Source organism: Rickettsiales bacterium (genome assembly GCA_029252805.1).
In the GTDB taxonomy this organism is placed as follows: Bacteria; Pseudomonadota; Alphaproteobacteria; order Rickettsiales; family JALZUV01; genus JALZUV01.
On sequence record JAQXAR010000025.1, the window covers coordinates 57,672 to 115,342 of the forward strand.

The window sequence follows — 57,671 nt, forward strand, 5'->3', positions numbered from 1 at the left end:
TGCAAAAGAAAATTCATTATATTTATGACGAATAAGGGTATGGAAGAACCGTCTTTTTGTATCATTCCTGTTCGCGGTGGAAGCAAAGGAATCCCACGCAAGAATTTGGCAGAATTTAACGGCATTTCGTTATTAGAATGGACAATTAACCAAGCCATGGAAGTCTATCGTGCTGAGCATATTATGGTTTCCACTGAAGATGAAGAAATGGCGCAAGTCGCAAATGTATGTGGCATAAGGTTGATTAACCGGCCAGATGAATTAGCACAAGATAGCAGCACGACCAACGTCGTTGTCGATCATTTGCTGGCCGAAGTCGACCCTGATGGCGAGTTGTTCGGCCACTTCACAATTCTGCAAGTGACCTCGCCTTTGCGAAATGCGCAAGATATTGAGAAAGCCGAAAGCATGATGCAAGCGGGGGGGTATGATTCGGTCATCAGTGCCTATCAAGAGCAGAAGTCGCATCCCGCTAAAATGTATCAAATGCAAGAGGGTATGGCAGTGTCTGTCGCGCCTGAGATGGAGTATATGCGCCGTCAGGATTTGCCAAAAATATATCGTCGTAATGGCGCTATCTTCTCTTGTACGCGAGAATATTATGACCGTACCGACAAGCTATGGGGCGGCAATATGGGCATTGTTGAAATGCCACGCCAGCGCTCGGTTGATGTAGACGCATCGGATGATTTAGAACTCGCACGCGAGATATTTGAAACCTTATCTTAGAATAGAATTGGGGAGTCTTTTATACTGATGTTATGTAACGTATAGAAACTCAAACCGTTATTATTTGGATACTTCTTGACACAAAATACGATACGGCTGATGGTGTTGATCTTTCACCCATTATCACTCAAAGATTGTCAGAAATGCAAGTATGGTAGACGCTCCTGAAATGCGTATTATTCACGTGACAGTCTATAGCGACTTGCCATCTGGTGTGCGCAAGCAAATTTCGTGGGAGCAAAAAGCCAGTAAGGAACTGGTCGGCATCGAATGGAATCAGTTGGCCCTCCACGGCGGAGAGTCAAAAGAAGCGTTCGAGAAGCGTATACCCGCTATTTTTAGGTTGATAATTTTAAGAAATTTATATGCGTGGGTAGTCGTTAGAAGGCTGTGCCGCACCTATGATTTTGTTCTGTTGCGACATATGCCCTTTGACCCATTTGTATTTCTTTTCGCCCCCTTTCTATCGAATAGAATAGGCATTCATCACTCGAAAGAAATTGAAGAGTTACGTCTTATTCGCTCTGGCTTTAAAGGGAAGTTAGCTTCGTTCTTGGAGCGCTTCTCAGGGAAGTGTGCCGTAAAGAATGCACGTGCCATTCTTGGTGTGACGCCTGAAATTGCACAGTATCAGGTTGAATTAAGAGCAGCAGGCAAGCCTTACTCTGTCTATGCAAATGGGATCGATATGAGCAGCGTAGAACTATTGCCTGATAATAGGGATTCCCAAAAGATAGAAGTGGCATTCATTTGCCATACTTTCAGCAGGTGGCATGGGCTTGATCGCCTTTTCGATGCAATAAAGGAAGATGCAAACGCCGAACTTCCAACCAACCGAAGCGCTTCACTCATCATTCATTTGATTGGAAATCTATCGGATGAGCAGAGAATGACAATTGAGACAATCGAGAGTTTAAGTTCTGTTATTGAGATTCATGGTCACCTAGAGAGTGATGATTACCGTTCGCTTCTGTCGCGCTGCGATATAGGTATAGGCTCGCTTGCGATGGATAGGCAAAGCCTAACACAGGGGACCACATTAAAGGTGCGTGAAATGTTGGCCTTGGGCTTGCCTGTTTATTCAGGGCATGAAGATAGCTCGCTTCCTGAGAATTTTGCCTATTATAAAAATAATAAAATAGCGATACCTGATATGTGTGAATTTGCACGTTTGATGCAATCGCATACACGCGGGCAAGTGCGAGAGGACTCAGCGCCTTATATTGAGAAGGTTGTTTCAATGCAAAAAGTCATCCATTGGTTGCAGAGTCTATGAAAAGGGTTTTGCGCAGAAAAGAGCATAAAAATGAGGCCGGAGACATTGTGAATAGATGGTGCGGTTGTGCCGTTAACTATTGTCATGTTTTTGAGGTGTTATAAGCGATGTTTTCTTATTACATGCTATTTATGATGGCTGCTGTCCCCACAATGCTTGGCTATAATAGCCAAAGCATGCGCGCTAGCAGTGGTATTGCGCTCTATTGGCGGTTTATAGGTTTTCTCCTCATGGTGCTGATTGGCTTTCGCTACGAAGTAGGGGGTGATTGGTCCACCTATATGGAATATCTCGAACGTGTCAGGTATTTGTCATTTTTTGAAGCAATGCAAATAGAGGATCCAGGCTATATTGTTTTCAATGTCTTATCTGCAAAGCTGGGCCTCGGAATTGCCGGTGTAAATAGTTTATGTGCCATCATTGTTGTTACCGGTTTATTTGCCTTTTTAAGAACGCTTCCACGCCCGTGGCTTGGCCTTGTCTGTGCCATCCCCTATCTCGTCATTGTTGTAGGTATGGGATATACAAGGCAATCAGTTGCGCTAGGGCTTGTCATGCTAGGGATGGTCGCCATTAAGCGATCAGATTATAGAAAGTTCGTGTTCTGGGTTTTGTTAGGGGTTGCTTTCCATAAAACAGCGGTATTACTATTGCCGATGGCCGCACTGATTTCCACTCAAAGTCGGATTCAAAAAATTGGGATTGTGGCACTGGCAAGCATCGTGAGTTTTAACCTGTTCCTTGCTGACCAGACCGATTATTTGTATGATACTTATATTGATAATCAAGATATGAGTTCTGAAGGAGCCTTAGTTCGATTGCTAATAAATGCCATTCCTGGTGCCATATTTCTAGTACTATCTCGCCGATTCAAAATGACGCTAGCAGAGCGCACCTTTTGGAAACATTTATCGTGGTTATCTCTACTGATGCTTGTGCTGTTGTTTGTTACTGGTTTCTCTACGGCTCTTGATAGAATGGCGCTTTATTTAATTCCGCTACAATTACTGGTTTTTGCTCATTTTCCCGAGGCGGTAAAAGGAAATAGAGGAGGGGTTATTCTTGCAGTTATTCTTTATTATGCAGTCATTCTGATTGTATGGCTAAACTTTGCTGCCCATGCAAAATACTGGCTGCCATACCAGTTAGGTATAGGCTAGCAGTTTAAGAGACGATCAACTGAGCAATTTATAACACTCCGGCGGGCTCTATGTTGATTAGCGGTTGTAAGTATGAGCACATACGGTAAACAAATATAAAAAGCGGTATAAAAAACTGCTAAAGATAGGGTGAAGGGGCAAGGCATGAAGGTAGTTATTCTAGCGGGTGGACTTGGCACACGAATCTCAGAAGAGACAAGTTCAAGACCAAAACCAATGATCGAAATCGGTGGGAAACCCATCCTTTGGCACATCATGAAAATGTATTCCAGTCACGGCTTGAATGAGTTTATCATTTGCTGTGGTTACAAGGGCTATATCATCAAAGAGTATTTCGCCAATTATGCGCTGCACATGTCGGATTTAACCTTCGATATGGAGAGTGGCCAGATGGAAGTGCATCAACAAAAAGCGGAGCCTTGGCGTGTCACGCTTGTTGATACGGGCGAAAATACGATGACAGGCGGGCGATTGAAGCGCCTAAAAAGCTATATCGAAGAAGAGGAAAACATTTGCTTTACCTATGGTGATGGTGTCAGTGATGTCGATATAAGCGCGCTGATTAAGTTTCATAAAGACCATGGGAAATTGGCGACCGTGACTGCGGTTGTGCCGCCGGGGCGCTACGGTGCGCTTGAATGTGAAGGTAATCAGGTGCGCGGATTTACCGAAAAACCTCCAGGCGATGGAGGGCTTATCAATGGCGGATTTTTTGTGTTATCGCCCAAATGCCTTGATCTGATTGAAGGTGATACCACTCATTGGGAATCTGGCCCTTTAAACAACTTAGCCAAAAACGGAGATCTTATGGCCTTCGCACATAAAGGTTTCTGGCAGCCTATGGATACATTGCGAGAAAAGCGAATGCTTGAAAATCTCTGGAGTAACGGTGAGGCTCCTTGGAAGACATGGTAGTACAGCCAGTAAACGATACCCTGCCGAAACAAGAATTTTGGTCGGGGAAACGTGTTCTGTTGACCGGGCATACTGGGTTTAAAGGAGCATGGCTTGTTCTTTGGCTTCGCCGACTTGGGGCTGAGGTTGTGGGCGTCGCATTAAAGCCAGAGACTGCGCCTAATCTTTTTGATGCAGCATCAGTGGCTGACCATATCAGCGAAAATCATTTTTGCGATATTCGAGATGTGGGCGCTCTGACAGAGATTGTCAGAAATTCCCGTCCGGAAGTTGTGTTTCATCTAGCGGCGCAATCTCTCGTCTTAACGGGTTACGAAAAGCCGCTGGAAACCTTCGATACTAATGTCATAGGTACGGCTAATCTTTTGGAGGCGGTTCGATCCTCCGAGACTGTTCGCTCGATTGTGGCGATTACCACCGACAAGGTTTACGAAAATAATGAAACAGCCGAACTATTTAGCGAGACAGACAGGTTGGGGGGGCGCGACCCCTATAGTGCCAGTAAAGCGGCATCCGAGTTGGTCATTTCGTGCTATCGTTCGTCCTTCTTATCGCAGCGAGGTATTGCCATTGCCTCCGCCAGAGCGGGCAATGTCATTGGCGGTGGAGATTGGGCAGATAACCGTCTTATTCCCGATGCGGTACGTGCTTGGGAAAGCGATACTCCGCTCTCTATACGCAGCCCCAATGCGATTCGCCCGTGGCAACATGTTTTGGAACCCTTGGCGGCTTATTTGCGTTTAGCGCAGCGGATCCATGAGGAGCCAGAACTGGCTGATAGCTACAATTTTGGCCCTGAGCCGCAGGAGGCCGCCACCGTGCGCGAGGTCATCTCTTTTGCTCAATCGGCATTTGGCCGAGGGGATACGACATGGGGAGAAGTTTCAGAAGATAATTATGAAGCGAAATGGTTGGCGCTGGAAACGGCAAAAGCTCAACAGCTACTTGGCATCGTTCCGCGGTGGCCCTTAGCCAAAGGAATTGAACAAACGATGGCTTGGTATAGGAATTTTCTGGATGATGGTGATGCCTATGAATTGTGCGCGAGAGATATCGAGGCATTTGAAAAATGTGTTCCTAATAAGGAGCGCACGTCATGAAGTTTGAGAAGACTCCACTAGAGGGTGCTTATCTGGTTGCGCTGGATCGCCTCTCCGATGAGCGTGGTTTTTTTGCGCGAACCTTTTGTGCCAAAGAGTTCGCAGAACACCAGTTGGAAACGCAGTTTGTTCAGGCTAATTTGAGCCAAAATACAGAGGCTGGCATTGTACGAGGTATGCATTTTCAACGTGGCGCCGATGCAGAAGTAAAATTAGTACGCTGCATTAGTGGTGCCGTTTATGATGTAATTGTTGATATTCGTGAAACTTCTCCCACTTATTTAAAATGGTTTGCAGCGGAGTTGTCGGCGGAAAATGGGATGCTTATGTATGTGCCCAAAGGCTTCGCCCACGGCTATCAGGCACTCACCGAGAATGCGACAGTGCATTACATGGTAAGCACCTATTACGCCCCTGATGCTGAAGGCGGATTGTGCTATGATGACCCTGCCATGGGTATTGAATGGCCATTACTCGTATCGTCTACTTCGCCCAAAGATGCCTCGTGGCCTCTCATGAAAGGCCACGAATGAGTCGCGGAAAAATACTTGTAACCGGAGCCTCCGGTTTTATTGGAAGTGCGCTGGTTAAGCGTCTTGTGAAGGAAAAAAAGGATGTCATTCCCACGGCACGACGCCGCATTGATCTTTTATCGCAAGAACTTGGTGTCACCTTTTCAGAACTAAATGTAATGGGAGAGCTGCCCGATTTTGATGGCATCGAAACCATTATCCATTGTGCGACTCCAAACGACATTCAATCCCGTGAAAACGATGGTGGGGTGCCGCTTGCAGTGATGGGGACGCGTCGGTTGTTGGAACAGGCTGCTAAGCAAGGGGTGCGCCGCGTGGTATATCTATCAACGCTTCAAGTTTATGGCACGGAGTTGCAGGGAGGTGTTGATGAGACGACCCCCGTTAGCTGCGAGACCCCTTATGCGCTCAATCATTATCTAGGGGAGGAAGTCTGCCGCTACATGGCGCAGACAACCAAACTTGATATCGTAGCGCTGCGGCCATCAAACGTCTATGGCGTGCCAAGCGTATCCACGGTTAATCGGGAAACACTGGTGCCGATGTGTTTCGTCAAGGAAGCCCTTGCAACCGGAAAGGTATGTTTGCGGTCGTCAGGCCGGCAGCTACGAAATTTCATTTCAACGGATGAAGTGGCCGCAATCATCACACAGTTGATAGACGATTTTCCGCAAGGTTATACGATAGTGAATGCCGCTTCAGACTGGGAAACACGCATTTGTGATATCGCCAATATCGTAGGTCAAGCTTGGCGGGATGTTAAAAAAACTCCGTTGGAGATTCAGGTGCTATCAGATCAACCCGAAAAGCCTGAAATATTTACCGTGACATCCCGTCATATTTCGCCACAACTCTCTAAAGAGGCATCTAGGCAGCGTATGGCGGATGTGATTAAAAGTTTAATTGAAACCCAATCAGACATTAAAGTGAGATCAGCATGACAGAAGACCCTATCAAACAATTTCTTGATGAACGCCACGCCGACATTGTAAAAATGGGACAGGATGAGGAGCTTCGTCAGAAATCCCTGGAGTGGATGCATCACGCTGACAAATATAAATATACATACAATTACAGTTGGATGGGACGTCCCGTCATCAAGTACCCTAATGATATGATGATTCAGCAGGAACTGATGTGGGCGCTAAAGCCTGATTTGGTGATTGAAACGGGAATTGCCCATGGGGGGTCCATTATCTTCACCGCAGCAATGATGGAAATGATGGGAATTGATGGCGAGGTGGTCGGTATTGACATTGATATCCGCAAGCATAACCGTGACGCGATTGAAGCGCACCCGATGATGAAACGAATCACCATGTATGAAGGCGATTCGGTCTCCTCTGAAATGGTCGAAAAAGTGCGTGCCCATACTGAAGGCAAAAAATGCGTCATGGTGATTCTAGACTCATTACACTCTCACGAGCACGTATACAAAGAATTGCAGGCCTATGCCGACATGACAACGGTTGGTAGTTATTGCGTATTGCCCGATACCTTTATCGAGTTCTTCCCTAAAGGCTATTATTCGGACACGCGCCCATGGGATGTCGGCGATAATCCTTATACTGCTATGCAGCAATATATGTCAGAGGTGAATCACTTTGAAATTGATAAAAGCCTGACTCATAAGGCAATGATTACGGAAACCATCGATGGTTACCTGAAACGAGTGCGTTAACGATGGTGCTTAAAGTCGCTGATACGGCAGAGATTTCTGATCTTGCTCAGATTGAAGACTCACAAAGGGGGACGCTGATTGAAATCGAGGACCACGTCTATATCGACTCCTTCGTTCGCATTCGACCTGTCGGTGGGGATGGGCCCATACGCATCGGCAAAAACAGCTTTATCAACGCGGGAACGGTTATTTTCTCTGGCAATGGTGTCGACATTGGTGAATGGGTGCTGATCGCGCCTAATTGTACATTTGCCCCAACCAACCACGCCTTTGAATCACGCAGCCAAACGATCCGCCACCAAGGATTTTTGCCAAGCAAGGGGGGTATTGTAATTGAGCGTGATGTATGGGTTGGCGCAAATTGCACTCTTCTTGATGGTGCGATTCTGCGCGAAGGCTGCATTATTGGGGCCGGGTCGGTGGTACGCGGCGAAGTGGAGGCCTTCTCGATTCAAGCAGGTAATCCCTTAAGCAAAATCGGTATGCGGGGCGAAGAACCGTTAGATGGAAGCGATGAAAATAAAAGCTAAACCCGATGCCAATTCAGTACCAATGGATGCTAGAGAGGATGGCTCACTGGAGAAGTTCATTACGGCGTTTAATCAGTTAGAGGTAGAAGCGGATCTGTTTTCGCGGTGTAAAGATAATGAGGGTTTCCACTGGTGGGACGTCGCAAGATATAGCGTGCAATTTGTTATCGCGACGGAAAAAGATCTCGTAGGATCAAAAAAAGAAAAATCTGCTTCTAAATTTGAACGTGCGTTTCATTTTGTAAAACATACAGTAGGAGTTGCGCTGTTCATTTGGGGTTTAGCCACCCTTAGATCTCAAAAGATCGATATGCTTTATGTTTCAACCCGTGCGCTGGAAGCGGCCTGTGCACCGTTTCTGGAGAAAGCGTCGTGTGTGCTATATGCTAATAAGACAGGCATTGTAAATCCACCCCATCAGGCTTTGTCAAAATTGACGATCGACTTTCTGCTTCGCCTTATAACGCCTCTCTTTCGTGTGCCTGCTGAAGTTACTTTGGAAGCGGCGCAGATCGCAGCCAAGATCAAAGACAAGTTCGGTGTGGATGCAGACTTATGTGGCCCCATGCTGCACAAGTACAAGCAGGCGCGAGCGGCTTTTTGGCTCTGGGGGATTATTTTGAATCGCTTGCCCGCGCTTAAGCAGATTCTATTTGTCAATGATGATACCTTGCGACCTCTTATTTCATTGGCGCGTGAGAAAGGGATAGAGACCCTCGAGATTCAACATGGCTATATGGGAAGCTCCCATTTTGCGTATAGTTATCCGAAGCTTCCTTTTGCTTTGCCCTCGTTTCCAGATAAAGTTCTGATTACGCGAGACACAGGAGATATTACCTTTCCAATAGCTCAGCTTACAGTAAAAAAGAGTGACCGCTGCGCATCAGAAGGGCTCCGCGATATTGATGTTTTGGTCGGAGGAAGCCCGACACGTTCGCAAGAAATGCGTGATATTGTGAAGGCGCTGGCAGAGCTTGGACTTTCGATTGGGGTGAAACTTCATCCTGCTCAGACCGAAGATTCGTCGGGTCTTAGGCCTTTATTTTCAGCGGATATCCTTACCATTTTTGACGCAGGAGAAGACTTTAACTCTCTCGCGAGTCGTTCTCATATTTACGTGCCCGCCAATTCCACTTCGACCACCGTTTTTGAAGCCGTCGAAGCCGGTGCAGATTTGATCACGATTAATTACGGCGGGCAAAAGCTCACCAACATGTGCGATCCTATTGCGACGGCTCAAGTCAATAGCTTTGACTCGTTGCGTGATACGGTGGTCAGTCATTTGGAACAGAGGCAGGAATGAACTTCGACTGGAGTCAGACGACTGATATCGACGAAAACATGGTGGTCTACCGATCTGTGCCGGATGGATTTGTGCCGCGCGTGACGATAGCTATGCCCACGTTCAATCGTGCTGATACCATTAAGCGGGCACTTTCATCATTAGCAAAGCAAAGCTTTCGCGATTTTGTGCTGATTGTTTCCGATAATGCTGGCCAAGACCCGCAAACGCTGCAAGCCATCAAAGAGTTTGAAGAGCAACTGCCTGGCGTCATTTTGATTGCGCAACCTGAAAATAAAGGGGCGCTCAACAACCTACACTGCCTTTTATCAGTGGCACAGACGGATTATTTCATGTGGTTGGCGGATGATGATGAAGTTACGGAAACTTATTTGGAACAACTGACCGGGCTTTTGGATGAAGATAGGAAGGCCGTAGCGGCCACGGGGTATTGGCATAGTATGAGCAGCCCGACTGACGGGTATAGACGCCGAAAATCTGAACATGCAGAGAGAAGTTTGCTTGTACGAGCGGTGAAATATGTTGCTGGCCCGACGAATGATATCATGTTTTATGGATTACATCGCACCGCCTGTTTGCGGAGATGCAAATTTAATGACTATTGGCTTCCCAATAAAGGCGTGTTGACCAATTGGTGCTATGTGTTCTTATTCGACCTGATATTACAGGGGCCAATACGCCATACTGAGGCGGCTGGCTGGATATGTCATAATTATAGCGAAAAGCAATATAATGCGGCAAAAGCGCAGGGAGTCTCTGACCGGATTAAAACCCTTATCCGCCGGATTAATGTCTATGCTCTTTATTGCGGTAAAGCCTGCCACAAAACCTCAATTTTATTGCTCCCTATTTTACTCGCCTGTATTTATGGCTTCACACGAGATGTAGTGGCGGCGGCCGTGCGAATTTCGTGCAGAGTTCTGTTCCAGAAAAGATAAGCTGAATAAGGCCGTTAGTAGTCAGTAGGAGAGGAAATCAAAAAGGCATGCGGGTTTTCTTCCAGCGCCTGCATGCAGCAATCATCAAATTCCCGCGCCTTAAAGACACATAATTTTCCTTTGCCTAAGGCAATCTCAGTCGTTGCGTTACGTTCCTTCAGAATTTTCACCGCGGCAGCAGGATCTTTCTTAACTGACATGTCGCGGCGTACAAAATACCGTTGTGAGATGGGAGTGCGTGTTTCGCCTTCCACTAAATACCCTTTGAATTCTTTATAATCATTATAGGGCGCTTTATTGCGTTCTTCGCTAAGGTGATAAAAAGTGGCTTTTTCATACCCCACGCCCAACATCATCACTTTAGCATCATTTTCGAGCAGCCTGACCATGGGTGACGATGCATCGAGTAGACTATGATATTGCTGTAGATATTCATTGGCGCGGGCACCCCAAGCACAGAAGGAAACCATCGGCACGCAGGAACGTTTAACATTCTCCATTTTACGAAATTCTTCTGTGAGTATTCCGGTTTCGCTCGGTTGATTGATTGAGAATTCTTGGGTTTTTGCAAAAGAGCGGGTGGCCGTCATCATCACGATTGTTCCCTCGGCGGTGACCGCATTGCGCATCGCATGAATAAGGGATGGTAGCCCCTGTTCAAAATGCCCTAGCTCGCTTAAAGACGAGTGAATTAATACATCATCGCCCGGCTTAAGCGCCGCTCGCATGGCTTTGTTAGTTTCATCTATGCTAATAATATTCATAAGATTCTCTCTAAGGATGACTTGGCTATTAAACAGAAGATAGCTTCTTGACGAACGCTAACCAGTCTTCATGTGGAACGGCAAAATTTCCTGTCACTGTTTCCCCTGCGGGTACATCTTGTGTCACGACAGACCCTATCGATATGCGCGCACCGTCGCCAATGTTTACTCTGTTGCGGATGACAGCCCCAGGTCCGATGAAAACATTTTCTCCAATGGTTGAGTGCCCCAAAATCAGTACTCCTGCACATAAGATTGAGCCTTTTTTTATTCTTACTCCATGGGCGATGGAGACATGCCCATCAATCTTCACCTCATCTTCAATAATGGTATTTCTATATGAGAACCCTCGGCTGATAGCACAACCAGCACCAATTTCTACATTCTCACCAATGTCTAATTTTCCGTCATGTCTGGGGCTTATAATACCTTTTGAAGTGCGTTGATGTTGAAAGCAATCAAGCCCAAGTACGGCCCCTGAGCGCACCACTGAATTGGCTCCAATCTTTGTTGCTTCATAAACACTCACAAAGGGATCTAAACGAACATGCGGGGCAATCTCCACTCCGTTTTTTGCAATCCAACTTCCCTCTGTGATGCAACCAGGCGCAATAATGCTAGATTCGAAAATTTGATTGGCAGCAAGGTAGTCGACAAGTGAAAAATAAGCCCAAGTGGGGTCGTCACAAACGATTTTATCAATATTTTCGGGAAGGTCGCCTGCTAATTCTTTGGTGCAAAAAACTCCTGCAATATGACTATTCATATTCAGGCTCTCAATCAGGTCCTTTCTAATGTAGGATAATACTCTTTCAGCATGTGTTGCATGGACATCTCCAACACCGCTAAATGCCTCGATTTCTGTAACTATCCCCGTTGCTTGTAAAATCGTATCGGAATCAACCAGATTCTGAGAGTTCATATTACCTCATATTTACCATTCGTAGCGTGTGCCATTATAATACTGTGTTGTTATGCTTAAAGCTAATGCTTTCATATTTATCATATGAAATATAACGCGGAGTATAGCCAGTAACCTTGGTTGTGTTTTTACCGACTAATCATTGCCATGATTTATCTCAAATAAGAAAGAAGAAGTTCCTGCTGACACTGACTCTACTTCTTGTCTTCGGGTAATTCTAGCTCTGGCTTCGCCACCAAATAATCACCTAACGCCAGATAGTCGAGTCCGCTATTTAGGAACACGTCTAATGCTTCAGCCGGCGTGTTGATGAGCGGGTATCCGTGCAAATTAAACGAAGTGTTTAGCACGCAGTAAGTGCCGGTTTCATCGCCGAAAGCCTTGATAAGCTCCCAGTATCCTAGGTTGGTATCACGTTTCACAAATTGCGCGCGAGCGGTTTTGTCGCGCGGATGAACCGCAGCGCCAATTTCTTGACTACTCTCAGGATTCGTATCATAGGCAAGCATCATATAAGGCGATTTAAAGCCCTTAGGATTCACGAGAAATCGGTCGCTTTCTTCTGCCAGCATCGACGGCGCAAAAGGCATCCAGAAGTCGCGCTTTTTAATCATGGCGTTGATCTTTTCAACATTTGGCCATTCGCGCGGATTCGCTAAAATAGAGCGGTTTCCCAGTGCGCGTGCCCCCCATTCCATACGCCCAGAAAAACGTGCCACAATGTGATTTTCAGCCAGCAGTTTCGCAACCGTCGGGTTGATGGCATCATAGTGCTGATAGGTGCATCCCGAGGTTCCAATTGCTTGCTTGATCGCGGTATCAATCTCAGTGTCAGAGAATTCACGACCCAAATATAAATGCTCCAGTGGTGTGCGTGCCTTGCCTGCAGCCTCGCCTGCCAAGCGAGCATATTCTAGCCATACCGCGCCAAACGACAAAGACTCATCGCCGCAGCTTGGGAAGACAAATAGTTCGTCCACGCAGTCCAGTTCGCCAATGAATTTGTTGGCTTTCACATTCATGAAGACGCCGCCGCCGCACACTACTTTGCGAATGCCCGTATGTTCTACTACGCGCAAAACCCACTCGCGCAGCAACTCTTCGGTGAACATTTGTACGCCACCAGAGATGGCATCAAAGCGCTTGCATTCAAAGCGATCACGCAAGAAATAATAGATGTAGCTCGACTCTAAATCCGTGACAAGTTCGAAGCTCAGCCCATCTTCGGACAAGGTTAAATGTTCTTTGAGAATGTCGCGGATTTCCTCGGCGTATTTTTGCTCGGCGTAGGGCGCGAGGCCCATCACTTTATATTCATGCTCCCACGGCGTGAGGCCCAGCGCGTAGGTCACACGTGAATAAACCTTGCCTAAAGAGGCCTTACGTTTTGTCTCCGCAATGCGCTCAATCTTGGTGCCATTACCGATGGAAACAGATGCTGACACGCCGTCACCTGCACCGTCACAGGTCAGGATCAGGACCGGTTCGTCTAGCTCAAAGGGGGCGCCATAATAGGCGGCAGCGCCATGCGCTAAGTGATGCTCAACGAAGCTTACGTTTTCTGGACTTACACCCAGATGCTTAACTGCTTGCTGGATGCGTTCTTGCTTTCGGACGTCGAATACTGCTTTCAGGTAGGTCTTTTCGCGTTTCGCGTCGCGCTGCTGGTCTTCTTTGCCTGCGCGATACCATATGTTTGCCTTGGAGAGATGATCCATGGAATGCATAAAGTTACTAGCATAGACCACCTGATCCAACGCGTCTGACGCAATGCCGGCAATGTTGATGACTTCGTCAATCGATAGACGTGGATAGCCGACTTCGTTCTTGTTACGTGTCAGGCGCTCTTCGCAAACTGCGGCCACAATTTCACCGTCAATCAGCAGGGTAGCGCCGGAATTATGGCCATCATGTATTCCAAGTATTTTCATATTACCTCATATTTACCATTCGTAGCGTGTGCCATTATAATACTGTGTTGTTATGCTTAAAGCTAATGCTTTCATATTACTTGCATAAAATGTAATCTGACATACAGACAGTAACCTTGCTTATTTTCATAGGTTAAGTACTAGCCAATATTGATTTTAAGATAAGAAAGAGGAATAAATGACATCAGAGACCATCTTCTCCATCATCGGCGCACGCCCGCATTTCGTAAAAGCGGCTCCATTTATGGAAGCGATGCGCGAATCTTCTCATCAGGTATTTACCATCCACTCTGGTCAGCATTACGACCGCAATATGTCGGATGTATTCTTTCAGGAGCTAGGTATTCCCGATCCAGATATCAATCTCGGTATCGGCTCTGGTACGCATGCCAATCAAACTGCCGAAGTGATGATGGGTGTGGAAAAGTTGATTCTGGAGAAAAAACCCGAAGCGGTGGTGGTCTATGGCGATACGAATACGACGTTAGGCGCGGCGCTCGCAGCCGCTAAACTCTATGTGCCACTGGTTCATATCGAGGCTGGCGTGCGCTGTGGTAACTATCATATGCCGGAAGAAATTAATCGCGGCGTGATTGATAAAATTTCGAACTGTCTGGTCTGTCCAAGTGATTTGGCTGTCCAGAATCTGGCAAAAGAGGGGATTGTCAAAGGTGTCGATAATTACGGCGACTTTATGTATGACACTTTCGTTAAAGCGCAGGAAATGGCGCGCGTACAGGCGATAGATCTTGCCGATTATAATGTGAAAGAAGGCGGGTATTTTCTCTCAACGCTCCATCGTGAGGAAACGACCGCCTCGGCAGAAACCTTGGCCGCCGTGTTGGATGCGTTGGGCAGTTTTGATTATCCGGTCTTATTGCCGCTGCATCCGCGTACGCGCGCCTGTTTGGAACAAGCGAACATCCCGCTAGAACGCTCTGATAATTTAAGAATTCTGGAGCCAATCGGTTATATCGAAATGGTCAGCTTGATGAGCCGTGCAAAAATGGTGTTAACAGATTCCGGCGGAGTGCAAAAAGAGGCATTATGGGCTGGAATTCCCTGCGTAACACTCATGAATGAGACGACTTGGGTTGAGACAATCGAAGCGGGTTGGAATAAATTAACCGGGCTAGATTCGCAAAAAATTAAGAATGCGGTGGTTCATTTTTTGGAAAATACACCGCCCGCTTTATCCGATGTAACAAGTCTTTACGGCCCTGTTGGTTCAGCACAACGTGTTGCAAAGAACTTAGGTTGGATTTAATTTACACTAAATCTTGTAATAGTCGCGGTACCAGTCAACGAATTCGCGTACGCCTTGTTGCACCGTGATCGAAGGCTTATAGCCTGTCGCATTCACCAGTTCTGAGACATCGGAAAGATTATCGGCAATATCACCGGCCTGTAAGGGCAGCAATTCTCTCTCAGCCTTCATACCCAAAACTTCTTCAATGGTTTCAATATATTCAACCAGCTTTACGGAGTGATTATTGCCAATATTCAAAATACGGAAAGGGGCAAAGCTGGTGGCGACATCTGGGTTGTTGCTATCCCAATCAGGGTTGGGCTGCGCGATGTTATCACTGCTGCGTAAAATACCTTCGACAATATCAGTAATATAGGTGAAATCGCGCGTGTGGTTACCATGATTGAATAGCTGGATGGGTTTACCTTCTAAGATATTCTTGGTGAAAATAAACAGTGCCATATCTGGGCGACCCCATGTGCCGTAAGCGGTAAAGAAGCGCAGCGCAGTGGTCGGTAAATTGAATAGGTTGCTATAGGCATGTGCCATGAGCTCATTCGCACGTTTGGTGGCGGCATAAAATTGTAGCGGATGAGCTGCCGTTTGATGTTCAGAGAAAGGAATGTCCGTATTCGCACCATAAACACCAGAGGTAGAAGCATAGGTTAGGTGCGGTACTTTTTGGTAACGACACGCCTCCAGCATATTGGTGAATGCAATTAAGTTAGACTCCACATAAGCTTCTGGGTGTTCCATGCTATGGCGCACACCTGCTTGTGCTGCAAGGTGAATGACACGGTCGAATTGATGCTCTTTGAAGCATTCATCGACCGCTGGTTTATCGGCCAGATTCGCACGATAGAAATGATAATCGCCCTCCATCGCATCAAGTATTTTTAAACGGTCTTCTTTCAATTGAGGGTCGTAATAGTCATTCACACTGTCAAAGCCAACAACGCTATGGCCACGTTCTAGGAGCGTCTTTGCTGTATGAAAACCGATGAACCCTGCATTACCGGTGACAAGATATTTCACAAGCGTTCCTCGCTCTCTGATATTTTGAATAAGCCTTTTACATCGTATAAGATACCATCTGGCTTGCATAGAGCCCTAATGTTTGTCGCTCCTAACTCAATGAACTGGTGATGGCCGACAGCGATAATCACAGCGTCGTAATCAGCGGCGTTAGGCTTATTCACCAAGGTGATACCATATTCACGTTTTGCATCTTCAGCGCTTACCCATGGGTCGCAAACATCAACCTGGGCATGATAAGTTTGTAATTCGCGGATGACATCAATCACGCGAGAGTTACGCAGGTCAGGGCAGTTCTCTTTAAAGGTGAGCCCCATGATCAGAATTTTGCTTTCCGCCACATTAAGGCGTGCTTTCAACATTAGGCGAATCACACGCTCCGCCAGATACTGTCCCATCGTATCGTTGATACGGCGCCCAGCCAAAATCACCTCAGGGTGATAGCCAACCTGCTGCGCGCGATAGGTAAGGTAATAGGGGTCAACGCCGATGCAATGGCCGCCAACTAGACCAGGTGAGAAGGGCAGGAAGTTCCATTTGGTTTTAGCGGCTTCGAGCACGTCTTGCGTATCAATACCGAGCCTATGGAAGATAATTGATAGCTCATTCATGAAGGCGATATTTAAATCGCGTTGTGCATTCTCAATTACCTTTGCGGCTTCCGCTACTTCGATGGAGGAGGCTTTATGTGTGCCTGCCGTGATGACGGAGGCATAAACGGCATCCACAACATCTGCGGTTTCAGGCGTTGAGCCGCTCGTCACTTTTACAATATCGACAATGCCGCGATTTCTATCACCGGGGTTGATGCGTTCAGGGCTGTAGCCCGTGAAGAAATCAACATTATGCTTCATGCCAGATTCGCGCTCTAGAATCTCGACACCAACATTTTGAACGCAACCGGGAAAGACGGTAGATTCATACACCACAATCGCACCTTTAGGCATAACACGCGCTACCATTTCAGAGGCCTTTTTGAAAGGGTATAGGTCAGGCTGTTTGGCGGAGTTAATAGGAGTTGGGACCGTGATGATGAATAGTTTGCACTGTTTCAAGTCATCTGAATCGGTCGTAAAGGAGAGTTGCGATGCTGCGGCCAGTTCTTCCTCGCTCACCTCAAGGTTTTTATCAATGCTATTCTGGAGCGATTCAACTCGATCTTTTGCAATATCAAACCCGATAACAGGCCGTTTATTGCCAAATGCAACGGCGAGTGGCAAGCCGACATAACCGAGTCCAATAACCGCAATTTTATCTGTATCAAGAATCATTGAGTTAGCCTTATTTTGTAAAAGATTGTTTAGAGAACTGAGTAGTACGGCATTGCTCAACCACATCAAGTGCTGGCTTAGAACCTATGAACATGACAGTCAGTGTTTTGATCGTAATGCGTATATCCAGCCACAGGGACATATTTTGAATGTACCAATAATCGAGTATGAGTTTTTGTGCGGGCGTTAAGTAATCTCCGCCGTGAACTTGCGCCCAACCGCTGACTCCGGGGCGAACGCTCAAACGCACCTCACCATTTTCCGGCTGGTCTTCTGGCAGTAAAGGACGAGGGCCAATAAACGACATTGTACCCGTTAGAATATGAAAGAGTTGAGGTAACTCGTCCAAGCGCAAGTGGCGAATCATTTTGCCAATAATGGAGCTGCGTTTATTGTCATTCGCTTTATGTTCAAGGCGTTCTTGGTCTAAACGACGGCTAGCAGGCAGCATGGTTCTAAATTTGTATAAACGGAAGTTTCTGCCGTGATGTCCGGGGCGTTGCTGCCAAAAGAACGCAGGTAAACCAATATCAATAATAACCAATAGGAAGGTTAAAAGAAGGAGAGGGGAGAGTATAATTGCAAGTGTAAGCGACCCTGCAATATCAATCAAACGTTTTAGATAAGGGTAGCTTCCTGACACTTGTTCCTCATAGACGGGAGCCACCGTGATTGATTTTGTCGCGTCTAAATTAATCGCAGTTTCAGGAATAATATCTTGACTAAAGTGAACCAGCTTAAGGGTGCCATCATTTTGTAATTTAGTTAGGGTTTCCTTCGCCACTTTGTTTAAATCATCGAAAGGTTGGGCTAATATGACTTGATCAATACGAATTCCGTGCACCAAAAAGCGTTCGAGTAATTCAGGTATATGGTTCACATTTCCAATAATGCTATGTTTATGAAATGCCCGGCCATGTAGCTGTGTATCTTCATCAATAATGCCTTCAATAATGACTCCACCATGTAAAATCCTTTCTGCGAAAGAAAGATAAAGCTCTGTTACATGATTGACGCCAACGATGAGAACACTTTGGCGTTTCTGGTTGGTTTTGGTCTGAATCGGCCCCCAAATCCGGCGTACGAGTAAACGACTACCGCACATGCTGAATACGCAAAATGCCCAATGGATAGGGGGAACAGAGCGAGGAATTACTTCCAGTCGGTCGAGCAAAAAGAGTAGGCTATTACTGAGCAATACCACCAATGTGATGCTCAAAATGATATTGCGTAAATCTTTCTGTGAGGTGAAGCGCCACATGCTAGTATAGGTGTTGAAGGACATCAAAATAAGAGCAGAAACGGATATTGTTGCTGCCAGAACTTTTAGCAAGTCATAAGGATGAGGTGCTTCGATAAAGGAGGTGCCATTGCGTAGATATAACGCAATGAGTAGTGCAATAGTGATGCATGCAATATCAAAAAAGAAATAGAGGTATTTTTTCATTTATTATCCCTGTGCTTGCATCATAAGATATGCGCCATCAAGTGCAATCTATTCACATGTTTTTCGCCTAAATTCCGATTTTAGAGGTGATTTTAGTGTTAAATGATAGTGTGCAGAGCAACGCTAGATCAGTAATGTATGGGAGCGGTTGATTCTTTTTCCATTTCTTCCAGAATCATATCGAGTGATTCGACTCCCAATGCTTTTTTGAATTTTCGCTGCCGGTTTGTAGAGGCATTTTGTAGAACCTTAATATCATTGATTGCAATGGCGCGAGCGGGTTCATCTAATAGAGAGGTGAAACCGATCACAAATAAGCTGCGTCTTTCCGCTAGCCAAGCCTCTCGCGGGGCGACATGTGCTGATTGCTTGTAAGCATGTAGTGCATCGCTATTAAAGCCAGCATGCTGCACATGGATGATCGCTTTGATGAGCCAGCTATTGCCATCTTTAGGTTGGCAATGGAGGTGTTTTCCGATGGTGATCACTGCGGCAGATAGCGTTTCATCTACCTGTTCGAAAGTATTCTCAGACTCTTGTTGAGCAAAGCGCGTCATGTAGAGTGTCGTTAAATCTTTATAGAAATTACCATGACAAAAATTATACGCAGAAAAGGTCTGATAGTCTTTAATAGCCGCTTCAACTCTACTGCGCTCGACTTCCTCTTGTTGTTGGATCGCGTCAATGATGGAGCGATGTTTTAACCGTACATATTCACTTGGGACTATCGACGCTATCCAGACAATAGCGCATAAAGTTAAGAAAAGAGCTGGAATGCGCATGGGTTAGCGTTCGGAATAATTATCATAGCTGTAATAGCCATATTGGGTCGCTTTGTCTGTATCTACGAGTGTTAGCAGGGCGCCAACTGTTTTATCATGCACTTCTGGTGAGCGCTCTAATGCTTTGCGAATAACCTCACGATCGGTTTTTCCCCAATGGGCGAGGAAGACGAAACTATCAACCACATTCGAAATCACGCGTGCATCGACGATATGCCCGATGGGCGGTAGGTCAATAATGACGACATCAAAAATTTTCTGTAAATGTTCGACTAATGCATTCATTTGCCCTGATGCGACGAGGTTCAGGTTAGTGATAGAGGTCGCTCTGCCTTTGGCCGGAATGAAGAATAACTTTTGGTTATCGATTTTATGACAAATAGAGGATAAATCGGATAAAACGTCCTCTCGTGCCTCAGTGCCTAATCGTGATGCCAGCTCATAAAAACCGCTCTCTGCTTGGGGGGTAAACCAGTCAGTCAGGCTAGGGCGGCGGAAATCACAATCAATCAGCGCGACCTTCTTGCCTGTGAGCGCTAGGTGCTTGGCAAGGAAGCATGAAGTGACGGATTTCCCTTCTCCTGGATTGGCTGAAACGAATGAGATAACTTTCCCTTTGCGAGTCCGGTCTTCGTTCTTATTGAATTGAGTTGCCAGCTGGATGTTGCGCATGACTTCTGCGGTGATACTGGTTTGTGTGTCTAGCAATTGGGTAAGCTCTGTAAAGCCGGCCATATTAAATGGGCGCGACGATGACTCCGTTGTTTGTGCCGTACTCTTCTTTTGTTTTTTGGCAAAGCGGCCGAGTTTTTTATCGTCGAATATTACTTTTGGCAACATGCCTAAGCAGGTGCGTTGTGTGGCGCTTTCCAGACCTTCGGTTTTCCAAATGAAGCGGTCTAATTGTTCGCGTATAAAGACAAGCGCGATGCCAAGCCCAGCCCCGAAGAGCAGGCCCGCTAACAGAATAACATTCTTTTTAGGCCAGCTGGGTGAAGCGGGTTCCATTGCAGTGTTAATAATACGCGCATGCACCTGAGGTATGGATTGTTGTTCCGCTTGTTCATTAAAGGTATCAAGCATTTTTGTGTAGAGGTTGCGCGTTGACTTGGCGAGGCGTTCAAGCTCTCGCAACTCAATTTGGCCGCGCTGGTTTGCGATTGAGTTGTTTCTGACGATACCCAATTCTTTTTCCAGTGTTTTTGTTTTAGATTGCGCGATTTCATAGGCATTTTTATAGCCTCCGGCGAGGCGACGATATTCGTCGATAATGATCGCTTGAATGTCTCCCATCTGCTGCGATAGGTTGCGATAAGCTTGGTGATTAGCCCCTTGTTTGCGTCTAATTTCATTGGCGCGGCGTGATAATACAATATATTCGTTGCGCAATTTTACGATGATGCCATTTTTGAGTGAATCACTTGTCACTGTGTTTGAGTCACCGGCTTCAATAATGGATTGAATCAGGGAATATTGCGCTTTGGCTTGGGCTGCTTCGGCGCGAGCCGTACCTAAGTTGCTATTGAGTTCTGAGAGTTGCCGGTCGGAAACAGAGATGCGGTTTGAGATCTTAACGATTTGATTCTCTTCTTTGTAATTTTCAACCGCTCGTTCAGCGGTGGTTAGCTCTTCTCTCAGTTTTTTCAAACGGGATTTTAACCATGAGGCTGTGCGTTGTGACACTTCATAATAAGATTCAAGTTCATCTTCAAGATAGGTGTTTGCAATCAAATTTGCGCGGTCAGCAGCGATCTTGGGGTTGCCAGACGTATAACTGATTTTAATAACAAAAGCTTTGCCGACTCGCTCTACGACTACGCCTCCCCGGAATGAACTGAAGCGTGCTTGTTTGGAAATTTCTTTTTGAGTTTTGGCGCTATTGGCATTGGGAGGGGGCAGAATCATTTTCTTAATAGAAGAGAAAAAGCCTTCTGAAGGCGCACCCTTAAGGTTTTTGTAAAGTCCAGCACGCTCAGCCGCCTTCCCTAACAATTTATTAGACTTTATCACCTCAATTTGACTGTCGAGAACAAGGTTCTCTTTGAATCCAAAGTAATTTTGAGTGCCAGGTAAAGCGCTTTGCAGGCGTGGGTCAATCAAGATGGAAGTAGAGGCCGTATAGCGTGGTGCGGCGAAGTTAAGATAAATAATACTAAGCGTTAATCCAGAAATTAAGCAGAAAAATAGCAGTTTGCAGTGACGGTGAAGGATCGCGAAGATGTCTTGAAAAGAGATGAGATTGTCAGATTCAAAATCTGATTCTTCCTGTGTCGAAAATTCTGTTGGTAATTCTGTCATTGTTAGATTTGAGAGCACTTTGCTATTTCGAGTTGTCGCCTTGCTATCTGCTTGTATGGGCTAATGGCCGACCTGACAACACTTTAAACAGGGTTATCGGGTTGGGCTGGTGGAAGTCGCTCCATTATCGTCGGCTTCGAGCGCCACGATACTAACGGTTTTCCAAGGGTCACTGAACATGTCAGAGAATCTTTGAGTATTTTGTGCGTATTGTGTCAGTGATGAAGACTTGCTGCCAATTTGATGGGGTAATCCCTTTGAGCCAGCCAAGCCGCCCCCAGTATGGGGCGATAGGTTGAAGCTTCCGCCAGACGCATCTGCTAACCCAATCCGTACTGGTTCTGGAATGACTTGAGAGCCGGCGCTTTGGATGGGGCCGACCGCATTATAGGAGATTTGCGTGCTCAGGCTTCCCAACTGCGCAACCTGTTCGCTGATACTTTTGATTAATTTAGTCAGAGAGCCCCGCACCGCTCTGGCGAGGCCAGCACCGATGGCGCTTGCCTGATCAAATGTCGCTTGTTGAGAGGCTTTTAAAATGCTCTCGACCAACGATGAATCCGTTGAAGCAGCTCGTGCGACATATTTGGCCATCTTAGGGCCGCCCTTAGGGAAGGCTTCAAGTAATGAAGAGGGGTTGCTCTTGAGCTCGGCGATTCTTGCTTTTGAGATTGCCGTAAAGCTTTGTGTTTTGGCGAGCTGCTGGTTTGCACGAACGATCTCGGCAGTTATTTTTTCATTAACCGCACCGCCTTGCGTGGAGATCACGATAACACATAGAAAAGTTAAAAAGTTGGCTTTATAGCTCATTGATATATAATGACTTTTGTGCGTTAAGATGTCAATCATTATGCATCAAAATCGTGAAATTGATACGTTGATTTCCTTCTAACTTCAGGCAACCTAATTGTTCGCCCGTCGCGATAGATAGGTCTAGGTTGGCGCGGTTCTTGCGAATATCCAGCGTTTCAACGGGTGTGTGCCCATGGATAATATATTTCTGATGAAACTTTTCGAACTCGAGAAAATCGTCACGAATCCATAGGAGGTCGTCTACCGATTGCTCGTCGAGAGATAGGTAGGGGTTAATGCCTGCATGAACAAAGAAATACTCCCCAAGACAATAGTGAGTTTGTAAACTTTCCAGAAATGCTTGATGAGAGGCGGGGAGGGCATGAGCGAATGTTTGATGAAGCTCTGTTAAATCCTCGCCGGATAAAGTTCTGGGGATGGGAATGCCGTAAGAAGCCAGCGTGGTAAAGCCGCCAAAGCTTGACCATTTTCGGATGGTTTCAGGGGTTTCTAAGAACTTTAATAACGTGGTTTCGTGGTTGCCTAATAAGCAAATACGTTCATGGCCCACTGGTGGTGCTTGTATCAGTAAATCCAGCACTTCACGGCTATACATGCCGCGGTCAATATAATCACCCAGAAAGACTTGAATGATCCGCTGACCGGTAAAATCTTTAGCATCTTCCGCAATGGCCTCTAATGCATTCTCTAGTAATTGAGCTTGGCCATGAATGTCACCTATCGCATAAACCCTTACCCCTGGCGGGAGCTGATAAGTTGGAGCCTCAGTGACACATAGTTTTTTAAAAAAAGAAAACGCCATTACTCTCTAATCATCCTGATACTGCGCACTTGTGCCCCAAGCGGAAAGGTTTGAATCATTTAAGATGCGAATACTATTTATAAATGTATCGACTTGATCATAATCTTCCTGTGTTAGGTGGCAACTGGGTAAATAAACCCGCATAAGATAAGCTTGGGAATCTGAGATAATTAAGAAAAACTCGTCGCTGATATCGATTGGTTTCCCATTGCAGCCCGCTTCAGAAAGGGAATTAGTGTCTCGAATATGCGTATTGAATAAATCATCCAACACATCAAAATTTATATTGTAGCTGATATAGGTGATGTTCAGTTTTGTATCGATGGCGTTGATCTTTAGAGTGACTCCCTCTTTGAAAACCGAAAACAGATTATATTGCTCAAACAGGTTGTTGATGAGGAATAAGGAGGAGAATTCTGGATCATGTTGGGCAAGCCGTTTGAGGTACCCTTGGGCATTTTGTGGATCAAAATGATCTTGCAAAGGGCGAGAGTTTCCAACGATAGCGGTTTTCAGTGCTCGTGCTTGTTCAGGGTCTGGGGTGTCTTCTAATATCTGTTTGAAATACAGTGATTGTATCGTGTCAGAGTCGAGCGTATCACCTGAAATTGCTTTGTCGCGCTTAATGGGTTTGGTGCTATCTCCTTCTGTTGCTTCAGTGTCTTTTTGCGAATAGGCATTCCAAAGAAAAGGAAGGGCCGCCGCTTTCATTTTAGCATATTTCGTTTTGCTGATGGGTTGCATGGAGATGAAAGGAGTGGAAGAGGCGATGTAGCTTCGATCATCATGTGTATTAACTTGAAAACGTATGCTTTTAGGGCTCTTCCAAAGGGTTGTGTTCGGTTGGGTCAGCTCCTCATAGAATGCTTGGAGTTTTGGCTCTAAAAGATTGCTCTCGGCGAGCTTCTCTGCATCTTCGGGAACTCCATTCCCGCGGAAGGTCAGGCGCATGACATCTAGGGGGGTGGCATTATCGGTGCGTTTCCATGTAAGGTTAGAAGCATCAAAGTGGAAAGGGTGCGGAGTGATTAATTTACCGCCTGTTTCGGGCGCTTCCATATCAACGACGACATGGCTTTTGAGTAATCTCTGAACATCAAACAGAGCCAAATGTTGGTGGTATTTACGAATGAGGTGAGTGGCATCAATTTTTTGAATTTTCTCTTGAATCTTTTTAAAAACACTCGGGTCTTGGGGATCGTCGCTAAACTCTAATTTATACTCGGCGCGTTCTTTCGCAAGGGCCAGTAAAGATTCGGGCGCATTTTGGCGATGCAGCAAACTAGCAATAACACCAAAAGACGCAAGCAGCAGAACCGTGAGCGCCATAAGCAAAAAGGATGTTTTCTTGCTGCTGTTCATTGAATAACTCCCCTCCTGCTGCACCGATTCTTAAAATTTTCCGCAAACTATCACAGCTGAGGCTGTTTTGGAACATCAGCGACTTATTAAAACAAGTTGTATCGGAAGATAGGCAGGAAAGTCGCGTTTGTTGCGTCAAAGGTGGAGCCATGATTTGCTCTTAATCGGTCGGGTGATCTATCATTTCACTAAACAAAAGAGTTGAACAATAGGGCGATTGCCGTGATGATTGCGGCTCTTAAATAACCGATAGGATGATGATGAAGACACGAGCGGCAATTGCCACAAAAGCGGGCGCACCTTTGGAGATAGCAACGGTTGATTTGCAAGGCCCTCAGCCTGGTGAAGTGCTAGTGGAAATTATGGCAACAGGCGTGTGCCATACCGATGCCTTCACGCTTTCCGGCGATGACCCTGAAGGTGAGTTCCCCGCTATTCTTGGACATGAGGGCGCCGGCATTGTGCGTGAACTCGGCGCTGGTGTGAGCTCGTTGCAAGTGGGAGATCACGTGATTCCGCTTTATACGCCGGAATGCCGCGAATGTGACTATTGTTTGAATCCAAAAACGAATCTTTGTCAGTCTATCCGTAGCACGCAAGGGCAGGGCCTAATGCCTGATGGTACGAGCCGCTTCTCGTTAGATGGCAAGCCAATTTTACATTATATGGGCTGTTCGACTTTCTCAAACTTCACGGTCTTGCCGGAGATCGCCTTGGCGAAAATCCGCAAAGATATTCCGTTTGATAAGGCCTGCTATATTGGTTGCGGGGTGACCACGGGGGTTGGCGCAGTTGCGTTCGATGCGAAAGTGGAACCGGGCAGTAATGTGGTCGTATTCGGCCTTGGTGGTATCGGCTTAAATGTCGTCCAAGGGGCCAGAATGGTCGGCGCGAATAAGATTATCGGTGTTGACCTCAACCCCTCAAAAGTAGAGATGGCCAAGCAATTTGGCATGACAGATTTCATCAACCCCAATGAATGCGAGAACGTGGTAGAGGCGATTCTCGATCTCACCCATGGCGGTGCCGATTACAGTTTCGAATGTATCGGTAATGTCGATGTCATGCGCCAAGCGCTAGAGTGTTGCCATAAAGGCTGGGGCGAAAGTATTATCATTGGCGTTGCTGGCGCGGGGCAAGAAATTACCACCCGTCCGTTCCAATTGGTGACGGGGCGTGTCTGGCGTGGATCGGCCTTTGGTGGCGCGCGCGGGCGTACTGATGTGCCAAAGATTGTCGATTGGTATATGGATGGCAAAATCGACATTGATTCTATGATTACCCACACGATGCCGTTGGGTGAAATTAACACGGCGTTTGATTTAATGCATAAAGGCGAGAGCATCCGTAGCGTGGTGACTTACTAATGCAACCACTGGAATCGCATGCCTGTCACGGCGGAACGCTTGCGGTTTACGAACATGCGAGTGCCGCCCTAAAATGTGATATGAAGTTTTCGATCTTCCTGCCGCCACAAGCGGCGAGTACGGATGTTGCCTCTGTTATGTTTCTATCTGGCCTCACCTGCACGCATGATAATTTCACCACGAAGGCGGCGGCTTACGGCCATGCTGCTAAAGCCGGCTTAGCGATTATCGCACCCGATACGTCACCCCGCGGCGACTCTGTGCCAGATGATGCTGATGCGTATGATTTTGGTAAAGGTGCCGGATTTTACCTCAATGCGACGCAAGCGCCTTGGGCAGAGCATTACCGCATGGAAGAGTATATCACGCGCGAGCTGCCAGCTCTTTTGGCCGATAAATTCTCACTAAATCCTGCGAAGCAAGGTATTATGGGGCATTCCATGGGCGGACATGGCGCCTTGACGCTCTATCTGAAATATCCGGAGATTTTCACCTCCTGTTCTGCATTTTCGCCTATCGTTGCACCCAGCAAAGTGCCGTGGGGCAAGAAAGCATTCTCGCGCTATTTAGGCGAAAATCGTGCGGCGTGGAAAGCCTATGATGCGTGCGAACTAGTGACCAAAGCCAGCGATCAGACGATTCTTATCGATCAGGGGCTGGAGGATCAGTTTTTAGAAGAGCAGCTTAAACCCGAACTCTTCGAGCAAGCTTGCGCGGATGCCGGGCAAGCCCTAACCCTGCGTCGCCACGCAGGCTACGATCATAGCTATTACTTCATTCAAAGCTTTATAGAAGACCATATCCAACATCATGGCGAGCTTCTTAATCGCACCTAAATAATCGACCAGACTCAGCGTGACGGCCATTGTCATCAAACTGTCATTTGAGTAGTAGGCGTCAATTTGTTATAGTCTTCGGGTTATATAATTTTTTTTAGAAACAATTTTTTTAATCAAGTTTTTCGTGTCAAAAGTGAATGATACGCATTTTGAGTATTATTCACTGCGAAAAGCTGAAAATCTACAAATCATGAGCTTAACAAGTGAAATTGGTCGGCAGAAAAAACAAACTGCGAGAGAAGAATTAGCAACTGCCCTTAAGGGTGAAAATCTAAGTAAAATTAAGATTGCAAAGTCTCGTTTAAAAGAGACGTACAAAGCTAACACTCTCGCTGGAAACGGACTGGAAAAAGCTGTTGCGGTGATTGCAGAAATGGAAAAGGGATAAGATGCGTAGCTTTTGTTTCTTTGTTTGAAGGGAGGTTTAATCTTAGGATTAATCCTCCTTTTCTATTTTTTAGGGAGTTTCTCTAAAGTGTCTGGCCACCTAAGCCGCCAATCTGCATGTTTATGCCCAAGTTCTTTACACGATTCAGTATGGCGGTGGAAACCTGTTTGCTATATTGCACCGGCGTTTTCATTGTTAAATCAGGCAACATATTTTTGTCATAATCCGCTGGATAGCCAGTGCCGGTTGCAGGCTTGGTAATGGCCTTAGGTTCATGTAAATTAAGCTCCGGCGTTTCTTCTGGATGGCGCACATAAACGGTTCTGCCTTTGATACCCATTGATTTAGCCGTCTCCATATCGGGAGTCACTTTATGCTCTGGTTTGGCATAAGGTTGCGTTCCCGAAATAATATCTTCGTCGGATTTTAAAAAGACAGTTGCCGGATAATCGGTGCGTGCCCTCCAGTTTTCTTCCTGATCAATGATGTTTCCCTCTTTATTTTGAACGCCATTTTTGAGCATACTGTCGCCCGCGAAAATCACCTCGCGGCCTTTCGGTAATAACCCGCGTTTATCTAGCTCCCTCATGAGCGCTTCCATCCCTAAGCCTTTATTTAGGCCTTCAGGACGCACTTCGATCACCATACTTTCTTCGCCTGCCTCAAAAGGGGAGCGTTTGATCGTAGCGTTTGCTCGAGATTTTTCGATTCCATCAACGCGCTTACCTAAATGCTCTTTCAATACCTTTTTAACGGCGTCCTCAATGGTATCTTTCCGGATGGATGAATTACTAAGCGCTGCGGCATCCACAAGTGCGCGGTAATGAAAATCAATGGAAGAAACATCTTCATCCTTTGCATATTTGGCATTAATGATGAGTTCCTTTGCAAGGTTGGGATCAAGCCCTAGGTCTGAGAGAGTCTCTCCTATTTTGACTTTAAGTTTGGTGTGTAATTCCTCATTTAACGCTGTATTTCGTAAAAAGAATTTATCGGAAAAGTCCATCTCTGGCGCGAGAGAGATCGGCTTCTCACCCTCCCCTAAGCGCAATTCAGAGCCATGGTTAGTGACGGTAATCATTTGGTCGAGTGTTTTTTGGGTGATGCCAGATTGAAGCATCATTGCAGCAAGAGCTTCGTAAGTACGCCCTGTATTAATAATGAAAAGCTCCGGATGGCCGGCTTCAACAGCAGCCGTGATAGCTTTGACCAGTTCTGGGCGTGCATAGACATTCATGTCATTATTGCGGGCAAATAAAGCTTCTTTGGTCACTACACGACCTTCGTCGAAATGGAAATAACCATTATCATCACGCTTTGCTGGGTCGAATAGGTCTTCAATTGTTACCTCAGGAGGAGCAGGAATACGTTCCTTGGTAAGAGTCAGGTTACCCGTCTTAGTATCTAATTTCCCCACTTCAAACCCAACTCCGGCAGTACCATCAAAATCGGAAACGACAATAGGGCCACCAGGGTTTGCAATATCATTAAACAACTGATCAACAAGGATGGAAGGAGTGTATGCGTTCTTCATTTTAATTCCCTGCTTACTTTTAGGTTATTTAAGCACCAGTATATGACTCTTTAGTTAATATATTCTTACTAAGAGTTAACGCCTAAGGGCCGCTAATCTGTGGGGTAGGTTCCTGATTTTCGACTTTCTCACGATACCCTGCTTCAGGCTTATTCTCTGCGAGTTCTTGAATGACAGAAGGGCGTTCTTTCGGATCGGTATCCGTATTCCGCTTCTGCTCTTGCGCGGGTTCTTTTGTTTCTTGCGCTAAATGATCGGGCTCTTGCTCAGTGGTGGGCAGGTTATTTGCAAGGGTTGGTTGATTTGCGCGCACGCGGCTTGAAGAGGCAAAAGGGCTTACGACTTTTAGCTGCGCGAGTTTAGCGGCAATGTCTACGTCAGTCTCACAATGTTGACGGCCATGTTCTACGCTTAAGACCGTTTTGACGCCTTTAGCAATATCCGTTGCTTTCATCTGCACTTCCGATTGCGAGGCGAGCCATTTAGACGCTTTGGCGATAAATTCATCTGTGCGTTCAGCGGTTGCATCTGCAGGGAGTTTCTTATTCACCCACTCAGCAAGCGTGCTGTAAATATATTCAGGCGCATGGCTAGAGCTGGGAACGGATAAGCCGGTAAAGTAATCGGCAAACATATTATTCACAAATACACCGTAAAAGAATTTCTCTTTGGGGGGGGATTTATGAGTTGGGTCTTTAATTTGTTTAATGGCCGGAATGCCGCCGAAGAAAAAGTTCGATAGGATTGAAAGACGGCTCGCGATTTTCATTTGATGCTTTTGGAAAAAGGCTTTCCCTTTACTTTCATCGCGTGCTACCGCTTTGCCGGTGATTTGGCTTTCAATTTGCTTGTACTGATCCTGAACCGCTTGGTTTCCCTCGTTTGCAACATAGGTATCAAGGCCGCCAAATCCAGCTACCTTCGACTTAGGCATTAACACAATAAGAAATTGTGCTAAGAAACCGGTAAATCCAGCAAAAGCTTGCATGAATACGTTTCCAGCTTTGATCGTTTTGCCGGTCAGAACATCTGTGCGTGGGTTCTTTCCTTCGATGCCGGCGCGTGCAATGCTAGCACCCGTGAAAAATACGCCACCTACAATATTTAAAGGTGATGCGATTTTCCACACATTCTGTTTGACCCAATTATGGGCTTTGCTGACGCCTTCATTCTGTGCTTCCTTAAAAGCTTCGCCTTCAGAACTCGTTTCCAATGCGGTATCTGCGTCTTGTAATATCTCGTTCATGGAGCGGTTTTTTGAGAATCCAAAAGAAAAAAGTAATCCCGCTGCGGCAACAAATGCCATTGAGGCGAACTGTAATACTCGTCGAAGTTTCACTTCTCCTTTTTGCAAAGGTTGGCGGATGAGTGTTCCGTCAGAGGATTTGCCGCCGGGCATGTATTTAACAACATCCCCTTTTTTCCAATCCTTATCGAGCTTAAGCAATGAACCTTTCTCGCCGAGCATTTTAAACCGAAAGTCAGGCGTACTTGCTAAGACCATACTTAGACCACTAAAGGTAGCAAAGAAGCCGACTAGGCCCGTCGCATTTTTATGCAGCCAGGCTTTAAAGCTTTTAGATTTTTGTTCATTCGGTTTTTTATCGAGTGATAGGATAGGGACATCGCGGTGAACGGCGACCTTGCCGCTTACACCAATGGGATGCTTGCTTTGCCAATTTGAAAATTCTTCGGAAAGTAACCCACGCAGGCTCGCATCACCATGGAAGCCGGAGACACGCAAAACATGTTTATTGCTTTCATAACCGGGCTCAGCTTTCAGCCCCTTCTCAATCAAGAAGTCACGCAGTCCTCCTAAAGAACCTGGCATAGCCTTCTCAGGAGCATAGATAATGCCATAAGACGTATCTTCTCCTGCGAGTCTGCCCGTACGAATTTGCGTAATGTTAACTGTCATAAATTTTTGTACACTTCCTAATACCCTCTTAATTTACCACAAAGAGAAGTTAAAAAGCGTTACGGTTGTATGACAATTAGCCCAGTCTCCTTTGGGAAATGACGCTGTTAGGCGAGCCAAACCAGCATAGCAATCATGAGTGCTAGAAGAAGATACGATTGCGTGGTGCTATTGGCGAGCCCTTTAGGTTGTGGGTTCTCGGCCGCGATTTCTCTCGCGCCTTTTAGACTGTAGCAGTAGTTTGTATCGGAGGCATCATCCGCACGATTGGTCAATGGTGTGAACAGGTAGCACGTGACAATGCTGTTTACGAAAACAATAATAGCCATGATAGTGAAGTGAATATCAGGCAAGCCCAATGCTTGCCAAATACCAAAATATTCACGTAGAAGCAGGATTGCAACGCCCATTGTAAGGGTCAGTGCTAAGGACCAAAATGCCGCGGATGCCGTCACCCAGCGCGAGAATAAGCCAACAAAGTAAATACCGACAACACCCGGTACAATATAGGCTAAAGATTTTTGGAAATACTCGAATAAGCTTCCAAACTCAACAATCATGGGAACAGTGAAAATACCAATCAACATGAAAACTCCGGTTAAAATGCGGCCAAAGGCAACGAGTCGATGATCTGGAATGTCAGGTTTATGCTCTACGATGAAATCGTAAGTCACGAGCGTAGCTGCAGCGTTAAGGGTGGAAGAAAGGCTGGACATAATCGCAGCGACTAGCGCTGTTAAAACGAGGCCACGTAGGCCCGTTGGTAATAGGTCAACCGTTAGAGCCGGGAAGGCCATATCTGGGCGTTCTAGGTCAGGGTAAAGCGCGAGTGCAACCAGGCCTGGAACAATCATAAGGAAGAGGTTTGGTAATTTGAGTAAACCAGCAAAAAGAGCGCCTTTTCTGCCCTCATCAAGGTTCTTTGCGCCTAAGGCGCGCTGAGCGATGAACTGGTTAAGGGTCCAATAGTAAAACCCTAATAAAACGACGCCAAAAATACCTGGCCAAGGCATGAAGTCGTCATCCGCAGGTTTAAATAATTGCGTTTTAGATTCAGGTAAGGCGGCCATCATGGCATCCCAGCCGCCAATTTTTTCAAGGCCTAACCAGCAGACAATGGATGCGCCAATGACTAAGAGTACTGCCTGAAACGCATCAGCGACGACGACGGATTCTAAACCACCGTAAAGGGTGTAAATTCCCACGACGAACCCTAGCACCATCACCGCTTGTAATAAACTAATGCTAGGAATCAGTAAGTTAATGACTAAGCCGCCCGCATAGAGCGCTCCTGCCGTGTCGATAAAGGTGATCGCAATGATGGTAAAGGCTGAGTAAGCCTTGCGTGAACGAGCATCGAAACGTTTTTCGAGAAATTCCGGGATAGTCGCAATTTTTGCCTTTAAAAAGTAAGGTAGCATGAAGGCAGCAAAAAATACCAAAGCGACGACCGCGGTCCACTCATAGTGAAAGACCGCTATACCATGTTCGTAAGTTGCGCCCATTAATCCGACGAAACTTGCGCCAGACATATTGGATGCATAGAGCGAGAAACCAATGAGCCACCAAGGAAGAGAGCGGCCTGCGAGGAAGTAGCTCTCCGCCGTTTCATGGTTTCGGCCATACCACCAACCAATGAACAAAACGACGAGGAAATACCCACAAATAATCGCATAATCCAGCGTTCCAAGTTCAAAAGTAGGCATCGTATAATCTCCCTGTTGCAAGCCTTGTATCAAGCTCACTAGGGGGAGGCAACTAATTTGAAAATTAGAAATTTTACATCTTGTCATATTATTTTAACATTTCTTTAGGAATCACCGTGATAAAGTGTTTGCAGAGAAAATTTTAATTCGGAGAGATGAAATAGTGCCTAATTCAAAGACTGATGCGAAAATAAATGTAACTGCTATTGCTTATAAACAGGGCGATGCCCCGTCAGGTGGGATGGGTGTTGTTGCGAAGGCAACCGGTGCGAAGACGTTGTTTGGAGCAAACCCCACGGGTGTTGATGATGACCTTTGGAATCGCCACAGCTTGTACAATAGCCGTGGTGCTTATGTTTCAAAAGAGGTTGCAGAAGGGCAAGAGTTTGAGATTATTAATTTTGATGTGCCAGAATCTGCTCGCAAAATGCATTATGATTTCTCAAATGAGATCATCTGGCCGCTTATGCACTCAATGAAAATTGAGACAAGCTGTACGGTGGATGAAATAGAAGATCTATACACTGGCTATATGTATTATAATGATCTGCAAAATAAGGCATTGGCCGATTACTCAACAGGAAATTTAACGGATAAGGCCGGGCAGCCTTTAACAACCAAGCGTGAACCTCTTGATCCTAAAAAAGATCAAATGTGGGTGCATGATTACCAATCAATCAATGTGCCAGGCACTGCTTTTAGTTGGCATATTCCATTTCCGACACTTGAGCATTTTCAGCAAACCACGTTCGAAGGCGGAAAGCGAGATGAGCAAGGGGAGTATGAGGTAGATGAAAATGGAATCAAGAAGGTTTTTGAGATTCCAATTTTAGAAACTGGATTCTTTAATGATTACATTGGATCATTGGCAAATATTCCTTTGAAGAGTTTTCAGCGTCCACAAGATCAGATTAATTTGCTGATGCTAATGGCGTATATTGATCCGGAGTTTAGTAAAGAGAATCCTGAATTATTGGGAGAGTTCGATATTAATGATCCAAAGCAATATGACGATATTCGTGAAAAACTTTCCGAGCATGTGAAAACAGGGTCACTTACAAAAATAAAATTTAAGGGTAATAATGTTTCAATGGTATCGGTACCCGTGGGTATTGACGTTGATAAAATGCTTGAAGCGGCTGAAAGTCGGTTCTCACCAGAACAGCAATTCAAAACAGTCTTAGATAAAGACGCGGTCTTTAAAGCGGTGATTGGTAAAGATGATCAAGGCAAAAACGTACTTTATAATGGCGTAGGAGAGAATTTTACGCCGTTAGATCCCAAGGAATATAAAGATAAAGATCTCACTTTGAATGAGATTGTCGAAAGTGTTGAAGGCCGAAATTGGATGCTAGCTATTCATCGCAATGACTACACGAAAGGGTCAGAAGAAATGCTTCTGGCTGCCAAGAAGTATTTTGAAGAAGAGCCTGAACGTGCCCTAACAGATACGTTCTTCTGTGTTTTGCAGCCGACCCGCATCGGGGTGCCTGGATATGAAGACTATGCTAACGGTGTGTTAAACCTTATTACGAGCATCAAGATTGATTTAGTGAGTGCTGGTATTTCGCAAAAAGATGCCGACAAAGCGTTTGCGGTGGTTCCGCAAGGTGTTGAACGAGAAGATGTGATGCGTCTCATGAATCGTGATGAGGCAAAGGTCTATTTGGCGCCATCATTTAAAGATGGTTATGCGTTGATGCCGACAGAATTTGTGGCGGCTAATATCAATACAAAACAGGCTAAGGGTGTTATCTCAACCAGTGGTGCGGGCAATAGTGAAGTGCTGTGGAATGGTCAAACAGATGAGAAGAGAAAAGGTGCGCATATTATCGACATGCCTAAAGCAGCGGATAAGGGGCAGTTGAATGAGCCGAAAATTGAGGAAAACATTTCTAACCAAATACTGGATTCTATAAAATTCATTCTAGACCCACAGAATGCAAAAAAAGTGAAAGAAGATTTCGATTTTATGGGATGTCAAGTTTTGGATTTTGATGCCGGGCACTTTAACGATACGATTCAAGGTCATTACCAAGAGGCCATCGAGCATGCCGGGGGTGACTTGCTCGATAAGTCACATGGTGAAGCTCAGCGTCGTGATAGGGGTGAACCTATTACGAAAGAAAATGCACCCCTTGGCACGCCATTTACTCCAGGGAAGCTGGTGCAAGCCTATGACCCTGCGCCCTATGCGGAAAAAATCGAGAAAGCTAAGATGGATCTGAAAGCCGGTACCGGGAAGCTTACCCGTTAAAAGCATTTGCATTTTTGAACGCATAACGTATTAGCTCATTCTCTGTAATCTTGGGCGTCTGATGCCTGTGAGGGTAATTATATTATGTCGTCATTTATTGATACGTTTGTCCAGCTTCATGTGCCGGAATTTTTGCAAGGTATTATGGTGCGTTCTGAACATGAAGAACTCATTGAAGTGGAAGCATTGCAGTTGGAGCTTAAGCCCGCGCGTGACTATATTCACGATACGTGGAAAACGCTGATTCGTACGCATATGGATTTGTATCTTGAAGCACTGTTTGACCCCAAAGTGCCACGTGATATGCAAGCAACACGTTTGCTCTACATTGCGCATACTGAAGATGAAGAGCAGGTGCGAGAGAATCTTAAAAATGCAAAATCTGTGCTGCTTGGCCGTATTCAATTGGGCACCTTGCCTGACGTAACGAATGAAGATTTGCCTGAGGTTGAGATTCGTCGTTTGTCGCCCTTGAGCCAACCGCTTGAACTTCAGGATCACCAACATAGTTTGATGTACTTGCCCTATCCCTATGTGGTGCCCGGCCCCCGCTTTAACGAGATGTATAACTGGGATACAGCGTTTGTCGTACGTGGATTGTTAAAGGATAAGAAGTTTGATTTGGCGAAAGCCTTTGTCGAAAATATGTTTTACCAAATTGAGCATTACGGTACTATTCTTAATGGTAATCGCACCTATTATTATGATTCTAAGAAAAGCCGTAGCCAACCGCCTTTACTCATGGGTAAAGTCTGCGAAATTTACAAAAACTATCACCAACTATGTCCGCCGCAGGAAGAGTCTAAGCATCAATGGTTAAAGCGAGCGCTGGTCGCAAGTGAAACTTACTATCAGCATTGGGTAACCGCTCCTCACATCCATGAACAGAGTAGTCTTTCGATGTATAATTCGGAGCTGGGCGATCCTGCATTTGAGGTCATCCATAGCGAGAAATCACATTACGATAAAGCACTCAGCCAATTACGTGCCGTGTATGAAAAGCTAAAAGGCACTGAGCAATCGGCCACTGCAGATTATCAAGATCGTAAAGACCGTTATTATCTGCATCAATATTATGTGCCGGCGCAAAATGGGCAACCAGATTCCTTATCGGAAGCGTTTTATCGTGGCGATCGTGCGATGCGTGAGACTGGATTCGATCCTTCACGAAGGTTCGGATTCTTCAACGTAGATGTCATTAATTATCTGCCCGTTTGTTTGAACTCGCTACGTTATAAGATGGAACATGAGATGGCCGAAATGTATCGCGAATTAGTGATGCATGAGCCTGATGGAAAGAATGCAAAAGGGCAGTTTTGGTCTGAACTCTCTTCTAAATGGGAACAAAAAGCGGTGAACACTGCCAAATTAACCAATGAGTGGTTATGGGATGAGGGGCAGCAAGACGATGCGGGGAACTGGATACGCAAACCCTGTTATCACGATTACAATGTGAATGATGCGCTTTGCAAAAAATACGATGTGCCGCAATTCCGTGAGTATGATTTTGTGACTTCTTTCTATCCGATGTGGGTGGGGATTGCTTCTGAAGAGCAAGCCGCATTGCTGGTGGAGCATCTCTTGCCAAGATTGCAAACGGAGTGGGGCATTATGACCTCGTCTCGCCAAACAGGTGGGCAGTGGGATAAGCCCTTTATGTGGGCGCCTTTGGTGGTGATCGCGGTCGAAGCATTGGAGCGTTATGGTTACTATCAGCAAGCGTTAGAGATTGCTTGCGGTTTTCTTAAAATGATTGCCCAAGACTTTAAGCGTACAGGTAAATTATACGAAAAATATGATGCGCTACGCGGCACCTCTGATGTGTCTAAAATGGTCGAGATGGGGTATAGTGAGAATGTTGAAGGCTTCGCTTGGACGAACTCCGCCGTACTCGAATTGACGGAAACGGTCCATCGAATCAATGCACAAATCACTCAGACATAAGCGGTTTAAATATGTCTAAAAAAAAGACAAATGGGGGTTGGGATTTTGATCATAGTTACTCCCGACTTTCGGAAGCCTTATATACAAAGGTAAATCCAACTCCTGTGCGCGAGCCGCGTTTGGTGATTTTGAATCATGCGTTATCGGTGGAATTAGGTTTGGATTTTAAGGCAGTTTCGAATGAAGAAGCGGCAGCACTATTTTCGGGCAATGAATTACCAAATGGCGCAGAGCCTTTATCGCAAGCGTATGCGGGACATCAGTTCGGGCACTTTACATTCTTAGGCGATGGTCGTGCGCATTTGCTGGGAGAGCATATTACGCCGGCCAATGAGCGTTTCGATATTGCATTAAAAGGGTCTGGCCGTACCCCTTACGGGCGGCGCGGTGATGGCCGCGCGGCACTTGGGCCGATGCTGCGAGAATACATTATGGGCGAGGCACTGCACGCGCTTGGCATTGCGACCACGCGCAGTTTAGCGGTCGTGACGACAGGCGAGCCCGTCTACCGCGAGACGATGTTACAAGGGGCGGTTCTCACACGTGTGGCGGCGAGTCATGTGCGTGTTGGTACGTTTGAATATCTCGCAGCTGAGGGCGACAAAGAGGGCTTGAAGCAGCTCGCAGATTATGTGATTGAACGTCATTACCCGCAGGCGAGGCAAGCGGCTAATCCATATCTGGAATTGTTGAAATCAGTCATGAAGGTGCAGGCAAAACTGATCAGCGAATGGATGCGTGTGGGCTTTGTTCACGGCGTCATGAATACCGATAATATGACGATTTGTGGCGAAACGATCGATTATGGACCCTGCGCGATGCTTGATAGTTATGATGTGAATAAGGTGTTTAGTTCGATTGATCAAATGAGTCGCTATGCCTTTGGCAATCAACCGCATATTGCGCAATGGAACCTAGCACGTTTTGCCGAAACACTTTTACCGTTACTGCATGAAGAGATGGAGCAATCTATTGCGATTGCCGAAGAGACGATTCGATCCTTCAATGAGCTATTCAAGCAAGAATGGCTGCCGATGATGCGCCGAAAGTTAGGGCTGTTTGGGGATGATGCGGCGGATGCTGAGTTGATTCAGGAGTTCTTAGAATGGATGCAAAGCAACCAAGCGGATTATACCAATAGCTTCCGCGATTTGATCTCTGAAACTCTCCCCGAAGGGAAGCTTTACGGGGAGGCTAGTTTTAAGCAATGGCACGCTAAATGGCAAAAGCGGTTAGCACTAAATGATAAGCCAATCAGCGATGCTCACGAGTTAATGCGCGCCAATAATCCCGTCTTGATCCCGCGTAACCATCGGGTTGAATCAGCGCTTAATGCCGCAGAGGAAGTATCTGATTTTTCACCCTTGCACGAGCTGCTCGCGGCCTTATCGCAGCCCTATGCAGAGCAAGCTAAATACGCCGAATTCAAGAATCCACCCGCGAATTCAGAGCGCGTGTATCAAACGTTCTGCGGCACCTAAAGTCACTAGAATGGCATTCTGATGCGCAGTGCACCGGCGAGCGTATTTTGATCATCACGCGTGGTGTAATCAAGGTTGGCTCCTACGCGGACATCCGAGTGTGAATGGAAGTCAATACCGCCACCCAAGTGAACCGCATCACGCGAAACCGAGGGGCTAGTCGTCGTGAAAGAGCTCCCACCACCGACAAAGGTTGAGGTCACCGTCTGCTCATCATCACCGCCTTCATGCAAGTAACTCCCGCGAATGTAAGGCACGAGGTTGCCTTGTTCTAGCGTGTAAGGGTAGGCGAGTTTTAGGCCGGCGCTGGTCACAATACTATCCGTATCCATCTCTTGCGTATGACGGTTAAGGCCGTTACCGGTAGTCGTATAAGCCTCTTGCGAGAGGTGTGTGTATTGGACAAAAGCATTCGGCGTAATGACAAAACCCGCTGGAGTATGGATGTCATATCCCGCACCGAGGCGTGCATTATACTGCATACCGTCATAATCCGCATTGGTTTGTGTGCTGAGGAAGCCAACAGTCTCGCTCGTTTCATATTCGTTAAAGCCGAGACCGACAATACCATCAAGATAGAAGTTCTCGTTAACCATGTAGGTTCCGTAGAGGCTTGCTTGATAGTTATCAATGTCCGCGCCATCTGAGCCATTTGAACGTAAGGTTACTTCCGTCTGGCCATATCCGAGTGAAGCACCGATGCGGGTATTCGCGCTTATCCCAATATCGGCACCCATCAAGAGGCCATAGCTATTTGCATCAAAACCAGAGACGCCCTTATGCGCGCCGCGATTCACATTACTGAGGAAGGGTTGTGCCCAAACCTGCAGGTCATCGCCAAATTTTTTGTCCTGGAAGGCGTGGAGGAAATTCCCGCCTGCTAGTTGAGTCTCGCGCATGGCACGTGCATGGCCAAGGCGCGAGGTCACAATATTATTGCCCGAAGTCGTCGTGCTAAATACCGCTGAAGTCGCTCCTGCCATTGCTGCCGCATTGGGCTTGATATTGTTAATCGCTTGTACAGTCGCTGCGCCGTCTAATTCGCCAAATTGCGAGTTGATGCGGTCAAATTCAGTTGGATCTGTGACTTGCAACTCATTCATCAAACCGGAAAATCCAGCCAAAGATTGCGTGACGTTAGTGCCTGCCGCACCTCCGCCCGCAAGTGCTTGAAGCTGGATAGGACTCGCAATTTGAGCATTGAGCAGGAGGTTGCTTTGTGCCTGTGATTGGCTCGCGACCATAGTGGTTAGAATAAGGTCATCATTCACGGTAGAGGGAATGAGCGACACAAAAGCGTTGTTTGAGGTAATGTTTAAGTCATTCGGGTTGGTCACAAGGGTGCCGGCATCGACCACGATATAAGCCTCACCATTTCCGATATTTAAGCCAGATTCGAATATCGCATCAACCGATGTACCCGTCTCCAATGTTGCGGTGCCATCTACATTTAACACGCCGTTCGAATTGCCATTCACATGCAGCCGCAAGCGGCCTGTCGCGCTTTGGCTATAGTCACCGCTAAGGGTGGGAGCGTTATTAGCAGTCACTTCTAAAACACCATTATTGGCAACCGCATTGGAGCCAATTGTGCTGTGATTTGCCAGAACCGTTGCCCCATTTGCGATGCTCATATTCACATTGCCGTTAATGGCGTGGTTGAGCGTGAGTAAGCCTACATTAACATTGATATCACCGATGTTATTGAAGATTCCACGGGTGTTGAAGCTAGTGGCTGAGAAGTTGATCGTATCGTTATTCCCTTGTCCGATAATATCACCAACGATCTTGCCGTCCGTTACATTCAGCACGTCAGCGCCAGAACCGAAACGAATATCTCCGCGAATTTCACCGGCATTATTGAGGGTCATCGTATTGCTGTTGGCGCTGTTATCAATTGCGCTCTTGCCGGAAACAAGCGTGATAATTTTCCCTCCCGCTTCATTGGTAATCGAGCTTACACCCGAAGCGATATGGATTGCGTCGCCTGCAAGTGAGCGGATCGTGCCGGAGTTTGTGATTGTCTGACCGCCTTCGATAGCGATACCGTTAGCGCTTGAAACTTCAATTAAGCCGTTATTGATGATGGTTGTTCCGCTCACGTTAGAGGCCACATGAATCGCGTGTGAACCGCCAGAAGCGATCTTTCCACCGACTTCATTCGTGATCGTACTGACACCTGTTGAAACACGAATTGCCGTCCCTGTAAGTGAGCGGATGAGGCCTGAATTTGTAACCGTTTCAACAGAATTAATCGCGGAGCCTAAGGTTGCTTCATGGCGGATTTGACCTTGGTTGATTACCGTAGTGCCGCTCACGTTCGAAGTTACTTGAATGGTTGTAGCGTCTGTGCCTTTAGCAATAATTTTGCCACCTGCTGCGTTCGTGATGCTACTTACGTTCGTTGAAACGCGGATCGCATCGCCTGCAAGCGAGCGGATCGTGCCAGAATTGGTAATAGTCTTTGCGCCTTCAATGGCAATGCTATTAGCGCTTCTTGCTTCAACTAAGCCGGCGTTTGTAAGGGTGGCGTTGCTCATGCCGTCAGCAATATGAATCGTATGTGCGCCGCCAGAGGCGATCTTGCCGCCTACCTTATTGTCGAGCGTGCTAACGCCCGTGGCCACGTTAATCGCAGTGCCGGAAAGGGAGCGAATAAGGCCGAAATTTTCAATATTTCGGGCATTATTAAGGGCGGTCGATTGATTGCCTCTTGCTTCAATAGTCCCGTTATTAAGAATGGTGGAATTTACGTTAGAAGAAATATCGATGGTGTTTCGGTTATCACCGTTTGAAATGATTTTGCCGCTTGTTTCGTTTGTAATGAGGTTAGTGTTACTGGCTTGAGTGAGTTCAATCGTGTCGCCGGAGAGTGATTTAATCTCACCGAAGTTAGTAATATTCGTTGCCCCAACAATGGCGGAGCCGCCAATGCCGTGTGATTCAATTTTCCCGCCGACTTCATTGGTGATCGTACCGGTTGCCCAAGCGACGCGAATAGCATCGCCTGCAAGTGAACGGATCGTGCCGGAATTGCTAATGGTTCTGGCGCCTGCAATGGCGACTCCGCCATTGCCTTTTGCTTCAATAATGCCACGATTTGTGACGGTTGTATTGCTCGTGCCTGCCGCAACATGAATCACATGTGAGCCACCAGAGGTGATTGTGCTACCTGCTTCATTTGTAATGTTGCTAACCCCTGAAGCGACATGAATTGCCGTGCCGGAGAGTGAGCGGATAAGTCCTGTGTTCTGAATCGTTTTAACCGAATTTACCGCAATGCCATTAGAGCCATCGGCACGAACTTGGCTGCTATTAATGAGTATGCTGTTGCTTACTCCGGTGGCAACAATTGTGCTGTCGCCGCTACCGTTACCTACGATCTTTGCGTTGTTGGTGAGTGTCCCGTTATTCTGGTCATAAAGGTAAACCGCACCCACCGCCGTGGCGACATCGGTACTGTTTATGCTGCTAGCGCCAACAAGCATTTGTGCTGAGGTGCTTGCGGAAAAAGTAGAGATAGCGGTGGCTACAAACAGTGAGTAAGCGATTTTTTTCATAAGTAATGCTGTGTTTCTTAAGAGTTAACTTAGTGTCTGAGTAACATTCTTATAGAAAAAAAATGAAGTAAAAATTAAGGTTTTATTAACGATTGAAGTAGGTTTTTTGAGATTTTATGATCGACGAAAGGGGTGCGATTCTAGTGTGAGGATACATAAAAGCGCTTTTCGATACCTAACTGAACCGCCTTCTCTATACGTGCATTTGCTTTTGCCTGCTGGTTTGGTGATAGGAGTAACAGCACTTTGCCTGAATACCATAGGGCGGTAGGGTCTTGTGGAAATTCTTTCAAAACCGTTTCTGTTAAGAGGAGGATGCGTTCACCAAAATACTGTTCTTGCTTGGCCTCTTTGGCGTTATTTAACTGATTGAGAAAATACTGATAATAGGGGGCAGCGATATCTCCGCGTGAGGGGTTCGCTTTGATAGAGGACCATAAAACATGATGCCAATTGACCCTCGCTTTGGCGCGCAAATGATTCCAATGTGCGCCGGAGTAATACACGATCAAATCATTAATCATATGCGCGCGCAGGCTACGAAGCCGTGTATTTTTTGTGCTATTTTCGGGCAGAGCATTATCGAGTTGATATAAAATTTCACTAAACCAGGCGATGTCGGTTTTGCCCGTCGTAAAGGAAAGAGTACGAGTATCGCGCTTTTTATTCAGGTAATCAGCGAAATTTAAGGAAACCCACCATAAACGATGATGATCATTGGGCGCGCTGATTCGTGCGTGTGGAACACCGCTTTTAATCGCATCCATATAGGTGCGGCCTTTATGCGCATCCTGATAGTGAGTGACTGCTAAGTATAAAAAGCTTGCAGCGCTTAGGGTTAGAAGCGTTTGGAGTACGTATTTGGATTTTGCAGAAGTTTGAACTTTTGTTGTTTTAGGGGGTATCGAAACCGCGAGTGCAATGGCAAAAAAGGGCAAACAAATTCCTAACATAAACCAGGCACCTAAAAGGATAGAGAGACCTATCCAGGCCGTTCCAGCCCATATAAGGGTAGGGGGTGCATTATGGCGTATGGCCAAAAAGGGAAGTGCCGCGAAACAGATCAAACCGATCAAGCCAGTTGAATAGAGTGCTTCCAGATAGTTATTATGCGAATGAAAAGCCGTGCCGCTGGTGAAAGCCCAATTAGGCGGGGTGTTGGATACATTTGCGATAAACGGATGTGCAAAAAGTGCATCCGTGAAATGCCCCCAGCCTGCGCCCGTTAGCCAATAAGATGGATTGGCAAGGAGTGCCTCCCATGTGATAGCCCCGAATAAAACGCGCGTGCCGCTGGAGCTGTTATAGAATTGCAGGTCGCTTGGCTGTGTTCCGGTTAAAATACCATAGAGGGCTTGATACCCATCTGGCATTAAGCAGGAGAGGCTGTAAATAATCGGAATTAACGTGCCGCATAACAGTAAGCGCTTATAGCATGTCGGATCAAGTTTTTTGATCTTAATAGAGAGCAGGTAATAGGCTGTAATCGCAAATCCAATGGCACCCCATACGATCATGGCGAGCAGGCTCTCGGAGCATAAAACGATGGTGCCGCACAGGAAATAATAGGCGATGCGGTGCGTTAGTTTTTGCCAAGGGAGTAAATGGGTGAGAGTAATGAGTAAGCATAAAGCAACGAACCCCAGATAATCCGGCCAGCTGGAGGGTAGCCAGTAAGCGTCGGTGAAGCTGTTTTGTAGTAGGGCCAGCGTCAGGGCAGCGAGTGTTAAGTTCACGGCAGTGGAAAGCTTAAGATTTTGATTTTTAAGAGTGATATGAAAAGCCGAGGCGAGCAGTGTTAAGCTGAGAAACCACAAGCCACCTTGTCCTATTTCTGGAGAACCTAATAGGGAACGTAACGGGTAATCTGCGAAAAGACTGGTGCTGATAGACCAGCAAGTTAACCCCCACAAGGCAAGGCAAAGGGGGTGTTTCCAAAAATCGAGTAACCGGTGAGCATGAATGAGCGGAGCCAAGCTCAAGCTTAATATACCGCTCATTAGTAAGAGGATAAAAGTGACCGGTTCAGATTGAAACCAAATGCCAAATTGAAAGGGTCCTAGGGCGCTGACAAAGAGCCACGGAGAAAGGAAGGTAAGTCCTGTTACAACAGAGATGCAGAGTCTGAGCATATGCCATTTGCTAACATAGTTAGCGCGGGCTTGCTACTATCGTGAGAGTATGCAGCAGTTTTTACGAATGATATCTCATCGTTAATTGGGATTAACGGGTACAGAAAGTGAGTCTGTTTAGTCGTAAATCTGTGAATGTTACAATTTCGTTACGGCACTGATTTATAGTGGTTTTTTGGTTATATTTCGCGTATTATGTAGGGGTGGAAGAGTCTCAAAAGATAAAACCTGTCTCAAGCGCAGATGAGCCGGCAGCAAAGGCTGCCCCTTCACTCTATGAGAAAAATAAGCTCCGCATTGCGGGCGTCTTAAATGGCTTTGGTGATATTGCGTTATTGAAGGATGGCTATACTGACGAGTTTGATGACAAAACGAAGCGGAAAGTGGATAAAACGCACCTGAAAGTATCCGGGTGGCTTTACACTCTTGGCGCGGCGGTGATTACCTTCTTTGGTTCGGTTAATAAAGATCAGCAAGTCAAAGACCTTTCCTATCGAACCGCAGAGTTCATGAAGCAAAAAACGGGTAGTTTAACGAATGACCTGCAATCGTCTAAAATTTTAAATCGCGAATCTGGCGTCATGGCTAAGATGGCGCGCGGGCTACGTCGTCATTCAGCACAAGCGATGTTATGGTGTTACACGCTAGGTGCGGGCGCGATGCTTGCCGGTGGTATCAAAGCGTACCGCAAGCCGGGTGGAGATAAGCCGATTAGCGAAATTTTAGTGGGTGGGATGTCATTGCTAGTCAAAGCGGCTTCAATGCTATTGCCGGAAAAATCAACAACGACGGATCCTGAGCAATCAAGAATCAAAGAGACGGGTATTATTGGCTGGATTAAAGAAAAGCCGATGCGCTTGTTTGGTTATGGCTCGATGCTGACGGAAGCATTTTGGGGCTACCGCGCTTATGAAAAGAAAAAAGCAGGTAAAGACTGGAAACTCGCCGCTGCAACAGGAGGGGCTTATGCGGCTTCCGATGTGGTGATTGCGACGACAAATAAAGATGCGACCAATGCGATGGGTAGGCTTGATCAACAAGAGCAAGGCGATCTTGAAAATATGATCGCAGAAACCATTGCGCATCAAAGTGCAGAGAAGCAGGAGGCGCTTTCCCAAGAAGCGGCGACGTTCCTTGAGAAAGAAGCGGCGGTGAGTGGCAATGTAGATGAGTTGCGTCAGTCGATTATGCAGCGTGTAGAGAAGCTCCAAGATAAAGCATGGGTAGATCGCAAGGTGGAAGAGCCTGCTATGGAGTTGCAAGTCTAATCCGTTAAGTGTTTCATCGCTTTTGCAAAGGAAGCGCTAATTATCTCCCGTTTTTTGTGTCGACCCTGTTCGACCATTTTTGTGCCATTCACCCACACATCACGAATGCAGGATTTATCGCCTGCGAAAATCCAGCTATTGAGCCAATTATCGTGTCGCTTCCCAATAAGCGTAGGGTGGTTCTCATCGAGTGAGGCGATATCGCAATAGTTTCCCACCTTGATAGCGCCCATTGCCTGACCGAGCGCTTGTGCACCACCTGTAAGTGCCGCATCAAACAGTGCGCGTCCCGTCGCTTGATTATCCCCAGCGAGGCGATTGCGGCCTAGATCGCGCAAACGTTGGCTATATTCGTAGCTGCGCAGTTCTTCGGCTAAGTCGATACGGATATGGCTGTCTGAACCGATGCCCCAGCGGCCCCCTACTTGTGCGTAATCCACTCCCTCAAAGATGCCATCACCTAAGTTAGCTTCGGTGATCGGGCATAGCCCTGCGACGGCTTTACTCTTTGCCATCAATGCTAGTTCAGATGCATCCAAATGGGTCGCATGGACGAGGCACCAGCGCTCATCAACTGCGTGATGATCATAAAGCCATTGCACGGGGCGAGCGCCAGACCAGCTAAGGCAATCATCCACTTCTTTGACTTGTTCGGCGATATGGATATGGACGGGGCCAGTTGGAGTAGCATTCAGCACATGATTGAGCGTTTCAGGGGTGACGGCACGTAGCGAATGCGGCGCAATGCCTACGGTATTTCGATCGTTAGGCAGAGCGTTACGGCACGTTTCGACTAATGTTAAAAATGCATCAGGATCATTATGGAAGCGTTTCTGCGCGACTTGTGTCGGGGTGCCACCAAAGCCGCTATAGGCATAAAATACCGGCAATAAAGTTTGCGCTATGCCGGTGGTTTCGGCGGCATTCATCACTTGTTGCGCCATCTCTGTACGATTCTCATAAGCGCTGCCATCGGTTTGATGGTGCAGGTAGTGGAACTCTCCGACAGCCGTAAATCCGGCCTCCAGCATCTCGACATAAAGTTGTGCGGCGATGGCCTGTAGATCCTCGGGGCGCAGGCGCTCGACGAAGCGATACATCACTTCGCGCCATGTCCAGAAGCTATCGGTACGATCGGCGCTTGCCCATTCGCCGAGGCCTGCCATGGCGCGTTGAAACGCATGACTATGCAAATTCGCCATTCCTGCGACGCCAATATGCCCATCAATACCGTTAGCAGGCTGGCCGCTATTGGCCGTAACGGCGGTGATTAAGCCTGTATTATCGGTTTCGATAAGGACATTTTCTGCCCAACCTTCAGGCAGTAAAAGATTTGTAAAAAACAGCTGGTTCATAAGGTCTAACTATATAGAATAATCCGACATGACAAACCCTGAATCTGTAGAAACATTATTCACGCACGCCACCCTCGCCACGATGGCCGGTGACGCTGCCTATGGTTTGCTGCGTGATGCGGCGATTGGGGTGACGCAGGGCAAGATCGTGTGGATCGGTGATGTGGCAGAGGCGCCCCCCGCGCAGCAAGTTGAAGACTGTGCCGGTAAGCTGATCACCCCCGCCTTGATCGATTGCCATACGCATCTGGTGCATGGCGGCAATCGTGCCAAAGAATTTGAATTACGTTTGAACGGTGCCTCTTATGAGGAAATCGCCCGTAGTGGTGGCGGCATCCTCTCGACCGTGACGAAAACCCGCGCCGCATCGGAAGATGAGCTCGTGGCCACGGCGCTAAAACGTCTGGATCCTCTGATTGCCGAGGGGCTTGGCACGATTGAGATAAAATCTGGCTATGGTTTGGAGACTCAGAGCGAGTTGAAAATGCTTCGCGCCGCCCGTCGATTGGCAAAGGAGCGCCGAGTTCGCGTTAAAACGACTTTCCTAGGCGCACATGCGCTGCCCCCGGAATTTGCGGATAGAGCCGATGATTACATTCGTTTCGTTTGCGACGAAATGCTGCCTGCCGCCCATGCGGAAGGTTTAGTCGATGCGGTGGATGGGTTTTGCGAGAATATCGCCTTTTCGCCTGCGCAGATGGAGCGTGTTTTTGCCAAAGCGCAGGAACTTGGGCTTCCTATTAAGCTACATGCCGAGCAGCTCTCGGATTTAGGCGGTGCCGTCATGGCTGCGGGTAAAGGTGCATTATCGGTCGACCATTTGGAATATTTGAAGCCGGAAGATGCTTCGATTTTGGCTGAAAATAATACAGTAGCCGTGTTGCTACCTGGCGCTTTTTATACCTTGCGTGAAACGAAATTACCGCCAATTGAGGCGTTGCGTAAAGCCGGTGTTTCCCTAGCGATTGCGACCGATAATAATCCCGGTTCATCGCCGATCTCATCGTTGCTTTTGACCATGAACATGGCCTGCACCTTATTTCGACTGACGCCAGAGGAAGCTTTAGCGGGTTGCACTCGTGCTGCCGCTCAAGCGCTCGGTTTGCAGGATGAGATCGGCACATTGCAAGTGGGTAAAAATGCAGAATTAGCGATTTGGGATGTGAGTGAACCAGCCGAGCTTATCTATCCGCTCGGTGGGAGCTCATTGGTAAAGCGCGTAATAGGAGAGAATCGATGACATTAACCCTAACCCCCGGCTCCGTGAGTCTTGTACAGTTAGAGGAAATCTACCGTAGCGACAGGCTGTCCGTTTGCTTACATGAAGCCTGCATTCCGGCGATTGAAAATTCAGCGGCGATCGTTGCGAAAGCGGCGGCAGGTGACGTGCCTGTTTATGGCGTGAATACTGGATTCGGTAAATTAGCCAGCACGCGCATCGCGCCCGAAGATACGACGAAGCTGCAGCGTAATCTTATCCTCTCGCATTGCTCAGGTGTGGGGGAGCCGCTCGATGCACCGGTGGTACGGTTAATCATGGTGCTTAAACTTATCTCGCTAGGGCGTGGAGTTTCTGGTGTGCGATTGGAGATTACTCGACAAATTGAGAAAATGCTGGAGCGTGATGTCGTGCCGATGATTCCTGCTAAAGGGTCGGTCGGTGCCTCCGGCGACTTAGCGCCACTTGCGCATATGGCTGCTGTTATGATGGGCGAGGGCGAAGCGTTCTATGAAGGTCAGCGTTTATCCGGTGCGGATGCGCTGAAGGCTGCTGGTTTAGAGCCTGTAGTGCTGGGTGCAAAAGAAGGCTTGGGTCTGATTAACGGCACGCAAGTTTCGACTGCACTGGCGCTTATTGGCCTGTTCGATGCATGGCATTTGGCGCAACATTCTTTGGTGACGGGCGCGCTATCAACCGATGCGGCGATGGGTGCAGCGGCTCCCTTTAGAACCGAAATCCATGAGTTTCGTGGTCATAAAGGACAGCAAGATGCTGCCAGCTTCCTGCGTCATGTGTTGGACGGATCAGAGATTCTCACAAGTCATTTGCAGGGCGATGAGCGAGTGCAAGATCCGTATTGTATTCGTTGTCAACCGCAGGTGGTGGGAGCCTGCGTCGACCTGCTAAGGCAAGTCAGCAAAACGCTGGAAATTGAGGCGAATGCCGCCACCGATAATCCGCTCGTTTTTGATGATGGTACGATTGTATCGGGCGGTAACTTCCATGCAGAACCAGTGGCTTTTGCTGCTGATCAAATTGCGCTAGCGATAGCGGAATTAGGCTCAATCGCGCAACGTCGAGTCGCACTTTTGGTCGACCCTACTTTGAGCTTTGGTCTACCCGCATTCCTCAGCCCTGAACCGGGAGTGAATTCCGGCTATATGATTGCGGAGGTTACGACGGCGGCATTAATGTCTGAAAATAAACAAAAAGCCTCGTCTTGTTCGGTCGATTCAACCCCGACTTCAGCCAATCAGGAAGATCATGTTTCGATGGCGTGCCATGCAGCTTACCGGCTTATCAGTATGAATCAGAATCTCGCGCATATCATTGGTATCGAACTGCTCACAGCGGTTCAGGGGATTGAATTTCGCGCGCCATTGCAAACCAGTCCAACATTACGCAAAATCATTGATAGATTGCGCCGCAAAATCCCAACCTTGGCGCAAGATCGTTATATGGCGAATGATTTAGAGGAAGCGGCACAGATTATTTCCAGCGGTGAATTGCTCGCTGGTTTGGACGTGCAAGGAATGTTGACGCTATGAATCCTGTCGAGATAAAAGAAGGCAGCTGCCCGATAATCCTTGCCATGCCGCATAGCGGAACGTGGTTGCCGCAAGAGATATTTGCAGGCTTAAATGAGATCGGTCAAAAACTACGCGATACGGATTGGCATATTGACCGGCTTTACGATGGGCTTTTGCCTGAGGCGAGCATCGTCAAAGCGAATTTCCACCGTTACGTGATTGATGCGAATCGCGATCCTGAAGGCGTGAGCCTCTATCCCGGGCAGAATACGACCACCCTTTGCCCGACCATTGATTTCGATGGCGCACCGATTTGGCATGCGGGTAAAGAACCTGATATGGCGCAGGTTAAGCATCGTACCGAACAGTTCCACGCACCGTATCATAAGGCGTTACGTCAAATGATCGAAGTAACAAAAGCGAAATATGGCTTTGCCATTCTCTATGATTGTCATTCCATTCGCTCCGAAGCACCGTTCTTATTTGAAGGTGTATTACCCGTGCTCAACATTGGCACGAATGACAGTAAGAGCTGTTCGTCTGAAATTGAAAAACTCGTAACGGAAGCTTGCGCCGATTCATCATTTTCTCAAGTACTCAATGGTCGCTTCAAAGGCGGGTGGACGACGCGGTATTATGGCAATCCAAGCGTCGATGTTCATGCGATTCAAATGGAATTGACTCAAGCTGCTTACATGCAAGAAACTGACCCTTGGGCGTATCTGCCTGAACGTGCGGAAACCTTACGTCAAACATTACAAACATTACTCTTAAACCTTAGGAATTTTGATTATGTCTCAAACCATGAAGCATCTGCGTAAAAATACGCGTGATATCCGTGCGGCGCGCGGGTCTGAACTCAGCGCGAAGAGCTGGCTGACGGAAGCGCCTTTGCGCATGTTGATGAATAACCTTGATGCGGAAGTGGCAGAGAATCCGCATGAACTCGTGGTGTATGGCGGTATTGGCCGTGCCGCGCGCACATGGAAAGATTACGACCAAATCGTCGCTAGTTTGCAGGCACTGGAAGAGAATGAAACGCTTATCGTGCAATCAGGCAAGCCGGTTGGTGTGTTCCAAACGCATAAAGATGCGCCGCGTGTGTTAATCGCCAATTCCAACCTCGTGCCAGAATGGGCGAATTGGGATCACTTTAACGAACTCGATAAAAAAGGCCTAATGATGTACGGCCAAATGACAGCGGGCTCGTGGATTTATATCGGCACGCAAGGCATTGTACAGGGCACCTATGAGACCTTTATGGAAGCCGGGCGTCAGCATTATGATGGCGATCTAACAGGTAAATGGATTCTCACCGGCGGTCTTGGCGGCATGGGCGGCGCGCAGCCACTCGCGGCGGTGATGGCAGGCGCCTGTTGCCTCGCCGTGGAATGTAACGAAGACAGTATCGATTTTCGTCTACGCACACGTTACGTCGATGAAAAAGCCAAAACGCTCGACGAGGCGTTGGAAATGATCAATCGTTGGACCGCAGCGGGTGAGGCGAAGTCGGTAGGCTTGCTTGGCAATGCAGCGGATGTATTCACAGAAATTGCGAAGCGCGAAATCCGTCCCGATATTGTGACCGATCAAACCTCCGCGCATGATCCAATTAATGGTTATCTGCCGCAAGGTTGGACGATGGCGCAGTGGAAAGAAAAGCGCGAGACAGATCCAAAGGCGGTGGAAGTTGCCGCACGCGCTTCCATGAAAAACCAAGTGGCAGCGATGCTTGAATTTTGGAATCGTGATATCCCGACCCTCGATTACGGCAATAATATTCGCCAAGTCGCGCTGAATGAAGGGTTGGAGAATGCGTTCGATTTCCCTGGTTTTGTGCCGGCTTATGTCCGTCCACTTTTCTGTCAAGGTATTGGGCCATTCCGCTGGGTTGCTCTTTCAGGAGATCCAGAGGATATTTACAAAACCGATGCGAAGGTGAAAGAGCTTCTGCCCGATAATAAACATCTGCATAACTGGTTGGATATGGCACGCGAGCGTATCGACTTCCAAGGGCTTCCAGCCCGCATCTGTTGGGTGGGTTTGGGTGATCGTCACCGCCTAGGGCTTGCTTTTAACGAGATGGTAGCCTCAGGCGAATTATCCGCCCCCGTCGTAATTGGCCGTGATCATTTGGATTCCGGCTCCGTCGCCTCGCCCAATCGTGAGACAGAAGCGATGAAAGATGGTTCAGATGCGGTTTCGGACTGGCCCTTATTAAATGCGCTACTTAACTGCGCATCAGGCGCGACATGGGTATCACTGCATCATGGTGGTGGCGTGGGGATGGGTTATTCGCAGCATTCCGGTATGGTGATTTGCGCCGATGGTTCCGAGGATGCTGCCCGCCGTATTGAGCGTGTTTTATGGAATGATCCGGCGACCGGTGTGATGCGTCACGCCGATGCTGGCTACGAGATCGCCCGTGATTGTGCGAAAGAAAAAGGCCTTAAACTGCCAGCAATTTTATAAGGAAAAGAGAATGGTTTCGATTGGAACTCCGCTATCGCTCACTGCGAAAAAAGTGCTGCTTTGCGGCTCTGGAGAGTTAGGCAAAGAAGTCGCGTTAGAACTTCAGGCGATGGGCGTAGAAGTGATCGCGCTTGATCGTTATGAGAACGCGCCCGCGATGCAAGTGGCGCATCGAAGTCACGTGCTTTCGATGCTGGATGGTGCCGAACTTCGCCGCATCATTGAACTCGAAAACCCTGATTTGATTGTGCCGGAAATTGAGGCGATTGCGACCGATACATTGGCTGAGTTGGAGGGTGAAGGCTATCAAGTCATCCCAACCGCGCGTGCAACGCAACTTACCATGAACCGCGAAGGAATTCGCCGTTTGGCCGCAGAAGAACTAGGTCTCAAAACCTCACCTTATCAATTTGTGAGTAATGAGGTCGATTTTAAAGCGGCGGTGCAAGAGATTGGCATTCCTTGTGTCATCAAGCCAGTGATGAGCTCCTCTGGCAAAGGCCAGAGCGTCATCCGCGATGCAACTTCCATCCAAAAAGCATGGGATTATGCGAGCGAAGGTGCGCGTGGTGGCGCAGGTACGGTGATTATCGAAGGCTTCGTGCCGTTCGATTACGAAATTACACTCCTCACCGTTCGCCATAAAGACGGAACGAGCTTTTGCGCCCCCATCGGTCACGCCCAAGAGGATGGCGACTATCGCGAAAGCTGGCAACCACAGGCTATGTCAGTCGAAGCATTGGAAGAAGCAGAGCGTATCGCCGGTGCCGTCACTGCTGGTCTCGGCGGACAAGGTGTGTTTGGCGTAGAGCTGTTCGTGCAAGGCGATGATGTGTATTTTAATGAAGTGTCACCGCGCCCGCATGATACGGGGCTGGTAACGCTTATGTCGCAGAACCTCTCTGAATTCGCACTGCATGTGCGTGCGATTTTAGACCTACCAATTCCCGAAATCCGTCAAATGGGCCCCTCCGCTTCCAGCGTGATTCTGGTGGAAGGCGAGTCGCAGCAGCTAAGCTTTAGCAGTCTTGATATAGCACTGGCGCAGCCGGACACGATGCTGCGCCTCTTTGGCAAACCTGAAGTGAAAGGTCGTCGTCGTATGGGCGTGGCGATCGCACAAGCTGAAACCATCGAGCAAGCGCGAGCGAAAGCGAATGCTTGCGCACAAGCAGTTGGCACAGAGCTTTAATTGCGATATAAATTAGCCATCAAAAAGGCAGGAACGATATGAGCAAAAAACCCGCATGGGATCAATATGGTAGCTACTTGCATGTCGATAAAATACTAGGCGCGCAGCACCCGCAAAGCACCGCTGCCGGAAATGAAGTGCATGATGAAATGCTTTTCATCCAATTTCATCAGATCTATGAGTTGTGGTTTAAGCAAATTCTTTTCGAGCTGGATGATGTTCAAGGCCGTTTCGCCGCTGAGAAAATGAATGAATCCGATATGCAGCCCATCGCGATGTATTTGGACCGTGTCGTCAAAATCTTGACACAAATGGAAAGCATGATTGATGTGTTGGAGACGATGCCATCACAGTCTTTCACCGATTTCCGCGAATATCTCAGCACTGCCTCTGGGTTCCAGAGCCTGCAATTCCGCCTCATCGAGACTCGCTTAGGGTTGCTTCGTAAAGACCGTATTCCTGTTTTTCACGGAGAATTTGATTCGGATTTATTAAAGCAAAGCCAAGCCGCGATTGCGAAAGCGGAAAGTTCTCCAAGCCTCTATGATCAACTTGATAGCTGGCTGAGCCGTACGCCATTTGTTGATTTGGGTGGCTATAACTTCTGGGATGATTACCGCGATGCGGTTTACACCATGCTTGATGATAAAGCCAAGCAAGCCGAACAGAATTTAGAAGGTGATGGTTTAGAGAATGAATTAAAAGCGCTCGAGCGTAGCCGTCAAAAATTTGAAGGTATTTTCGATGCAGAGAAAAATGAAAAGAGCGAATGGCGCATGTCATATAAGGCGCTCCAAGCCGCGCTTTTCGTTACGATTTACCGTGAGCAACCGGTGCTACAAGCGCCATTCGGGCTGTTAAAACATATTATGGATGTCGATGAACTACTTGCTCGCTGGCGTTTCCGTCATGCCTTAATGGTGCAACGTATGGTCGGTATGGGCATGGGAACGGGGGGCTCATCAGGCTATGAATATTTGCTACGCACCGTGGCTGAGCATCGTATCTTTACTGATATATTTGCGCTGAATGCGTATTTAATTCCATCGAAATCACTGCCGGAGCTTCCGGCGGAAATTAGTCAACAAATGCATTACCATTATCATGCAACGGGAGCGAAATAAATGACTCAGAACTTAAGTGGAAAACGTGCCATCGTCTGCGGTGCCAGCAAAGGCATTGGCCGCGCGACTGCCATTGAACTCGCCAGCCAAGGCGCGAGCGTCACCCTGCTTGCTCGTAACGAAGCGGCCCTTGAGGCGGTGAAAACCAGCCTCGCAGGGGGAGGCCATCATGTGCTCGTGGCGGATGCCGCTGACACGGCTGGTTTGACTGCAAAGGTCAGCGCGCATGTGGCGCAACATGGTCCTATCCATATTCTGGTCAATAATAGCGGCGGGCCTGCGGCAGGGCCAGTCAATCAAGCCACGTCTGAACAGCTTCTGGGTGCCTTCACGCAGCATTTACTGGGTAATCATGCGATGATGCAAGCGGTGCTTGAGGGCATGAAAGCAGAAGGCTATGGCCGTATTATCAATGTGATTTCAACCTCGGTCAAAATGCCGCTTAAGGGGTTGGGTGTTTCCAACACGATCCGTGGTGCGGTGGCCAATTGGGCGAAAACGCTGGCGGGTGAAGTGGGAGGTTTCGGCATTACGGTCAATAACGTATTGCCCGGTGCAACCGATACCGATCGTCTTGCTGAGATATTTGAAGGCAAGGCCGCTAAGCTCGGCAAAACCGTTGAGCAAGTGGTCGAATCTGAAAAAGCGATTATCCCTGCCGGTCGTTTTGGCGCGCCTGAAGAATTGGCGTCTGCCGTTGCTTTCTTGGCGAGCCCTGCGGCGGCTTATATTAACGGTATTAATGTGCCAGTTGATGGCGGGCGCACGGGCTGTCTTTAAGCGATGACTCGAATCCTCAACTTCATTAATGGTGAACTGGTTGCTCCGGTAGCGGGTGAGTTTATGGAGAATGTGGAGCCTGCGACGGGGCAGATTTACGGTCAAATTTCAAACTCAAATGTGGCGGATGTTCAGGCGGCGGTCGATGCTGCTAAAGCCGCATGGCCAGGCTGGAAGCAAACAACGCCGCAGATGCGTGCTGTAATGCTCAATAGGTTAGCCGATTTGATGGAAGCTAAACAGGATGATTTCATCCGTGCGGAATCCATTGATAATGGCAAACCCGTATCGCTAGCAGGTAGGGTCGATGTGCCGCGCGGTATTGCCAATCTACGTGCCTTTGCCGGGGCCGCATTAGAGTTTGGTGGTGAGCGGTTTGAAAAGGAAACTTCCAGCAGTTATACGCTACGCCCACCCATTGGCATTGTCTCGGTTATCTCACCGTGGAATTTGCCTCTGCTCCTCTTTACATGGAAATTAGCACCGGCTTTAGCGGCAGGAAATTGCGTGATTGCCAAGCCTTCGGAAGTCACGCCGATGACGGCCTTTATGCTTTCCCAATTGCTCAATGATGCGGGTTTTCCTAAAGGTGTCGTCAATATCCTGCATGGTCGTGGTGCAAGTGTGGGGGCGGCCATTACCGATCATCCCGATATTCGCGCCATCTCCTTCACAGGGGGCACAGAGACGGGAACGATCATTTATTCTGGCGCGGCAAAGCAGCTTAAAAAAGTGTCATTAGAGCTGGGCGGTAAAAACCCTGCTATTATTTTTGAAGATGCGGATTGGGAGAATATGCTTGATGGTGTGCGCATGGCGGCTTTTGCCAATCAAGGGCAAGTCTGCTTATGTGGTTCCCGTATTCTGGTGCAAAAGTCGGTTTATGAGAGATTCAAAACGGATTTCCTTGCTAAGATTTCAGAGATTAAAATTGGTGATCCGTTAGAAGTCGGAACCACCCATGGCGCGACCGTTTCGCGTGATCATATGGAAAAGGTTCTGGGTTATATTGATCTTGCCAAACAAGAAGGTGGAACGGTTCTGGCCGGTGGAAAACAGCGCATTGTGGAAGGCCGTTGTGTTGACGGGTTCTTTATTGAACCGACGGTAATAGAAGGCCTGCCTGCGACTTGTCGTACTAATCAGGAAGAGATTTTCGGTCCGGTTGTCACGCTCATGCCGTTTGAAACGGAAGAAGAAGCATTGGAGATCGCCAATAGTACTGAATACGGCCTCGCCGCCTCTGTCTGGACGGGCGATGACGCGAAAGCCAGTCGTATGGCCCAGGGGATGGTTTGCGGTATTGTCTGGCTGAATTGCTGGAACTTGCGTGATTTGGATACGCCCTTCGGCGGCATGAAAAAATCCGGTATCGGCCGCGAAGGGAAATGGCGTGCACTGCAATTCTTCACCGAAGAAAAAACGGTGACACGCCCTGTATAAACGTTAAAAAGGATAAGACATGTCAAACCAAGTTGTTCATAATTCAAGCACTGCGCCGGAGCCTGTTGGCGCTTATCCGCATGCGCGTCGTGTGGGCGAATTATTGTTTCTATCCGGTGTAGGGCCGCGCCAAAAAGGTACAAAAGTCATTCCTGGTGTCACGTTGGACGAAAGTGGAAAGATTGTCGATTATGATATTGAAGCACAATGCCGCAGCGTGTTTAATAATGTGCGCGATATTTTGGAATCCTCTGGTGCGAAGTGGGAAGATTTGGTCGATGTGACCGTGTTTCTCACCAATATGGATGATGATTTCAAAGCGTATAATGCGCTATGGAAAGAATATTTCGGCGAGAACCCGCCATGCCGTACGACTCTTGAGATTAACAAACTGCCAACGCCCATCGCTATTGAGCTAAAATGCGTTGCAGTGATGAAGGATTAAGCCATGAGCTACTTGCCACCCATCAACCTTCAAGCGTGGATTGAAGAGCATCGCGACCAGTTAAAACCGCCTGTTTGCAATAAGATGGTGTATGAGGTAGGTGATTTTATCATTATGGTTATTGGCGGTCCTAACACTCGCAAAGATTACCATGACGATCCTGGCGAGGAGTTCTTCTATCAGTTAGAAGGCGATATGATCTTGCGCGTGATGGAAGACGGAAAGCCGAAAGATGTGACCATCAAGCAAGGTGAAATATTCTTGCTTCCGCCGCATATTCATCACTCGCCGCAGCGCTTTGAGAATACCGTTGGCCTCGTGATCGAGCGTAAGCGTTTTGAGGGCGAACTTGATGGTTTCGCCTGGTATTGTGATGAGTGTCACAGCAAGATTCACGAAGAATTTGTGCCGCTCAAAAGCATTGTCGATGATTTACCTCCTTTGTTTGATCGTTTTTGGAATAGCGAAGAAAATCGTACTTGTGGCGAGTGTAATCACATCATGCCGCCTAAAGGATCTTGATGAATTATCCGTATCAACCGACTGAGAAATGGGATGTGCATACGCATACGACCCTCTCGCCGGATACGTATGAGAAGCTTGCGCGCTTTACGCATTATAGCGAGTTCGTGCGTATTCAGGCGCATGCCAGCAAGCCATGCTGCGCTAGTATGATTAATAACACCGGCGATACGATGCGTGAGATTGAGGCGAATGCCTATGAAGCCGCCGTGCGCGTTGATGAATGCGATGTTTTTGGCGTCTCGGTTCAGGTGCTTTCACCGACGCCGATGATGATTCCTGATTATGTCGATAACGGGCAAGATGCGGCAGAGATTTGCAGAATCCTCAATGATGATAATGCGGCGACGGT

General features: G+C 47.3%; 48 protein-coding genes (2 of these 48 cut by a window edge). 31 read left to right on the top strand and 17 right to left on the bottom strand.

Annotated elements, in window-relative coordinates; all coding sequences use genetic code 11:
• The 12 genes from neuC to P8P30_05115 all read left to right on the top strand — a co-directional run.
• Positions 1-35, top strand: partial view of a UDP-N-acetylglucosamine 2-epimerase gene (neuC, locus tag P8P30_05060; GenBank protein MDG1286918.1) — the end only. It extends 1,132 nt beyond the left edge of the window; 35 of the gene's 1,167 nt are visible here — the last part of the coding sequence; its start codon lies beyond the left edge, outside the window; the stop codon is at positions 33-35.
• Positions 25-729, top strand: coding sequence for an acylneuraminate cytidylyltransferase family protein (locus P8P30_05065; protein MDG1286919.1), 705 nt, complete (start codon positions 25-27; stop codon positions 727-729). The genes neuC and P8P30_05065 overlap by 11 nt, the downstream gene beginning before the upstream one ends.
• Before the next feature lie 151 nt (positions 730-880).
• A complete protein-coding gene (locus P8P30_05070) occupies positions 881-2,005 on the top strand; it encodes a glycosyltransferase (protein ID MDG1286920.1) in 1,125 nt (374 codons plus the stop codon).
• 131 nt (positions 2,006-2,136) lie between these two features.
• Positions 2,137-3,165, top strand: coding sequence for an EpsG family protein (locus P8P30_05075; GenBank protein MDG1286921.1), 1,029 nt, complete (start codon positions 2,137-2,139; stop codon positions 3,163-3,165).
• Between the two features lie 144 nt (positions 3,166-3,309).
• Positions 3,310-4,080 (top strand): glucose-1-phosphate cytidylyltransferase, encoded by a 771-nt coding sequence (rfbF, locus tag P8P30_05080; GenBank protein ID MDG1286922.1) that lies wholly within the window; start codon positions 3,310-3,312, stop codon positions 4,078-4,080.
• Positions 4,074-5,180, top strand: a complete 1,107-nt coding sequence (gene rfbG, locus P8P30_05085) for a CDP-glucose 4,6-dehydratase (protein MDG1286923.1) — start codon at positions 4,074-4,076, stop codon at positions 5,178-5,180. Before rfbF ends, rfbG begins: the two co-directional genes overlap by 7 nt.
• Positions 5,177-5,713, top strand: coding sequence for a dTDP-4-dehydrorhamnose 3,5-epimerase (gene rfbC, locus P8P30_05090; GenBank protein MDG1286924.1), 537 nt, complete (start codon positions 5,177-5,179; stop codon positions 5,711-5,713). Before rfbG ends, rfbC begins: the two co-directional genes overlap by 4 nt.
• Positions 5,710-6,654, top strand: a complete 945-nt coding sequence (locus tag P8P30_05095; GenBank protein ID MDG1286925.1) for an NAD(P)-dependent oxidoreductase — start codon at positions 5,710-5,712, stop codon at positions 6,652-6,654. The genes rfbC and P8P30_05095 overlap by 4 nt, the downstream gene beginning before the upstream one ends.
• Positions 6,651-7,394: a CmcI family methyltransferase gene (locus tag P8P30_05100; GenBank protein ID MDG1286926.1), complete on the top strand. Its 744-nt coding sequence runs from the start codon at positions 6,651-6,653 to the stop codon at positions 7,392-7,394. The genes P8P30_05095 and P8P30_05100 overlap by 4 nt, the downstream gene beginning before the upstream one ends.
• Positions 7,395-7,396: 2 nt before the next feature.
• Entirely contained in the window at positions 7,397-7,924 is a 528-nt protein-coding gene (locus tag P8P30_05105; protein ID MDG1286927.1) for an acyltransferase, read from the top strand.
• Entirely contained in the window at positions 7,899-9,227 is a 1,329-nt protein-coding gene (locus P8P30_05110) for a hypothetical protein (protein ID MDG1286928.1), read from the top strand. Before P8P30_05105 ends, P8P30_05110 begins: the two co-directional genes overlap by 26 nt.
• Positions 9,224-10,165, top strand: coding sequence for a glycosyltransferase family 2 protein (locus P8P30_05115; GenBank protein ID MDG1286929.1), 942 nt, complete (start codon positions 9,224-9,226; stop codon positions 10,163-10,165). Before P8P30_05110 ends, P8P30_05115 begins: the two co-directional genes overlap by 4 nt.
• Before the next feature lie 14 nt (positions 10,166-10,179).
• Here the strand turns inward: P8P30_05115 and P8P30_05120 are convergent, their stop codons facing one another.
• The 3 genes from P8P30_05120 to P8P30_05130 all read right to left on the bottom strand — a co-directional run bounded on the left by P8P30_05120 (position 10,180) and on the right by P8P30_05130 (position 13,782).
• A complete protein-coding gene (locus P8P30_05120) occupies positions 10,180-10,929 on the bottom strand; it encodes an AAC(3) family N-acetyltransferase (protein MDG1286930.1) in 750 nt (249 codons plus the stop codon).
• A gap of 28 nt (positions 10,930-10,957) precedes the next feature.
• Positions 10,958-11,851 carry a DapH/DapD/GlmU-related protein gene (locus P8P30_05125; GenBank protein ID MDG1286931.1) on the bottom strand — a complete coding sequence of 298 codons (894 nt, stop codon included), beginning with the start codon at positions 11,849-11,851 and terminating at the stop codon, positions 10,958-10,960.
• 194 nt (positions 11,852-12,045) lie between these two features.
• Complete coding sequence (locus P8P30_05130; GenBank protein ID MDG1286932.1) at positions 12,046-13,782, bottom strand: carbamoyltransferase C-terminal domain-containing protein; 1,737 nt, start codon at positions 13,780-13,782, stop codon at positions 12,046-12,048.
• A 178-nt stretch (positions 13,783-13,960) separates the two neighbouring features.
• On the opposite strand from P8P30_05130, the gene wecB reads away from it, so the two are divergent.
• Entirely contained in the window at positions 13,961-15,049 is a 1,089-nt protein-coding gene (wecB, locus tag P8P30_05135) for a UDP-N-acetylglucosamine 2-epimerase (non-hydrolyzing) (protein MDG1286933.1), read from the top strand.
• Between the two features lie 6 nt (positions 15,050-15,055).
• Here the strand turns inward: wecB and P8P30_05140 are convergent, their stop codons facing one another.
• The 8 genes from P8P30_05140 to P8P30_05175 all read right to left on the bottom strand — a co-directional run bounded on the left by P8P30_05140 (position 15,056) and on the right by P8P30_05175 (position 24,841).
• Positions 15,056-16,066: an NAD-dependent epimerase gene (locus tag P8P30_05140; GenBank protein MDG1286934.1), complete on the bottom strand. Its 1,011-nt coding sequence runs from the start codon at positions 16,064-16,066 to the stop codon at positions 15,056-15,058.
• Positions 16,063-17,337 carry a nucleotide sugar dehydrogenase gene (locus tag P8P30_05145; GenBank protein ID MDG1286935.1) on the bottom strand — a complete coding sequence of 425 codons (1,275 nt, stop codon included), beginning with the start codon at positions 17,335-17,337 and terminating at the stop codon, positions 16,063-16,065. Before P8P30_05145 ends, P8P30_05140 begins: the two co-directional genes overlap by 4 nt.
• Before the next feature lie 10 nt (positions 17,338-17,347).
• Positions 17,348-18,784 carry a sugar transferase gene (locus P8P30_05150; GenBank protein MDG1286936.1) on the bottom strand — a complete coding sequence of 479 codons (1,437 nt, stop codon included), beginning with the start codon at positions 18,782-18,784 and terminating at the stop codon, positions 17,348-17,350.
• 128 nt (positions 18,785-18,912) lie between these two features.
• On the bottom strand, positions 18,913-19,566 hold the full coding sequence (locus P8P30_05155) for a hypothetical protein (protein ID MDG1286937.1): 654 nt from the start codon (positions 19,564-19,566) through the stop codon (positions 18,913-18,915).
• A gap of 3 nt (positions 19,567-19,569) precedes the next feature.
• Positions 19,570-21,864, bottom strand: coding sequence for a polysaccharide biosynthesis tyrosine autokinase (locus P8P30_05160; protein ID MDG1286938.1), 2,295 nt, complete (start codon positions 21,862-21,864; stop codon positions 19,570-19,572).
• A 93-nt stretch (positions 21,865-21,957) separates the two neighbouring features.
• Entirely contained in the window at positions 21,958-22,632 is a 675-nt protein-coding gene (locus P8P30_05165; protein MDG1286939.1) for a hypothetical protein, read from the bottom strand.
• A gap of 73 nt (positions 22,633-22,705) precedes the next feature.
• Entirely contained in the window at positions 22,706-23,479 is a 774-nt protein-coding gene (locus tag P8P30_05170; protein ID MDG1286940.1) for a metallophosphoesterase family protein, read from the bottom strand.
• A 6-nt stretch (positions 23,480-23,485) separates the two neighbouring features.
• Positions 23,486-24,841 (bottom strand): hypothetical protein, encoded by a 1,356-nt coding sequence (locus tag P8P30_05175; protein MDG1286941.1) that lies wholly within the window; start codon positions 24,839-24,841, stop codon positions 23,486-23,488.
• 260 nt (positions 24,842-25,101) lie between these two features.
• Between P8P30_05175 and P8P30_05180 the strand changes: the two genes are divergently transcribed.
• The 3 genes from P8P30_05180 (at position 25,102) to P8P30_05190 (ending at position 27,435) form a co-directional block, all read left to right on the top strand.
• Positions 25,102-26,208, top strand: a complete 1,107-nt coding sequence (locus P8P30_05180; protein MDG1286942.1) for an S-(hydroxymethyl)glutathione dehydrogenase/class III alcohol dehydrogenase — start codon at positions 25,102-25,104, stop codon at positions 26,206-26,208.
• Positions 26,208-27,044, top strand: a complete 837-nt coding sequence (gene fghA, locus P8P30_05185) for an S-formylglutathione hydrolase (GenBank protein ID MDG1286943.1) — start codon at positions 26,208-26,210, stop codon at positions 27,042-27,044. Before P8P30_05180 ends, fghA begins: the two co-directional genes overlap by 1 nt.
• A gap of 127 nt (positions 27,045-27,171) precedes the next feature.
• A complete protein-coding gene (locus P8P30_05190) occupies positions 27,172-27,435 on the top strand; it encodes a hypothetical protein (protein MDG1286944.1) in 264 nt (87 codons plus the stop codon).
• A gap of 82 nt (positions 27,436-27,517) precedes the next feature.
• On the opposite strand, the gene P8P30_05195 is transcribed toward P8P30_05190, so the two are convergent.
• The 3 genes from P8P30_05195 to P8P30_05205 all read right to left on the bottom strand — a co-directional run bounded on the left by P8P30_05195 (position 27,518) and on the right by P8P30_05205 (position 32,593).
• Positions 27,518-28,969: a hypothetical protein gene (locus tag P8P30_05195; GenBank protein MDG1286945.1), complete on the bottom strand. Its 1,452-nt coding sequence runs from the start codon at positions 28,967-28,969 to the stop codon at positions 27,518-27,520.
• 82 nt (positions 28,970-29,051) lie between these two features.
• Positions 29,052-30,887, bottom strand: coding sequence for a hypothetical protein (locus P8P30_05200; protein ID MDG1286946.1), 1,836 nt, complete (start codon positions 30,885-30,887; stop codon positions 29,052-29,054).
• A gap of 107 nt (positions 30,888-30,994) precedes the next feature.
• Entirely contained in the window at positions 30,995-32,593 is a 1,599-nt protein-coding gene (locus P8P30_05205; GenBank protein MDG1286947.1) for a sodium/solute symporter, read from the bottom strand.
• Positions 32,594-32,756: 163 nt separating this feature from the next.
• On the opposite strand from P8P30_05205, the gene P8P30_05210 reads away from it, so the two are divergent.
• From P8P30_05210 to P8P30_05220, 3 genes are all read left to right on the top strand, one after another.
• Complete coding sequence (locus P8P30_05210; protein ID MDG1286948.1) at positions 32,757-34,850, top strand: hypothetical protein; 2,094 nt, start codon at positions 32,757-32,759, stop codon at positions 34,848-34,850.
• Between the two features lie 84 nt (positions 34,851-34,934).
• On the top strand, positions 34,935-36,794 hold the full coding sequence (locus P8P30_05215; GenBank protein MDG1286949.1) for a trehalase family glycosidase: 1,860 nt from the start codon (positions 34,935-34,937) through the stop codon (positions 36,792-36,794).
• Positions 36,795-36,805: 11 nt separating this feature from the next.
• Complete coding sequence (locus tag P8P30_05220; GenBank protein MDG1286950.1) at positions 36,806-38,275, top strand: YdiU family protein; 1,470 nt, start codon at positions 36,806-36,808, stop codon at positions 38,273-38,275.
• Between the two features lie 5 nt (positions 38,276-38,280).
• On the opposite strand, the gene P8P30_05225 is transcribed toward P8P30_05220, so the two are convergent.
• Complete coding sequence (locus tag P8P30_05225; GenBank protein ID MDG1286951.1) at positions 38,281-41,835, bottom strand: autotransporter domain-containing protein; 3,555 nt, start codon at positions 41,833-41,835, stop codon at positions 38,281-38,283.
• 140 nt (positions 41,836-41,975) lie between these two features.
• Positions 41,976-43,571 carry an O-antigen ligase family protein gene (locus P8P30_05230; GenBank protein ID MDG1286952.1) on the bottom strand — a complete coding sequence of 532 codons (1,596 nt, stop codon included), beginning with the start codon at positions 43,569-43,571 and terminating at the stop codon, positions 41,976-41,978.
• A gap of 599 nt (positions 43,572-44,170) precedes the next feature.
• Here P8P30_05230 and P8P30_05235 point away from each other — a divergent pair.
• Positions 44,171-45,235, top strand: a complete 1,065-nt coding sequence (locus P8P30_05235; protein ID MDG1286953.1) for a hypothetical protein — start codon at positions 44,171-44,173, stop codon at positions 45,233-45,235.
• Here the strand turns inward: P8P30_05235 and P8P30_05240 are convergent.
• Positions 45,232-46,590, bottom strand: coding sequence for a formimidoylglutamate deiminase (locus P8P30_05240; protein ID MDG1286954.1), 1,359 nt, complete (start codon positions 46,588-46,590; stop codon positions 45,232-45,234). The two genes, P8P30_05235 and P8P30_05240, sit on opposite strands and share 4 nt — an antisense overlap.
• 28 nt (positions 46,591-46,618) lie before the next feature.
• On the opposite strand from P8P30_05240, the gene hutI reads away from it, so the two are divergent.
• The 11 genes in view from hutI to P8P30_05295 are tightly spaced (at most 19 nt apart) and all read left to right on the top strand, a layout consistent with a single transcriptional unit that may run on beyond the window.
• The gene (gene hutI, locus P8P30_05245; protein MDG1286955.1) at positions 46,619-47,830 is read left to right on the top strand and encodes an imidazolonepropionase; all 1,212 of its coding nucleotides are present in this window, start codon (positions 46,619-46,621) and stop codon (positions 47,828-47,830) included.
• The gene (hutH, locus tag P8P30_05250) at positions 47,827-49,359 is read left to right on the top strand and encodes a histidine ammonia-lyase (protein ID MDG1286956.1); all 1,533 of its coding nucleotides are present in this window, start codon (positions 47,827-47,829) and stop codon (positions 49,357-49,359) included. The genes hutI and hutH overlap by 4 nt, the downstream gene beginning before the upstream one ends.
• Positions 49,356-50,162: an N-formylglutamate deformylase gene (hutG, locus tag P8P30_05255; GenBank protein ID MDG1286957.1), complete on the top strand. Its 807-nt coding sequence runs from the start codon at positions 49,356-49,358 to the stop codon at positions 50,160-50,162. Before hutH ends, hutG begins: the two co-directional genes overlap by 4 nt.
• Entirely contained in the window at positions 50,134-51,813 is a 1,680-nt protein-coding gene (locus P8P30_05260) for a urocanate hydratase (protein ID MDG1286958.1), read from the top strand. Before hutG ends, P8P30_05260 begins: the two co-directional genes overlap by 29 nt.
• Positions 51,814-51,823: 10 nt before the next feature.
• Entirely contained in the window at positions 51,824-53,005 is a 1,182-nt protein-coding gene (gene purT / locus P8P30_05265; protein MDG1286959.1) for a formate-dependent phosphoribosylglycinamide formyltransferase, read from the top strand.
• Positions 53,006-53,016: 11 nt separating this feature from the next.
• A complete protein-coding gene (locus tag P8P30_05270) occupies positions 53,017-54,129 on the top strand; it encodes a tryptophan 2,3-dioxygenase family protein (GenBank protein ID MDG1286960.1) in 1,113 nt (370 codons plus the stop codon).
• Entirely contained in the window at positions 54,130-54,909 is a 780-nt protein-coding gene (locus P8P30_05275; GenBank protein MDG1286961.1) for an SDR family oxidoreductase, read from the top strand. It abuts the gene before it with no gap.
• Between the two features lie 3 nt (positions 54,910-54,912).
• On the top strand, positions 54,913-56,352 hold the full coding sequence (locus P8P30_05280; protein MDG1286962.1) for an aldehyde dehydrogenase: 1,440 nt from the start codon (positions 54,913-54,915) through the stop codon (positions 56,350-56,352).
• 19 nt (positions 56,353-56,371) lie between these two features.
• Positions 56,372-56,797 carry a RidA family protein gene (locus tag P8P30_05285; protein ID MDG1286963.1) on the top strand — a complete coding sequence of 142 codons (426 nt, stop codon included), beginning with the start codon at positions 56,372-56,374 and terminating at the stop codon, positions 56,795-56,797.
• Between the two features lie 3 nt (positions 56,798-56,800).
• Positions 56,801-57,319 carry a 3-hydroxyanthranilate 3,4-dioxygenase gene (locus P8P30_05290; GenBank protein MDG1286964.1) on the top strand — a complete coding sequence of 173 codons (519 nt, stop codon included), beginning with the start codon at positions 56,801-56,803 and terminating at the stop codon, positions 57,317-57,319.
• A protein-coding gene (locus P8P30_05295) for an amidohydrolase family protein (protein MDG1286965.1) crosses the window boundary here: on the top strand, positions 57,319-57,671 show its 5' portion. 871 nt of this gene lie beyond the right edge of the window; 353 of the gene's 1,224 nt are visible here — the first part of the coding sequence; the start codon lies at positions 57,319-57,321; its stop codon lies beyond the right edge, outside the window. The genes P8P30_05290 and P8P30_05295 overlap by 1 nt, the downstream gene beginning before the upstream one ends.

What these genes read in the sequence shown, in the direction of transcription:
- P8P30_05220 (MDG1286950.1), top strand. Translation starts at nt 36,806, where the DNA reads ATGTCTAAAAAAAAGACAAATGGGGGTTGGGATTTTGATCATAGTTAC.
- P8P30_05205 (MDG1286947.1), bottom strand. Translation starts at nt 32,593, where the DNA reads ATGCCTACTTTTGAACTTGGAACGCTGGATTATGCGATTATTTGTGGG.
- P8P30_05200 (MDG1286946.1), bottom strand. Translation starts at nt 30,887, where the DNA reads ATGACAGTTAACATTACGCAAATTCGTACGGGCAGACTCGCAGGAGAA.
- P8P30_05115 (MDG1286929.1), top strand. Translation starts at nt 9,224, where the DNA reads ATGAACTTCGACTGGAGTCAGACGACTGATATCGACGAAAACATGGTG.
- P8P30_05155 (MDG1286937.1), bottom strand. Translation starts at nt 19,566, where the DNA reads ATGCGCATTCCAGCTCTTTTCTTAACTTTATGCGCTATTGTCTGGATA.
- P8P30_05225 (MDG1286951.1), bottom strand. Translation starts at nt 41,835, where the DNA reads ATGAAAAAAATCGCTTACTCACTGTTTGTAGCCACCGCTATCTCTACT.
- P8P30_05290 (MDG1286964.1), top strand. Translation starts at nt 56,801, where the DNA reads ATGAGCTACTTGCCACCCATCAACCTTCAAGCGTGGATTGAAGAGCAT.
- P8P30_05070 (MDG1286920.1), top strand. Translation starts at nt 881, where the DNA reads ATGGTAGACGCTCCTGAAATGCGTATTATTCACGTGACAGTCTATAGC.
- P8P30_05275 (MDG1286961.1), top strand. Translation starts at nt 54,130, where the DNA reads ATGACTCAGAACTTAAGTGGAAAACGTGCCATCGTCTGCGGTGCCAGC.
- rfbG (MDG1286923.1), top strand. Translation starts at nt 4,074, where the DNA reads ATGGTAGTACAGCCAGTAAACGATACCCTGCCGAAACAAGAATTTTGG.
- P8P30_05260 (MDG1286958.1), top strand. Translation starts at nt 50,134, where the DNA reads ATGTCTCAAACCATGAAGCATCTGCGTAAAAATACGCGTGATATCCGT.
- P8P30_05195 (MDG1286945.1), bottom strand. Translation starts at nt 28,969, where the DNA reads ATGAAGAACGCATACACTCCTTCCATCCTTGTTGATCAGTTGTTTAAT.
- purT (MDG1286959.1), top strand. Translation starts at nt 51,824, where the DNA reads ATGGTTTCGATTGGAACTCCGCTATCGCTCACTGCGAAAAAAGTGCTG.
- hutI (MDG1286955.1), top strand. Translation starts at nt 46,619, where the DNA reads ATGACAAACCCTGAATCTGTAGAAACATTATTCACGCACGCCACCCTC.
- P8P30_05150 (MDG1286936.1), bottom strand. Translation starts at nt 18,784, where the DNA reads ATGAAAAAATACCTCTATTTCTTTTTTGATATTGCATGCATCACTATT.
- P8P30_05125 (MDG1286931.1), bottom strand. Translation starts at nt 11,851, where the DNA reads ATGAACTCTCAGAATCTGGTTGATTCCGATACGATTTTACAAGCAACG.
- P8P30_05065 (MDG1286919.1), top strand. Translation starts at nt 25, where the DNA reads ATGACGAATAAGGGTATGGAAGAACCGTCTTTTTGTATCATTCCTGTT.
- P8P30_05130 (MDG1286932.1), bottom strand. Translation starts at nt 13,782, where the DNA reads ATGAAAATACTTGGAATACATGATGGCCATAATTCCGGCGCTACCCTG.
- hutH (MDG1286956.1), top strand. Translation starts at nt 47,827, where the DNA reads ATGACATTAACCCTAACCCCCGGCTCCGTGAGTCTTGTACAGTTAGAG.
- P8P30_05110 (MDG1286928.1), top strand. Translation starts at nt 7,899, where the DNA reads ATGGAAGCGATGAAAATAAAAGCTAAACCCGATGCCAATTCAGTACCA.
- fghA (MDG1286943.1), top strand. Translation starts at nt 26,208, where the DNA reads ATGCAACCACTGGAATCGCATGCCTGTCACGGCGGAACGCTTGCGGTT.
- P8P30_05075 (MDG1286921.1), top strand. Translation starts at nt 2,137, where the DNA reads ATGATGGCTGCTGTCCCCACAATGCTTGGCTATAATAGCCAAAGCATG.
- P8P30_05280 (MDG1286962.1), top strand. Translation starts at nt 54,913, where the DNA reads ATGACTCGAATCCTCAACTTCATTAATGGTGAACTGGTTGCTCCGGTA.
- P8P30_05175 (MDG1286941.1), bottom strand. Translation starts at nt 24,841, where the DNA reads ATGAACAGCAGCAAGAAAACATCCTTTTTGCTTATGGCGCTCACGGTT.
- P8P30_05100 (MDG1286926.1), top strand. Translation starts at nt 6,651, where the DNA reads ATGACAGAAGACCCTATCAAACAATTTCTTGATGAACGCCACGCCGAC.
- rfbF (MDG1286922.1), top strand. Translation starts at nt 3,310, where the DNA reads ATGAAGGTAGTTATTCTAGCGGGTGGACTTGGCACACGAATCTCAGAA.
- P8P30_05160 (MDG1286938.1), bottom strand. Translation starts at nt 21,864, where the DNA reads ATGACAGAATTACCAACAGAATTTTCGACACAGGAAGAATCAGATTTT.
- P8P30_05105 (MDG1286927.1), top strand. Translation starts at nt 7,397, where the DNA reads ATGGTGCTTAAAGTCGCTGATACGGCAGAGATTTCTGATCTTGCTCAG.
- wecB (MDG1286933.1), top strand. Translation starts at nt 13,961, where the DNA reads ATGACATCAGAGACCATCTTCTCCATCATCGGCGCACGCCCGCATTTC.
- hutG (MDG1286957.1), top strand. Translation starts at nt 49,356, where the DNA reads ATGAATCCTGTCGAGATAAAAGAAGGCAGCTGCCCGATAATCCTTGCC.
- P8P30_05285 (MDG1286963.1), top strand. Translation starts at nt 56,372, where the DNA reads ATGTCAAACCAAGTTGTTCATAATTCAAGCACTGCGCCGGAGCCTGTT.
- P8P30_05120 (MDG1286930.1), bottom strand. Translation starts at nt 10,929, where the DNA reads ATGAATATTATTAGCATAGATGAAACTAACAAAGCCATGCGAGCGGCG.
- P8P30_05145 (MDG1286935.1), bottom strand. Translation starts at nt 17,337, where the DNA reads ATGATTCTTGATACAGATAAAATTGCGGTTATTGGACTCGGTTATGTC.
- P8P30_05215 (MDG1286949.1), top strand. Translation starts at nt 34,935, where the DNA reads ATGTCGTCATTTATTGATACGTTTGTCCAGCTTCATGTGCCGGAATTT.
- rfbC (MDG1286924.1), top strand. Translation starts at nt 5,177, where the DNA reads ATGAAGTTTGAGAAGACTCCACTAGAGGGTGCTTATCTGGTTGCGCTG.
- P8P30_05095 (MDG1286925.1), top strand. Translation starts at nt 5,710, where the DNA reads ATGAGTCGCGGAAAAATACTTGTAACCGGAGCCTCCGGTTTTATTGGA.
- P8P30_05180 (MDG1286942.1), top strand. Translation starts at nt 25,102, where the DNA reads ATGAAGACACGAGCGGCAATTGCCACAAAAGCGGGCGCACCTTTGGAG.
- P8P30_05170 (MDG1286940.1), bottom strand. Translation starts at nt 23,479, where the DNA reads ATGGCGTTTTCTTTTTTTAAAAAACTATGTGTCACTGAGGCTCCAACT.
- P8P30_05240 (MDG1286954.1), bottom strand. Translation starts at nt 46,590, where the DNA reads ATGAACCAGCTGTTTTTTACAAATCTTTTACTGCCTGAAGGTTGGGCA.